The 57,671-nt window shown below is 41.6% G+C and carries 58 protein-coding genes and 1 tRNA gene (2 of these 59 only partly in view); 17 read left to right on the plus strand and 42 right to left on the minus strand.

The genetic code is table 11. The annotated features are described in order from the left end of the window. Together GO009_RS01540 and GO009_RS01545 are read left to right on the plus strand one after the other, a co-directional pair. Window positions 1-409, plus strand: partial view of an ABC transporter permease gene (locus GO009_RS01540; RefSeq protein WP_163624379.1) — the end only. It extends 2,018 nt beyond the left edge of the window; only the last 409 of its 2,427 coding nucleotides appear in the window; its start codon lies off the left edge, out of view; it ends in the stop codon at window positions 407-409. Between the two features lie 12 nt (window positions 410-421). Further along, on the plus strand, window positions 422-1,084 hold the full coding sequence (locus GO009_RS01545) for an ABC transporter ATP-binding protein (RefSeq protein ID WP_163624380.1): 663 nt from the start codon (window positions 422-424) through the stop codon (window positions 1,082-1,084). 228 nt (window positions 1,085-1,312) lie between these two features. Here GO009_RS01545 and GO009_RS01550 read toward each other — a convergent pair whose 3' ends face one another. The 7 genes from GO009_RS01550 to pdxA form a co-directional block, all read right to left on the minus strand. Then, complete coding sequence (locus GO009_RS01550) at window positions 1,313-2,431, minus strand: FAD-binding oxidoreductase (protein ID WP_163624381.1); 1,119 nt, start codon at window positions 2,429-2,431, stop codon at window positions 1,313-1,315. A 33-nt stretch (window positions 2,432-2,464) separates the two neighbouring features. Further along, window positions 2,465-3,823, minus strand: coding sequence for an acetyl-CoA carboxylase biotin carboxylase subunit (gene accC, locus GO009_RS01555; protein ID WP_163624382.1), 1,359 nt, complete (start codon window positions 3,821-3,823; stop codon window positions 2,465-2,467). An 81-nt stretch (window positions 3,824-3,904) separates the two neighbouring features. Continuing rightward, window positions 3,905-4,405, minus strand: coding sequence for an acetyl-CoA carboxylase biotin carboxyl carrier protein (accB, locus tag GO009_RS01560; RefSeq protein ID WP_163624383.1), 501 nt, complete (start codon window positions 4,403-4,405; stop codon window positions 3,905-3,907). A gap of 26 nt (window positions 4,406-4,431) precedes the next feature. Further along, complete coding sequence (locus GO009_RS01565; protein WP_163624384.1) at window positions 4,432-5,427, minus strand: beta-ketoacyl-ACP synthase III; 996 nt, start codon at window positions 5,425-5,427, stop codon at window positions 4,432-4,434. Window positions 5,428-5,601: 174 nt separating this feature from the next. Beyond that, window positions 5,602-5,802 (minus strand): 50S ribosomal protein L32, encoded by a 201-nt coding sequence (gene rpmF / locus GO009_RS01570; protein ID WP_014032589.1) that lies wholly within the window; start codon window positions 5,800-5,802, stop codon window positions 5,602-5,604. 7 nt (window positions 5,803-5,809) lie between these two features. Continuing rightward, window positions 5,810-6,343, minus strand: a complete 534-nt coding sequence (locus GO009_RS01575; RefSeq protein ID WP_163624385.1) for a DUF177 domain-containing protein — start codon at window positions 6,341-6,343, stop codon at window positions 5,810-5,812. A 110-nt stretch (window positions 6,344-6,453) separates the two neighbouring features. Beyond that, complete coding sequence (pdxA, locus tag GO009_RS01580; protein ID WP_163624386.1) at window positions 6,454-7,506, minus strand: 4-hydroxythreonine-4-phosphate dehydrogenase PdxA; 1,053 nt, start codon at window positions 7,504-7,506, stop codon at window positions 6,454-6,456. Between the two features lie 58 nt (window positions 7,507-7,564). Between pdxA and GO009_RS01585 the strand changes: the two genes are divergently transcribed. Further along, window positions 7,565-8,155 carry a riboflavin synthase gene (locus GO009_RS01585; RefSeq protein WP_163624387.1) on the plus strand — a complete coding sequence of 197 codons (591 nt, stop codon included), beginning with the start codon at window positions 7,565-7,567 and terminating at the stop codon, window positions 8,153-8,155. Between the two features lie 6 nt (window positions 8,156-8,161). Here the strand turns inward: GO009_RS01585 and GO009_RS01590 are convergent, their stop codons facing one another. Next, window positions 8,162-9,964, minus strand: coding sequence for a sodium:solute symporter family protein (locus tag GO009_RS01590; protein ID WP_163624388.1), 1,803 nt, complete (start codon window positions 9,962-9,964; stop codon window positions 8,162-8,164). Between the two features lie 68 nt (window positions 9,965-10,032). Between GO009_RS01590 and GO009_RS01595 the strand changes: the two genes are divergently transcribed. Next, window positions 10,033-10,788, plus strand: a complete 756-nt coding sequence (locus tag GO009_RS01595; RefSeq protein WP_163624389.1) for a sulfite exporter TauE/SafE family protein — start codon at window positions 10,033-10,035, stop codon at window positions 10,786-10,788. Window positions 10,789-10,793: 5 nt separating this feature from the next. Here GO009_RS01595 and GO009_RS01600 read toward each other — a convergent pair whose 3' ends face one another. The 9 genes from GO009_RS01600 to GO009_RS01640 all read right to left on the minus strand — a co-directional run bounded on the left by GO009_RS01600 (window position 10,794) and on the right by GO009_RS01640 (window position 21,813). Continuing rightward, window positions 10,794-11,927, minus strand: a complete 1,134-nt coding sequence (locus tag GO009_RS01600; RefSeq protein WP_163624390.1) for an AbiH family protein — start codon at window positions 11,925-11,927, stop codon at window positions 10,794-10,796. Between the two features lie 79 nt (window positions 11,928-12,006). Continuing rightward, on the minus strand, window positions 12,007-14,622 hold the full coding sequence (locus tag GO009_RS01605; RefSeq protein WP_163624391.1) for a M14 family metallopeptidase: 2,616 nt from the start codon (window positions 14,620-14,622) through the stop codon (window positions 12,007-12,009). 120 nt (window positions 14,623-14,742) lie between these two features. After that, window positions 14,743-15,153, minus strand: a complete 411-nt coding sequence (gene arfB / locus GO009_RS01610; RefSeq protein WP_163624392.1) for an alternative ribosome rescue aminoacyl-tRNA hydrolase ArfB — start codon at window positions 15,151-15,153, stop codon at window positions 14,743-14,745. Then, window positions 15,131-16,126 (minus strand): ABC transporter ATP-binding protein, encoded by a 996-nt coding sequence (locus GO009_RS01615; RefSeq protein ID WP_163624393.1) that lies wholly within the window; start codon window positions 16,124-16,126, stop codon window positions 15,131-15,133. The genes arfB and GO009_RS01615 overlap by 23 nt, the downstream gene beginning before the upstream one ends. Before the next feature lie 39 nt (window positions 16,127-16,165). After that, entirely contained in the window at window positions 16,166-18,322 is a 2,157-nt protein-coding gene (locus tag GO009_RS01620) for a prolyl oligopeptidase family protein (RefSeq protein WP_163624394.1), read from the minus strand. A 77-nt stretch (window positions 18,323-18,399) separates the two neighbouring features. Continuing rightward, window positions 18,400-19,413, minus strand: coding sequence for an aspartate-semialdehyde dehydrogenase (locus tag GO009_RS01625; RefSeq protein WP_163624395.1), 1,014 nt, complete (start codon window positions 19,411-19,413; stop codon window positions 18,400-18,402). A gap of 192 nt (window positions 19,414-19,605) precedes the next feature. After that, window positions 19,606-20,013, minus strand: a complete 408-nt coding sequence (mscL, locus tag GO009_RS01630) for a large-conductance mechanosensitive channel protein MscL (protein ID WP_163624396.1) — start codon at window positions 20,011-20,013, stop codon at window positions 19,606-19,608. A gap of 52 nt (window positions 20,014-20,065) precedes the next feature. Further along, complete coding sequence (alr, locus tag GO009_RS01635) at window positions 20,066-21,175, minus strand: alanine racemase (RefSeq protein ID WP_163624397.1); 1,110 nt, start codon at window positions 21,173-21,175, stop codon at window positions 20,066-20,068. Continuing rightward, complete coding sequence (locus tag GO009_RS01640) at window positions 21,172-21,813, minus strand: thymidine kinase (RefSeq protein ID WP_163624398.1); 642 nt, start codon at window positions 21,811-21,813, stop codon at window positions 21,172-21,174. The genes alr and GO009_RS01640 overlap by 4 nt, the downstream gene beginning before the upstream one ends. A 155-nt stretch (window positions 21,814-21,968) precedes the next feature. Here GO009_RS01640 and GO009_RS01645 point away from each other — a divergent pair, with 155 nt between their 5' ends. The 3 genes from GO009_RS01645 to GO009_RS01655 are packed head-to-tail and all read left to right on the plus strand — an operon-like array spanning window position 21,969 to window position 23,996. Next, a complete protein-coding gene (locus GO009_RS01645; protein WP_163624399.1) occupies window positions 21,969-22,658 on the plus strand; it encodes a hypothetical protein in 690 nt (229 codons plus the stop codon). A 50-nt stretch (window positions 22,659-22,708) separates the two neighbouring features. Continuing rightward, entirely contained in the window at window positions 22,709-23,380 is a 672-nt protein-coding gene (rsmI, locus tag GO009_RS01650) for a 16S rRNA (cytidine(1402)-2'-O)-methyltransferase (RefSeq protein ID WP_163624400.1), read from the plus strand. Window positions 23,381-23,420: 40 nt separating this feature from the next. Beyond that, window positions 23,421-23,996: a uracil-DNA glycosylase family protein gene (locus GO009_RS01655; RefSeq protein WP_163624401.1), complete on the plus strand. Its 576-nt coding sequence runs from the start codon at window positions 23,421-23,423 to the stop codon at window positions 23,994-23,996. Window positions 23,997-24,003: 7 nt separating this feature from the next. Here the strand turns inward: GO009_RS01655 and GO009_RS01660 are convergent, their stop codons facing one another. Then, window positions 24,004-24,606 carry a carboxymuconolactone decarboxylase family protein gene (locus tag GO009_RS01660; protein ID WP_163624402.1) on the minus strand — a complete coding sequence of 201 codons (603 nt, stop codon included), beginning with the start codon at window positions 24,604-24,606 and terminating at the stop codon, window positions 24,004-24,006. A gap of 54 nt (window positions 24,607-24,660) precedes the next feature. Here GO009_RS01660 and GO009_RS01665 point away from each other — a divergent pair, with 54 nt between their 5' ends. From GO009_RS01665 to GO009_RS01680, 4 genes are all read left to right on the plus strand, one after another. Beyond that, the gene (locus GO009_RS01665) at window positions 24,661-25,083 is read left to right on the plus strand and encodes an OsmC family protein (RefSeq protein ID WP_163624403.1); all 423 of its coding nucleotides are present in this window, start codon (window positions 24,661-24,663) and stop codon (window positions 25,081-25,083) included. A gap of 131 nt (window positions 25,084-25,214) precedes the next feature. After that, window positions 25,215-25,568, plus strand: a complete 354-nt coding sequence (locus GO009_RS01670; RefSeq protein ID WP_163624404.1) for a four helix bundle protein — start codon at window positions 25,215-25,217, stop codon at window positions 25,566-25,568. A gap of 102 nt (window positions 25,569-25,670) precedes the next feature. Continuing rightward, a complete protein-coding gene (gene recJ, locus GO009_RS01675; RefSeq protein ID WP_163624405.1) occupies window positions 25,671-27,359 on the plus strand; it encodes a single-stranded-DNA-specific exonuclease RecJ in 1,689 nt (562 codons plus the stop codon). A gap of 6 nt (window positions 27,360-27,365) precedes the next feature. Continuing rightward, on the plus strand, window positions 27,366-28,625 hold the full coding sequence (locus tag GO009_RS01680) for an MFS transporter (protein WP_163624406.1): 1,260 nt from the start codon (window positions 27,366-27,368) through the stop codon (window positions 28,623-28,625). On the opposite strand, the gene GO009_RS01685 is transcribed toward GO009_RS01680, so the two are convergent. The 6 genes from GO009_RS01685 to GO009_RS01710 all read right to left on the minus strand — a co-directional run bounded on the left by GO009_RS01685 (window position 28,622) and on the right by GO009_RS01710 (window position 32,726). After that, window positions 28,622-29,389 (minus strand): UDP-2,3-diacylglucosamine diphosphatase, encoded by a 768-nt coding sequence (locus tag GO009_RS01685; protein WP_163624407.1) that lies wholly within the window; start codon window positions 29,387-29,389, stop codon window positions 28,622-28,624. The two genes, GO009_RS01680 and GO009_RS01685, sit on opposite strands and share 4 nt — an antisense overlap. A gap of 5 nt (window positions 29,390-29,394) precedes the next feature. Further along, on the minus strand, window positions 29,395-29,661 hold the full coding sequence (locus GO009_RS01690) for a type II toxin-antitoxin system RelE/ParE family toxin (protein WP_163624408.1): 267 nt from the start codon (window positions 29,659-29,661) through the stop codon (window positions 29,395-29,397). After that, window positions 29,658-29,918 carry a hypothetical protein gene (locus GO009_RS01695; protein ID WP_163624409.1) on the minus strand — a complete coding sequence of 87 codons (261 nt, stop codon included), beginning with the start codon at window positions 29,916-29,918 and terminating at the stop codon, window positions 29,658-29,660. The genes GO009_RS01690 and GO009_RS01695 overlap by 4 nt, the downstream gene beginning before the upstream one ends. Before the next feature lie 158 nt (window positions 29,919-30,076). Then, window positions 30,077-30,844 (minus strand): enoyl-CoA hydratase/isomerase family protein, encoded by a 768-nt coding sequence (locus tag GO009_RS01700; protein WP_163624410.1) that lies wholly within the window; start codon window positions 30,842-30,844, stop codon window positions 30,077-30,079. A 34-nt stretch (window positions 30,845-30,878) separates the two neighbouring features. Beyond that, window positions 30,879-32,213 carry an MATE family efflux transporter gene (locus GO009_RS01705; RefSeq protein ID WP_163624411.1) on the minus strand — a complete coding sequence of 445 codons (1,335 nt, stop codon included), beginning with the start codon at window positions 32,211-32,213 and terminating at the stop codon, window positions 30,879-30,881. Between the two features lie 12 nt (window positions 32,214-32,225). Continuing rightward, window positions 32,226-32,726: a GNAT family N-acetyltransferase gene (locus GO009_RS01710; protein WP_163624412.1), complete on the minus strand. Its 501-nt coding sequence runs from the start codon at window positions 32,724-32,726 to the stop codon at window positions 32,226-32,228. A 53-nt stretch (window positions 32,727-32,779) separates the two neighbouring features. Between GO009_RS01710 and GO009_RS01715 the strand changes: the two genes are divergently transcribed. Further along, complete coding sequence (locus GO009_RS01715) at window positions 32,780-33,577, plus strand: universal stress protein (protein WP_163624413.1); 798 nt, start codon at window positions 32,780-32,782, stop codon at window positions 33,575-33,577. Window positions 33,578-33,634: 57 nt separating this feature from the next. Continuing rightward, window positions 33,635-33,708, plus strand: a tRNA-Ala gene (locus GO009_RS01720). Between the two features lie 38 nt (window positions 33,709-33,746). Here GO009_RS01720 and GO009_RS01725 read toward each other — a convergent pair. From GO009_RS01725 to GO009_RS01735, 3 genes are all read right to left on the minus strand, one after another. Then, window positions 33,747-34,403 (minus strand): RluA family pseudouridine synthase, encoded by a 657-nt coding sequence (locus GO009_RS01725; protein WP_306770382.1) that lies wholly within the window; start codon window positions 34,401-34,403, stop codon window positions 33,747-33,749. A 292-nt stretch (window positions 34,404-34,695) separates the two neighbouring features. Further along, window positions 34,696-35,079: a VOC family protein gene (locus GO009_RS01730; protein WP_163624414.1), complete on the minus strand. Its 384-nt coding sequence runs from the start codon at window positions 35,077-35,079 to the stop codon at window positions 34,696-34,698. Window positions 35,080-35,086: 7 nt separating this feature from the next. Next, window positions 35,087-35,530, minus strand: a complete 444-nt coding sequence (locus GO009_RS01735) for an SgcJ/EcaC family oxidoreductase (protein WP_163624415.1) — start codon at window positions 35,528-35,530, stop codon at window positions 35,087-35,089. A gap of 289 nt (window positions 35,531-35,819) precedes the next feature. Between GO009_RS01735 and GO009_RS01740 the strand changes: the two genes are divergently transcribed. After that, window positions 35,820-36,530 carry an SDR family oxidoreductase gene (locus GO009_RS01740; protein WP_163624416.1) on the plus strand — a complete coding sequence of 237 codons (711 nt, stop codon included), beginning with the start codon at window positions 35,820-35,822 and terminating at the stop codon, window positions 36,528-36,530. Here the strand turns inward: GO009_RS01740 and GO009_RS01745 are convergent, their stop codons facing one another. The 4 genes from GO009_RS01745 to GO009_RS01760 form a co-directional block, all read right to left on the minus strand. Then, the gene (locus tag GO009_RS01745; RefSeq protein WP_163624417.1) at window positions 36,531-39,263 is read right to left on the minus strand and encodes a PD-(D/E)XK nuclease family protein; all 2,733 of its coding nucleotides are present in this window, start codon (window positions 39,261-39,263) and stop codon (window positions 36,531-36,533) included. A gap of 62 nt (window positions 39,264-39,325) precedes the next feature. After that, the gene (locus GO009_RS01750) at window positions 39,326-40,684 is read right to left on the minus strand and encodes an OmpA family protein (protein ID WP_163624418.1); all 1,359 of its coding nucleotides are present in this window, start codon (window positions 40,682-40,684) and stop codon (window positions 39,326-39,328) included. 123 nt (window positions 40,685-40,807) lie between these two features. Further along, on the minus strand, window positions 40,808-42,001 hold the full coding sequence (gene kbl / locus GO009_RS01755; protein WP_163624419.1) for a glycine C-acetyltransferase: 1,194 nt from the start codon (window positions 41,999-42,001) through the stop codon (window positions 40,808-40,810). A gap of 15 nt (window positions 42,002-42,016) precedes the next feature. Then, window positions 42,017-45,139, minus strand: coding sequence for an exodeoxyribonuclease V subunit beta (locus tag GO009_RS01760; RefSeq protein WP_163624420.1), 3,123 nt, complete (start codon window positions 45,137-45,139; stop codon window positions 42,017-42,019). Window positions 45,140-45,260: 121 nt separating this feature from the next. Here GO009_RS01760 and GO009_RS01765 point away from each other — a divergent pair, with 121 nt between their 5' ends. Next, window positions 45,261-45,869: a superoxide dismutase gene (locus GO009_RS01765; RefSeq protein ID WP_163624421.1), complete on the plus strand. Its 609-nt coding sequence runs from the start codon at window positions 45,261-45,263 to the stop codon at window positions 45,867-45,869. A gap of 634 nt (window positions 45,870-46,503) precedes the next feature. Here GO009_RS01765 and GO009_RS01770 read toward each other — a convergent pair. The 11 genes from GO009_RS01770 to purN form a co-directional block, all read right to left on the minus strand. Next, window positions 46,504-47,034, minus strand: coding sequence for a hypothetical protein (locus GO009_RS01770; RefSeq protein ID WP_163624422.1), 531 nt, complete (start codon window positions 47,032-47,034; stop codon window positions 46,504-46,506). A 114-nt stretch (window positions 47,035-47,148) separates the two neighbouring features. Next, on the minus strand, window positions 47,149-47,697 hold the full coding sequence (locus tag GO009_RS01775) for a hypothetical protein (protein ID WP_163624423.1): 549 nt from the start codon (window positions 47,695-47,697) through the stop codon (window positions 47,149-47,151). Between the two features lies 1 nt (window position 47,698). Then, window positions 47,699-48,313 carry a hypothetical protein gene (locus tag GO009_RS01780; RefSeq protein WP_163624424.1) on the minus strand — a complete coding sequence of 205 codons (615 nt, stop codon included), beginning with the start codon at window positions 48,311-48,313 and terminating at the stop codon, window positions 47,699-47,701. A 97-nt stretch (window positions 48,314-48,410) separates the two neighbouring features. After that, window positions 48,411-48,842, minus strand: a complete 432-nt coding sequence (locus tag GO009_RS01785; RefSeq protein ID WP_163624425.1) for a hypothetical protein — start codon at window positions 48,840-48,842, stop codon at window positions 48,411-48,413. 558 nt (window positions 48,843-49,400) lie between these two features. Next, a complete protein-coding gene (locus tag GO009_RS01790; RefSeq protein ID WP_163624426.1) occupies window positions 49,401-49,826 on the minus strand; it encodes a hypothetical protein in 426 nt (141 codons plus the stop codon). A gap of 63 nt (window positions 49,827-49,889) precedes the next feature. After that, complete coding sequence (locus GO009_RS01795; RefSeq protein WP_163624427.1) at window positions 49,890-50,495, minus strand: hypothetical protein; 606 nt, start codon at window positions 50,493-50,495, stop codon at window positions 49,890-49,892. Further along, window positions 50,496-52,004, minus strand: a complete 1,509-nt coding sequence (locus GO009_RS01800) for a hypothetical protein (protein WP_163624428.1) — start codon at window positions 52,002-52,004, stop codon at window positions 50,496-50,498. A 425-nt stretch (window positions 52,005-52,429) separates the two neighbouring features. Beyond that, entirely contained in the window at window positions 52,430-54,328 is a 1,899-nt protein-coding gene (locus GO009_RS01805; protein ID WP_163624429.1) for an amidophosphoribosyltransferase, read from the minus strand. Window positions 54,329-54,372: 44 nt separating this feature from the next. Then, entirely contained in the window at window positions 54,373-55,299 is a 927-nt protein-coding gene (locus GO009_RS01810; RefSeq protein ID WP_163624430.1) for a PfkB family carbohydrate kinase, read from the minus strand. Between the two features lie 624 nt (window positions 55,300-55,923). Continuing rightward, window positions 55,924-56,559: a viroplasmin family protein gene (locus tag GO009_RS01815; RefSeq protein WP_163624431.1), complete on the minus strand. Its 636-nt coding sequence runs from the start codon at window positions 56,557-56,559 to the stop codon at window positions 55,924-55,926. After that, the gene (gene purN / locus GO009_RS01820) at window positions 56,560-57,123 is read right to left on the minus strand and encodes a phosphoribosylglycinamide formyltransferase (protein ID WP_163624432.1); all 564 of its coding nucleotides are present in this window, start codon (window positions 57,121-57,123) and stop codon (window positions 56,560-56,562) included. It abuts the gene before it with no gap. A gap of 162 nt (window positions 57,124-57,285) precedes the next feature. Between purN and GO009_RS01825 the strand changes: the two genes are divergently transcribed. Both GO009_RS01825 and fabF read left to right on the plus strand, forming a co-directional pair. Then, on the plus strand, window positions 57,286-57,519 hold the full coding sequence (locus GO009_RS01825; RefSeq protein ID WP_009778413.1) for an acyl carrier protein: 234 nt from the start codon (window positions 57,286-57,288) through the stop codon (window positions 57,517-57,519). 102 nt (window positions 57,520-57,621) lie between these two features. Beyond that, on the plus strand, window positions 57,622-57,671 hold the start of the coding sequence (fabF, locus tag GO009_RS01830) for a beta-ketoacyl-ACP synthase II (RefSeq protein WP_163624433.1). Its footprint extends 1,201 nt past the window's final position; the window shows 50 of its 1,251 coding nt (coding positions 1-50); the start codon lies at window positions 57,622-57,624; the stop codon falls past the right edge of the window.

Genomic DNA, 57,671 nt, shown 5'->3' on the forward strand with positions numbered 1-57,671 from the left:
AGCCCAATATGAACAGGACAAAGCCTTTGGAAAGGCCTTTCAGATTTTCACCGTTCTTTCCATTCTTATAGCCTCATTGGGACTTTTTGGCCTTACGGCATATACCGTTGTGCTGCGGAAAAAGGAAATCGGCATAAGAAAGGTAAACGGCGCCACTATAACACAAGTATTGACCTTATTGAACAAAGACTTTGTAAAATTGTTGGGATTGGCCTTCATTATTGCGATACCAAGCTCTTGGTACGTAATGAACCAATGGTTGGAAGGATTTACATATAGAACAAATTTCAGTTGGTGGATATTCGCTTTGGCGGGAACAACAGCACTTTTAATTACTTTTTTAACGGTAAGCTGGCAAAGTTTTAAAGCTGCTATCGCCAATCCGGTAGAATCATTAAAAGACGAATAAACAAAAGATATTATGCTATTACAACTCAACAACATATTTAAATGGGTCACTACGGGAGGCCAACGTATTTTTTTGCTGAAAGATATCAACCTAGAAGTGGAAGAAGGAGAGTTTATCTCCATTATGGGCCCATCCGGATCAGGTAAGTCCACATTGCTCAACGTCATCGGGATGCTTGATAATTTTGATGAAGGAGAATACAATTTTATGGATGAATCCGTCCATTCGCTCAAAGAAAAGCACCGATCCAACCTGTACAAACAATATATTGGCTTTGTATTTCAGTCTTACCATTTGTTAGACGAACTCACGGTAAAAGAGAATTTGGAAATGCCCTTGATCTATAAAAAAATCAAAGGTTCGGAACGTAAGGCTATGGTAGCCGATATGTTGGACCGTTTCAACATTGTGGGCAAAAAAGATTTGTTTCCCGCACAGCTTAGTGGTGGGCAGCAACAGTTGGTAGGAGTAGCGAGAGCCTTGATTGCCAACCCAAAATTGATTTTGGCCGATGAGCCCACAGGCAATCTAAACTCTAAGCAAGGTGAAGAGATTATGGAGCTTTTTAAACAGTTAAATGAAGAGGGTGTGACCATCATCCAAGTGACCCACTCCGAGAAGAATGCCGAATATGGCTCCAGAATCATCAATTTATTGGACGGGAGAATGGTTTGATCGAGTTCAAAAGTCAAGTTCAAGTTCAAACTCAAGTATCAATGCTTTTGTAATGTATACGTATCATGAATACTTTTGGGCTTGAACTTGAGACCTGAGCTTGGGTTTGATGCACGATGTCCGAAGTATGATGCAGGAAATCTTGTGTCTTGGTTCTTGATTCTTGGCTCTTTGTTCTTGCGTTTGATACTTGAACTTGTACTTAAGACCTGAGCTTGCACTTGAAAATCAATCAACCAATTCGGCCAGTTCTTTACCTACGAGACTGCCGAGTGCCACACCCATACCACCCAAACGGACCCCACAGTAGATGGAATTGGATATTTGTTTCACAATCGGTGATTTTTGGGCACCCACTCCCATAATACCGCTCCATCTGCGTTCAATTTTTACGGGATAATCAGGTAAAATCATATTGCGGAGCAATGCTTCGAGCCTGTCCTGAATAATTTGGGTTTCTCCGAACTCGGTGGTTTCTTCGGTTTTAAAATCAAGGTTTCTTCCACCGCCAAATAGAATTCTATCATCAATATTTCGGAAATAATAATAGCCTTCATCAAAATGGAAGGTGCCCTTTACATGTAAATTTTTGATGGGCTCCGTAATCAAAACTTGCGCTCTGGCAGGCTTGACGGTTTCAGATTTTAATAGCTTGGAAGCAAACCCGTTGGTGGCCACGAATACTTTTTTGGATAAAAATTCAAAGTCAGCGGTTTTAATGATTGCCCCTCCATTAGATTCAATCATTTCCTCGACCATCACACCATTTAAAATGGGTATTTTCATGGACACACATTTTTGAATGAGGGAGCGCATCATTTTCCCTGTGTCCAGTTGCCCTTCTAGTTGGTGTGTAATATATTTTTCTTGAATATTGGCAAAGTTGAAGCAATTATTGCTGGTATCGAAAGGTTTTTGTTGGAATATGGGCTCCATCAAACTGTTTAGGTATGGAATGGATGCCAAACATTTTTCGTAGAACTCGGGTTTTTCCAAAGGAAAAAGTTCATGACTGCCATGCAATTGAAAACCGATGGCTTCATCTCCCAACAGACTCCTTAAGCGTTGAATCCCATCCCAACGTTTTTGAACGAGTTGCACCACTTCTTCCTCGGTATGATGCTCTAAGTCGGATAAAATTTCTGAGGCACTCCCAAAACACGCAAAACCTGCATTTTTTGTACTGGCACCTTGTGGTAGACTACCTTTTTCCAAAATCAAGATATTGCTTTTGGGGTACTTTTCCTTTAGACTGATGGCACAGTTGATGCCAACGATTCCACTGCCGATTATGGTAAAATCGACATGGGAAAACCAGCTCTTATGTTCCCAATAACTCAATTCCATAAATGAAAAACCCCGATAAATCGGGGCTTTGTTTTAATGATGATCTTTATACTTTGGATCCATTTTAAAATCCTCCATGAATTTGGTGGTGTAATTACCGGCCAAATAATCCGGATGATCCATCAGCTGACGGTGGAACGGAATGGTCGTTTTAACGCCTTCAATTACAAACTCGTCCAGCGCCCTTCTCATTTTATTGATGGCCTCTTCCCTTGTTTGTGCCGTAGTGATTAATTTGGCGATCATGGAATCATAATTCGGCGGAATCATATAACCACTGTACACATGAGTATCCAAACGAACACCATGGCCACCCGGTGTGTGTAAGGTTGTAATCTTTCCCGGGGAAGGCCTAAAATCGTTATAGGGATCTTCCGCATTGATCCTGCACTCAATGGAATGCAATTTTGGATAATAATTTTTACCTGAAATTGGCACACCGCCTGCAACCAAAATCTGCTCACGGATCAAATCGTAATCCACAACCTGTTCTGTAATCGGGTGCTCCACCTGAATACGGGTGTTCATCTCCATAAAGTAGAAATTTCGGTGTTTGTCCACCAAAAACTCTATGGTACCCGCGCCTTCATATTTAATATATTCCGCAGCTTTTACGGCCGCTTTCCCCATGTCCTCACGGAGTTTGTCCGTCATAAATGGAGAAGGAGTCTCCTCGGTAAGCTTTTGGTGCCTACGTTGCACGGAACAATCCCTTTCGGATAAGTGACAGGCCTTTCCATATTGGTCACCAACAATTTGGATTTCGATATGGCGAGGTTCCTCGATCAGCTTTTCCATGTACATTCCGCCATTCCCAAAAGCAGCTGTTGCTTCGGTAACGGCACTATTGAAGTTTTTCTCCATTTGATCCTCCGACCAGATAGCTCGCATTCCCTTTCCACCACCACCGGCGGTAGCTTTGATCATTACGGGATAACCCATTTTTTTGGCCTCCTTTTTTGCATGATCGACGTCTTTCAGCAGGCCTTGTGAACCTGGAACGGTGGGTACACCCGCTTTTCGCATGGTCTCCTTCGCCGTGGCCTTATCTCCCATTTTATCAATCTGTTCGCCAGAAGCTCCGATGAACTTAATATCGTGCTCGGCACATATTTTGGAAAATTTGGAGTTTTCGGACAAGAACCCATATCCGGGATGAATGGCGTCGGCATTGGTGATTTCTGCAGCAGCAATGATGTTTGGAATCTTCAAATAGGATTCGCTACTAGGGGCCGGGCCTATGCAAACCGCTTCGTCGGCAAATCGGACGTGAAGACTTTCCTCGTCGGCCTTGGAGTAAACGGCAACCGTTTTTATCCCCATTTCCTTGCAGGTTCTTATGATCCGCAGGGCAATTTCACCCCTGTTTGCTATCAATATTTTTTTAAACATAGAACACAATCTTTAGTTAGGAATTCTAAATCTTAAATGATTTTGGGAACCATTGGCCCAAAAACGATCATTTAAAATTCACTACGATGGGTCTACCAAGAATAAGGGTTGGTCAAACTCAACGGGTGAGGAATCATCAACCAATATCTTAACTATTTTGCCTGAAACCTCTGATTCAATATCGTTAAAAAGTTTCATGGCTTCGATCACACATAGAACATCTCCTTTATTAATGGAACTGCCCACTTCTACGAAAGGTGGCTTGTCCGGGGATGGCTTTCTATAGAACGTTCCTATGATGGGGGATTTTACTGTGATGTATTTTGAATCATCCTCTGTTTTTTTAGCGTCAGCGGGTGCCGGAGCTGCAGCTTCCTGTGGTGCTGATGCCGCTGGAGCGGCAGGAGTGGCGGCGGATGGTTGGGCAACAGGGATTTGTTGAACAATTGTGGTCTCTGGTGTACTGGAACTGGTGCTTCCCGTTCGAATGGTAATCTTAATGTCCTCCATTTCCAGCTTCACCTCGCTGGCACCCGATTTGGCGACAAACTTGATTAAACTTTGAATTTCCTTAATGTCCATGGAATATAATTTAGTTAGTTGTGTGATTAAGAATTATAGGCCCACTTTAAGTAAATGGAACCCCATGTAAAACCACCACCAAAGGCGGCGAATATGATATTGTCTCCTTTTTTCAACTGCTTCTCGAAATCATAGAGCAACAAGGGCAGTGTAGCAGATGTTGTGTTTCCGTATCGGTCAATGTTAATAAGAACCTTCTCGGCCTCAATACCCATTCTGTTGGCCGTAGCGTCAATAATACGTTTGTTGGCTTGGTGTGGTGCCAACCATTGTACATCGTCTTTTGTTAGGTTGTTGCGCTCCATGATCAAAGCTGAAACATCGGCCATGTTAGAGACTGCAAATTTAAAAACAGACTTCCCATCTTGAAAGACGTAGTGCTGTTTGTTTTTTACCGTTTCTTCTGATGCCGGCAAAATAGAACCTCCTGCATCAATCTTTAAAAATTGACGGCCAATCCCATCCGAGCGCAAAAACTCATCTTGTAAACCTAAGCCTTCTTCATTGGGTTCAAAAAGAACCGCTCCAGCTCCATCCCCAAAAATAATACAAGTTGTTCTATCGGTATAATCTATTATGGACGACATCTTATCGGCCCCAATGACCAATACTTTTTTGTACCTGCCGGATTCTATATAACTGGCTGCGGTGGACATCCCGTACAAAAAACTGGAACATGCAGCTTGTAGATCGTAAGCAAAAGCGTTAACCGCACCAATTTCTGAAGCCACATAGGCCGCAGTGGAAGCAACAGGCATATCGGGGGTGGCGGTGGCAACGAGTACAAAATCTATTTCGGAAGCCTCAATGCCTCTTTTTTGAAGCAAATCTTCCGCAGCTTTGATGGCCATGAAAGATGTTCCCGCATTCTCTTCTTTTAAGATTCTTCGTTCCTTGATTCCTGTTCTTGTGGTAATCCATTCATCGTTGGTATCTACCATGGTTTCCAATACTTTATTGGAAAGAACAAAATCTGGAACATACCCTCCTACAGCTGTTATTGCTGCTGTTGTTTTTTTCATTTTAGCCTCTCTTTACTGTCAAAAAGATTGAAATTTGACCCAAAAGCGGTGAAAATTAGTCATTTTATATGACTTTATTGGTAAAATTAACCGTTTTTGGGTGTTAAGACGGGTCCATAAAAAAACTCCCGTCAAAAATTCAACGGGAGTTGCGTTATTACAAGGGATTTGCGGTTAGGCCGCAGTTTCCTCTTCTGTTTTGTCAATCAAAACCTGACCTCTGTAGTACAATTTGCCTTCGTGCCAGTGAGCTCTGTGAAACAAGTGCATTTCACCTGTAGTTGAGTCCTTGGCAATCGTTGGCGCAACTGCTTTGTAGTGGGTTCTTCTTTTGTCCCTTCTGGTTTTTGATGTTTTTCTTTTAGGATGTGCCATTATAAACCTATTTATCCGTTAGTAACTTTTTTAAATCGTCCCATCTGGGATCTGTTTTTTCTGATGATTTCGTATGCTCTTTTGGCTGTAATTCTTCCAGCTTGTCCAAGATATCCGATTGCAACGTTCCGTCTTCAACTCCGGGATGAACCCTTTTTTGGGGAACGGCAAGCACTAACATTTCGTATATGTACTGTGCTATATTGAACTGGTGCTCTCCATGTGGTATGATCAAGATTTCATCGTCTTCATCATTGTACTCTTCGCCAAACTTGACGACTAGTTTTAAACTGGAATTAATAGGCTGGTCAAAGGGTTCGCCCGTCAAATCACAATCCACATTTATGGTACCCTCCGCTTCGATCTGAAGTTCCATCATGGTGCTCATTTTTTCCAAAACGGCACTTATTCGAACGGAAGCTCCGTTAAATTCTTGGTAGTCAAAAGATTCAAAGAACGCATCATCAATTTCGTACACAAAATTATGTTTTCCCAACTTCAGACCTGAAAAAGGGATAAAAAACTCTTTCAGCTTCATCATTTCTACACTTAAGGTTTGTGTACCAGCCTTTAAAGGCGGGTGCAAAGATACTACTAATTTACAAAACTGCAATTCTAGCTACAACAAATATCCAAAATGTAGTCAACTTTTTATCCCCCGCGCTTAATTTTCTGCTTTTGTAGGGGGTTTTTGGTCAGTTCCAGGTACTCCATTCTGTTCTTGAACACTTGCATTGCGGTAAACACGGCTTCTTTAAAAGAACTCTCGTCCGCCTTGCCCTTTCCCGCAATTTCGTAAGCGGTTCCGTGATCTGGTGATGTGCGTACTTTGTTCAATCCTGCCGTATAATTCACCCCTTTTCCAAAGGAAAGGGTCTTAAAGGGAATAAGGCCTTGATCGTGATAGGCTGCCAAGATGGCATCAAAATTCTGATGACTGTTGGAACCAAAAAAACTATCTGCCGAATAAGGTCCGTATACCAAAGTGCCCTTATTGAACAATTCTTCTATGGTCGGCTTTAGAATTTTATCGTCTTCTTCACCAATAGTTCCGCTGTCCCCACTATGAGGGTTAATTCCAAGCATAGCAATTTTGGGTCTGCGGATACCGAAATCCATTTTAAGGGATTTTTCCATGATGGCCACCTTGTTCCGAATCAATTTGGGGGTAATGGCCTTGGCCACATCTTTTACGGCGATATGGTCGGTGAGCAATCCAACACGCAAGGAGTTCGTGACCATAAACATCAAGCTTTCGCCCTCCAGTTCTTGGGCAAGGAAATCGGTATGGCCGGGAAATTTAAAATTTTCGGACTGTATATTGTTTTTGTTGATGGGTGCCGTGACCAAGACATCAATTTTGTCTTCTTTTAATGCAGAAACTGCAGCCCTCAGGGAGCGAATAGCAAAATCGCCTCCTTCTTTGGTGGCGTGACCGTATTCAATTTTCGGTGTTTCTTTCCATACATTCACAATATTGACCTTGCCTTCCAAGGCCTGGCCCGCATCCCGAACACCATTGAACTTGAGATCAATCTCCAAATCTTTGATTTGTTGTGAAATGATTTTGTTCGATGCAAATATCACTGGGGTACAAAACTCCAACATTCTTGGGTCTTCGAATGTTTTGAGCGCTACCTCGCACCCAATGCCGTTAATGTCCCCTATGGAAATCCCTAACTTTATTTTTTGATTTTCCTTCATAAAATGAATGCCGTTATGGCTACTTTTGCATTACAAATCTAGTCAATAAATAAGAGACATGTTCACAGGGATTATAGAGACTTTGGGTAAGGTTGAAAAGCTGGAAAAAGAGGGCGGAAATCTACACATTACTGTTGCTTCCGATATTACTTCCGAATTAAAGATAGACCAAAGTGTATCGCACAATGGGGTTTGCCTAACCGTTGTTTCTCTTGATGGTGACAACTATACCGTTACGGCCATTGAAGAGACCCTGAACAAAACCAACTTGAGCGATTTGGAGTTGGGGGGTGTAGTGAACTTGGAACGTGCCATGGTTTTGGGTGCCCGTTTGGACGGTCACATTGTTCAAGGGCACGTGGACCAAACCGCTACCTGCAAATCCATCGAGGAAAAAGACGGCAGTTGGATCTACACTTTTGAATACGACCCCAAACTCAACAATGTAACCATTGAAAAAGGCTCCATTACGGTGGATGGGGTGAGCTTGACCGTGGTTGACTCACAAAAAAATAGTTTCAGCGTAGCGATTATTCCCTACACCCACGAACACACCCGTTTCCATGTCTACAAAGTAGGGACAACGGTAAACTTGGAGTTTGATGTGGTCGGGAAATATGTTTCTAGGTTATTGGAATTGAGGGGTTAAGGTCCATCAAAGCACACTTCGCATTCCGCGCCATATTTTTATCAAGAAAAATGTTGCGACCAACACCAAACCTGTAAGCCCTATGGCCAACGGATAATTGCCATAGATCCAGTTTCCTGTGGCAAAAAGACAACCGTACACCAAAATACAGCCCACGATCATGGCCAATACACCTGATGGAACTGTCCATTTTTCATTACCATCGTCCAAAGAAACCCCTTCGGTTTTAGCTTCTTCATGAATCTTTTTCCAGCCAGGACCTCCCGGTTTTGTGATTTTGTAGAATCGGTACAATACCTTGTTTTCTTCAGGCTTGGTTAAAAAGGTCGTTGCCAACCAAAGTATCGTGGTTATAAGCACGACCAGTGGAAATTTGCTCCAACCTGGAAATGGTGCTGCTTCCGACAAAAAGAGTGCATCTTCGTATTGCCAGAACAAAATGGAGATTATTCCCGATGAGAACATGGCAACAATTTCGCTCCATGCATTGATTCGCCACCAGAACCATCGTAACAAAAAGATGAGCCCTGTCCCAGCTCCGAACATAATAATGATGTCGAACAATTGCGTTGCATTGTTAAGTTCCAAAGCAAACAAGCTACTCAAGACCATCAGAACAACGGTGGAAATCCTTCCCACGTTCACCAATTCCTTTTCGGAGGCGTTTTTGTTGACTTGTTGTTTGTAAAAATCATTCACAATATATGAGGAACCCCAGTTAAGGTGGGTTGATATGGTTGACATGTAGGCCGCTCCCAAAGAAGCCATTACCAGACCCAATAGGCCAGTGGGCAACTTGGTCAACATCGCGGAATAAGCCAAATCGTTTTTAAGGATGTTTTCGGGCACATTTGGGAAGGCTTGACGAATACTTTCCAGATCAGGGAATACAACAATGGACGCCAATGCCACCAAAATCCACGGCCAAGGCCTTAGTGCATAATGCAATATATTGAAGAAAAATGTTGCGCCAATCGCATGATTTTCATTTTTGGCCGCCAGCATTCGTTGGGCGATGTAGCCTCCACCGCCTGGCTCGCCGCCCGGGTACCAAGCACTCCACCATTGCACCGCCAAGGGAATGATTAAAAGTCCTATCAACGCCTCAGTATCTGAAAAATCGGGTAGGATGGACATTTTTTCCTGCACCTGTGCATTGGCCAAAATATTATCCAAACCACCAACTTCGGGCATGTTTACCAAATATACTGCAGCCCCAATGGCACCGCCCATGGCAACAAAAAACAGCAGGAAATCGGTATAAACTACCCCCCTAAAACCACCAACGGCACTAAAAATAACTGTAATGGTTCCTCCCAAGAGTACGGTTTCAACAGGTTCCAGACCCAGCATTACCTGTCCAATTTTGATGGCGGCCAAAGTTACGGCTGACATGGCCATTACATTAAACACCACACCCAAGTACAAGGATCGAAACCCACGAAGAAAATGTGCAGGTTTCCCACCATATCTCAAATCATAAAATTCCATATCGGTGGAGACGTTGGATTTTCTCCAAAGCTTGGCGTACACAAAAACGGTAAGCAAACCAGTAAGCAAAAAGGCCCACCAGCCCCAGTTGCCGGAAACTCCGTCGGTACGTACAAAATCCGTGACCAAATTGGGGGTGTCGGTAGAGAATGTGGTGGCCACCATGGAGAATCCCAAAAGCCACCAAGGCATGCTACGGCCAGATAAAAAGTATTCTGCTGTGTTTTTTCCTGATTTTTTGGACACGTAGATTCCAATGAAAAGGACTATGGCGAAGAATCCAAAAATGATGATGTAATCTAAAAGTTCTAGTTTCATTTGTTTAGTTTGGCTGGAGCTAAAGATAGGTTTTTTGAGTTACTTTTGTAAACCAGAAAAAAGTCTTCATGTTTCTTTCCACATTCTCAGATATTTCCGTTGCTGCATGGACAATGGCCGCTACTGCTGTTTTCTTAATGGGAGTTTCCAAAGCAGGGCTCAAGGGAATGTCCATTTTTAACGTAACGCTCATGGCATTGGCATTTGGTTCCAAGGCATCTACAGGGCTTTTTATTCCTTTGCTGATCGTGGGCGATACCTTTGCCGTGATTTATTATAACCGACACACGCAGTGGAAGTACATTATAAAATTTCTTCCATGGATGATTTTGGGTATTCTTATCGGTGTCTTGATTGGAAAGGACCTGCCCGAACGGGAATTTAAATGGGCTATGGTGGTGGTGATATTTATAAGTTTGGGCATGTTGGTTTTTTGGGACCGTAGAAAGTCCAAAACAGTACCCACCCATTGGTTGTTTTCTGGCTCCATGGGAGTATTCGCAGGTATTTGCACCATGATTGGAAATTTGGCCGGGGCTTTCACCAATATTTTCTTTTTGGCGATGCGCTTGCCCAAAAATGAATTTGTAGGTACGGCAGCTTGGTTGTTTTTTATTACCAATATGTTCAAAATGCCGTTCCATGTGTTTGTTTGGAAAACGATTACCGTGGAAAGTCTGTTAATAAACCTAAGATTGCTCCCGGCCATATTTGTGGGATTGTTTTTGGGTGTTTTCTTGGTAAAGAAAATCAACGAAAAAAATTACAAGCGCTTTATTTTGATTGTGACGGCGATTGGTGCCGTGGCGATTTTGTTTAGATAAGACGATTATTCTTCCGTTTTAATCTGTCGGATGTAATCATCTTTTTGTTTGGAGATAATCTTACTTCTCATAACTTCTTTGTCATCAAACACTCTGGAAATATTCATCAAGATTTCTCGATAGTTGCCATTTCCTTCCTCATATTTATTGTAAAAGATTCTAATCTGTTTGCAGTTATCCTTTTGCATGATTGTATTCAACAAAATTTGATCTGACAACCCACAAGAAAGACCATAGACATAAACCTCATAAGGGCTATTTAATTGAACCTCTAAATCCTTGTAATGAGTACTATTAAAATAATGCGTTGATTTTATATTTTCTAAATAATTATTCCCCAAGCTCTCCAATTTAGAATAATTTTCGCCAGTTTCATTTCCATACCCAAAGATTATAGGAAAACCATTTAAATCTCCATGGATATGGTTTATTGTGTTTTCATTCTCAGCATACTCTGGAGCATAATCCATCAATAGCGATAAAAAATTAGTGTAATTAAAATTTACAAAGTAAAAATGAGCAGGGTTTTTGTCTGTTTCTTCATAGATTTTTAGTGAAGAATCATACTGAAGAATCTTACCAAAAAAATGCTTTCTATATTTTGACATTAGTACATGCCCTTTGTCTTTGTTGATTTCTAATGTTTTCAGGTATTTTAGAAGTTCTTGTTTTAATAAATCAAAATTTTGATGGAATTCTTTGATGTTTTTTTCAGAAGTTTCTAACAGTCTTTTAAAATATACCTGTTCAATATCGACCCAAGAATTTAGATTATAAAAAGAAAGTAGTTCGTTGATAAACTCATACTTAGTCTTGAGGTTAAAGTGAAAATACGGTCGATTTTTCAACTTATCTCTTTCTGAAAGATACTCTCTGTAGTTTCTCTTATTGTTTATTAAACTTTCAATCCACATTAAATTTCCAGTAGTTACCTCCAGCTTTAATAAATCATTTTCAAAGGAATGAAGATGACTTGAACGTAAGAGACCATGAGATTTCATGGCTTTAGAATGGAGCTCTTTTAGGGCCTCTTGAAAAATCCAATCCAAAAAATGAGAATAGGATGTAGGCATCCCTAATGAACGGTCAAACCCATTTCCAATTAAAATTATTCTGTTCAGTTTTGAGTTCTCGTCCATTTAATACATTTGAAGAATCAAATTACAAAAAAGCCGCATCAACTTGATGCGGCTTTCTTTTATACACGTAGATTTTGAGCTACTCCGAAGCTCCTTCATAAATCGCATTAAAAATCAGCTTGTAAGTTCCGCGAGGTTGCGCCCTAAATTGCGGACGGAACGCAAACAAAATTGCCGATCCTTTTCCGTATTTAGCTTTTACCATCGCAGGCTTTTTGGCAATATATTTATCTTCTCCCATGGCCCAACCACTCATTAATAGATCTTTGGCGGCATAGGTAGCGATTACTTCGACATCGGGTGCGGGTGCGTCTTTTATATCTTCTACACCACCTTCACCTTTTTTGCTTTGTTTGTTAATGGTGAAGGCCCTACTTCTGTTAAATGAAACGGCAACCGTGTCTTTCATGCCAAAAGCCAATGGATGCGAAGTATCCACACCAGCTTTGATCAAAGATCCCGGGATAAAGAAATCTTTGCTATCGGCACCTGCTACGGCATCACGCAAAGGCAATCCGAATTGTTCGATCACAAAATTGCTGGCAGCATCAAAAGCGATTAACGTTCCGCCTTCTTCCACATAGTCACTAAGGGCCACTGATCCTTTTAGGCCGATTCCGCCCGTGAATTTTTCGGGCATGCTCAAATTACTGTGTCCGTGCAAAATGGAACTTGGCCTTTGCGACGGGATAATGATGGCATCATACTGGGAAAGATCTTTGGTTTTAATATCGGCATCGTGCAGGGTGTCCATATCAAACTCATATTCGTCCATTACAAAACGAGTCCATCCTTCATCCATATTGGCCACCCAAGACTTGTACAAACCTACTTTGGGCAGATGGATTTTTTTCAATTGTACCTCTGGTTTGGCGGACAATCCAGTAAACTCAAGTCCGTATTCGTCGGCCAAGGATTCCATCATTTCTTTTTCTCCAGAAACAATATAAGATCCTGCGGGGAATGTTTCCTTGCCAGCTTTGAACTCGGTCATGCTTTTGTATGCGGTTCCACCGGCTTTCAGCACTTTGTTTGTGGCTACTACCGAGGCGTTGGTGTTAACGCTAAGTGCATATCCAAATGTACCATTTCTGTTTACGTCGCCTTCGTAGTACTTGACAAGACCAGTAACTTTTTCGGTTGGTGCCTTGAACGATTCGGAAATTTTGTCCACATCAATCCCCATTTGCATGGGCAAGGTCCATCCGGCCAAATCATATGGTGTGTCCGGAGGTCCTCCTGGATATTGAAAACGCGTTGGATAATTTTGTTTTTCCATGAGGTCCATCAAGTAAGGTCTAAAGGCTTGTGCCGTATAGATTATATAAGATCCCTCTTCGTATTCTTTACCGTTAACCGTAAAATTTCTGGTCGCTTTTTCAACTTCGATTCCACCTTGGAGCAATACGTTGACCAAGTTTACGGCCTCAAAAGAATCCCATTGTTCTTTACCGATGATATAGGCAAATAAACCTTCGGTTTTGCCTTTTTCAACAGAAGATTTACCCATCTTATAAATATTGTGCAGGTAGTTGCTTTTTCGGTCGGCGGCTAGGTCCAATGTGGCCCAAGTTGCTGTCAACATATAATCTACGGCATCCCTAAAATGGGATTCGCCCCCTTTCCATGGGTCTGGGTACATAATATCGGTTCCATCGGTCGGTGTGCCCCCAGCAACGGTTTTGGGCAATTTTTCGGGGTCATAGAATCTTGGGGTTGGGGTGGTGTGGCCTGTTTCGGTTAAAATACCGATCATGTTGTGGTAATAGGGCACGGTACGTCCTCCACCGTTCCAGAACATGGTATAAAAGTTATCGGCAATGGCACCGGGCATATTTTCAAGGGAAAAACGCTTGGTCATGGCGGAGCCTACCTCGCTTACACCAGCTGTGATTGCCGGATGAATTCTCGGGTTAACCGGATCAGCGTATGGAGGGAGTGAAATCTTGGTCCAAGATGGGGAAGATTGGTGGTGATTGTACACAATCTGCGGATACCATTCGTTGTACAATATTTTGGTAACATTGTAGGTTTCTGGCATAATGTTCATAAACCAGTCCCTGTTGTTGTCGTGGCCCATATAATAATGGTACAAAATCGGGGGACGTGAAGTCTCGTAAGCAGTGCCTTGGTTTTTTCGGTACCAATCCACAACAATGTCCAGACCATCAGGGTTCATTACCGGCATGAGAAGGGTAATCACGTTTTCCCTGATTTTTTGCATTTCTGCTGTTTCGGATGTTGCGAGGGTGTAAGCCAGTTCGGAGGTCATTTGTCCGTGGGCCAGCTCCGTGGAGTGCATTCCACCATCTACCCAAACAATGGCTTTTCCTTCTTGCGAAAGCTTTACGGCCTCTTCGTCGTCAACTTGAACACGGGCAAGTTTGGTGCTGATGTCTTTCCACTTATCAAGCTGAGCTAAGTTTTCTTCTGTGGAGATGAACAATAGGTACATTTTACGACCTAGAACGGTTTCTCCAATTTCGATTTTTTTCACCCTATTGGAAGCGGCGTCCAATTGGGACAGGTAATCTTCAATCTGTGAATAATCGGCCAATTTGTAATCGGCTCCTACCCTAAATCCATATACATCTTCGGGGGAGGGGACTGTTTGTGCTACGGAAAAAGCAGCACAAGACAAAGCCATTGCCGCGGAGAGCAGCAATGTTTTGAGGTTTGTAGTTTTAGAAATCATTTTTTTGAGTTAGTTATAATTTGACTGAAATTTAAGCATTTGTAGCGAGGATATTAAATTCAGTCGATTAGAATTGTTGTGGATGAGGTTTTTTGATGGATTTGCAATAAGATGGACAGATTAATATTGTCCCAAATCAGGTGGTTTTCTTTTGGCCTTCTTCTCTGCAGTTTTCTTTTTGGACCGCAACCGTTTTTCTATGGACGATTTGGTGCGTTTGCTGGGTTTTCGCTTTTTGGGTATGGTGAGCGCTTTTTTCAAAAGGTCGAAAAAACGCTTTACCACTAAGTCTTTGTTTCTGTGCTGGCTTCGGGCTTCATCACATTGAAGAACCAAAGCGCCGTCATTAGTGAGTCGAGAATGGAGTTTTAGTAGAATTCGTTGTTTTTCTGTGTCGGAAAGTCCTTCGGAAGCAGGTATATTGAAAGTAAGTTCCACTTTGGAGGAAACCTTGTTTACATGTTGCCCTCCGGCACCGCTGCTGCGCATGGCCTTAAACTGTAACTCCCTATGTATTTGTTTTTTGTCCAACCTGAAGCCTTCTGTTGATGGTCTCCAAAGATACATTAAGAAAAATAGTAACTCCTTTTCCCTGTTTTTTATCGGAATTAAAAAAGATAACAGTGCCATCATCGGCAACCCCCTCGTTTAAGTGATGACTGCCTTTAAAAAACGAGTTTGTAACCTCAATTTTTAGCCCAGAGGCATCGGAAAACTTGAACTCGTGGGGATATATCAGCACCGACCTTTCAATCTCAGAATATGATTTTAAAAGTTTCATGGGAACCTCGTTTACTTGCCCAAACAACGAGGCCGTATAGTAATTGGGTGGGTTTTTATATAGATCTTGGGTGTTCTGGTTGGCAATAATATTGCCTTTGTCCAAAATTAGGGTACGCTCCGCAAAGGGCAGCACATCATTTGGGTCGTGGCTGGCGGTGAGTACGGTTATGCCCTGTTTTTTGAGGTACAAAAAGAGATTTCTTCGGAGGGAATTGCGTTTAAAGTTATCAATATGGCCAAAAGGCTCATCCAATAAAAGTATTTCCGGTTCTTGGGCTAAAACCCGAGCAAGCGCAACCCGCTGTTGCTGTCCCCCGCTGAGGTATTTTACCTTGGTCTTTGCATAAGGTTTCATTTCAATCAAATCCAGCAGTTCGTTGATGCGTTCCTCGTGTGTTTCGCGTTCGAACACGGAAAGGAACTGACCTATGTTCTCCTCAACGGAAATGAAAGGCATCAAATCAAAATCCTGAGCCAGATATTTCATGTACGGTTCACCGGGAACCAGATTAAAGTTGGGCCCTAATGCTTCGATATCACCCCAAAAAACCGAACCTTCCTCTACATGAAGCAATCCGTAGATAATTTTTAATAAGGTGCTTTTTCCAGAACCACTTTCGCCCATCAAGGCAATATGTTCCCTTGGGGCCACTTCAAAAGAAATGTCCTTTAAAATATTCTGGTCTTGATAACCGAAAGAAGCTATATGGACTTTTAGCATAGAAGGTAAGGGCTACTAAAGTCGTAGCCCTAAACAAATTTAATCTTTAAACTCTTTGAGGACTGCTTGGTTGGGTAGCTCATCGTAACCCATGTTATAAAAGGTGAACCCAAAGATATCCGCGTATTGCTCTATGGTTTTGCTAACTGGCGTACCTGCTCCGTGACCTGCGTTGGTCTCGATACGTATTAAAGTAGGTTGTCCCCCAGCCTGTTTTTCTTGTAATTCCGCGGCAAATTTAAAGCTATGCGCGGGAACCACACGGTCGTCGTGGTCTCCTGTGGTAACCAAGGTTGCTGGATATTCCGTGCCTTCCTTTACATTGTGCACAGGGGAGTATCCTTTAATGTAGTTGAACATTTCTTCACTGTCTTCGGAAGTTCCGTAATCGTAGGCCCATCCCGCTCCTGCGGTAAAAGTATGATAGCGCAGCATATCCATTACGCCAACGGCGGGCAATGCCACTTGCATCAAATCGGGGCGTTGGGTCATGGTGGCACCCACTAACAAACCACCGTTGGAACCGCCACGAATGGCCAAATATTCTTTTGAAGTGTATTTGTTGTCAATCAAGTATTCGGCAGCGGCGATAAAGTCATCAAAAACATTCTGCTTTTGAAGTTTGGTGCCTGCTATGTGCCATTTTTTACCGTATTCACCACCTCCCCTAAGGTTAGGAACGGCATATACACCGCCTTGCTCCATCCAAACCGCATTTACAATGCTAAAGGACGGCGTTAAACTAACATTGAAACCGCCATAACCATAAAGAATCGTAGGGTTTTTACCGTTAAGCTCGGTTCCTTTTTTATACGTAATGATCATCGGTACTTTGGTGCCGTCTTTTGAGTTGTAGAAAACTTGTTCTGATTGATAATCGTCTGGATCAAAATCAATTTGAGGTTTCCAGTATTGCTCGTATTCGCCAGTTTCCACATTATACTTGTACAAAGAACCTGGGGTGTTGTAATTGGTGAAGGAAAAATAAAATTCCTTGTCCTCTTTTTTGCCGCCAAAACCCCCTGCGCTTCCTACACCGGGCAACGTTACTTCGCGGACCAAATTGCCCTCATAATCATATTGAAGCACTTTGGAAATGGCATCCACCATGTATTCGGTAAAGAAATAACCTCCGCCTGTTCCAGCGGTCAACACATTTTCGGTTTCTGGAATTAGGTCTTCCCAATTATCGGGGGTTGGGTTTGCAGCATCGACCACCACAACTTTTTTGTTGGGAGCCTCTCGGTTGGTTACCAAATAAAGTTTGGACCCTTCGTTGTCGATTACATAGGTGTCAGAATCGGTATCATCTAGAATAGTGACCAACTCAGGGTTTTCTTGGGAAAGATCCATCATAAACAATTTGTTCCCAGATGTAGAAATGGATGCCGAGATGAACAAGTATTTTTGATCTTCAGAAACGGAACCACCTACGTAACGGTGTTTTTCTTCTGGAGTGCCGCCAAAAATGATTTTATCTTCGGATTGAGGCGTGCCCAATTTGTGGTAATATAATTTATGTTGGTCCGTTTTTGCAGAAAGTTCGCTTCCCTCTGGTTTGTCGTAACTGGAGTAGAAAAAACCATCATTTCCCTTCCAAGAAATTCCACTGAATTTGATATCGACCAAGGTGTCCTCCACAATTTCTTTGGATTTTGCATCGATGACGATGCCCTTGCGCCAATCACTTCCGCCCTCGGAGATAAGATAAGCGGCTTTGGAGCCATCTTTGGTGAAACTAAGGCCCATCAAGGACGTGGTACCATCTTCGGAAAAAGTATTGGGGTCCAAAAAGACCTCTTCTTCGCCATCATCTTTTTTTCGGTAAACGACATATTGGTTTTGCAGCCCGTTGTTTTTGTAGTAATAGGTGTAGTCTCCTTCTTTAAATGGGGAGCCTACTTTTTCGTAGTTCCAGAGTTTTTCCAGTCGGTTTTTTAAATCTTCGCGGAACGGGATTTTTTCCAAGTACCCGAAGGTGACTGAATTTTGCTCTTTTACCCAAGCTTCGGTCTCCTCGCTTCGGTCGTCCTCCAACCAGCGGTAGGGGTCGGGCACATCTGTTCCAAAATAATTATCAACGGTGTCAACCTTTTTGGTTGTAGGGTAGTTCACAGTAATGGGTTCTCTTTTTTTAGTGTTTTCCTGGCAGGCTGCAAATAAAACCAAAGCAGCCAACAGACTTATGTTTTTCATGTTTTATCGGATTGATTCGGATAAAAATACCACAAAACACACAAACCTATTGGCCGAAGTCGATGCTTTAACGAATTTTATGAAACGGCTTCGGAAGTATTCGAAACCAAGTTGTTTTCCACCAAATACTCCGCAATCTGCACAGCGTTGGTGGCAGCTCCTTTTCTTAGGTTGTCCGCCACAATCCACATGTTCAAAGTATTCGGTTGGGTTTCGTCTCTACGAATCCTGCCCACAAAAACATCATCCTTGCCATTGGCAAAAACAGGCATGGGGTAGGTGTTGGTTTCAGGATTGTCCTGCACTACGATTCCGGGGGTTTCGCTTAGGAGTTGTCTTACTTCTGCCAAATCAAAATCGTTGTGGAACTCCACATTCACGGATTCCGAGTGCCCACCGGCAGTAGGAATACGCACTGCGGTTGCGGTTACCGAAAATGTACGGTCGTCCAATATTTTTTGAGGCTCCCTGGCCAATTTCATTTCTTCTTTAGTGTAGCCATTCTCCAAAAACACATCGCAATGGGGCAATGCATTGCGGTTGATTGGATGGGGATATGCCTTTTCGCCTTCGATTCCAGCCGCTTCGTTCTCCATTTGCTCCACGGCCTTAACCCCCGTTCCCGAAACGGATTGATAGGTAGAAACTACCACACGTTTCATCTGATATTTTTTGTGGAGCGGGTCTAACGCCAATACCATTTGAATGGTGGAGCAGTTAGGATTTGCTATAATTTTGTCCTCTGCGGTAAGTTCACTTGCATTGATTTCCGGCACCACCAATTTTTTGGTCGGGTCCATTCGCCAAGCGGATGAATTATCGATTACTGTGGTTCCCACTTCGGCAAATTTTGGCGCCCATTCCAACGAGGTGTCGCCACCTGCGGAGAAAATGGCAATATCGGGTTGGGCGGCAACGGCATCTGCCAAACCGATTACGGTATGCTCCTCGTTTTTATAGGTGAGTTTTTTGCCCACGGAACGCTCCGAGGCAACCAACAACAATTCTGAAATAGGGAAGTTGCGTTCTTCCAAGACTTTCAACATAACTTCGCCTACCATTCCGGTGGCTCCAACTACTGCTACTTTCATCGTAAAATTATTTCTTGTCGCAAAGGTACTTTAGTCAGCGGTTTAAACAAGCTTTTTCTTTATGAATAATCAAAAAACAACAAAATGTTATAAATAAAACAACCATCAACATGTTAGCGAAAACACATTGATGGTTTTTAATGGTTATTGTGATGTAGCGGACTGCCGAACTCTATTCAGCATCAACGATTTTTATTTCTTCAACAAATCGCGGATTTCTGCCAACAGCTCCTCTTGGGTCGGACCCTTTGGAGCTTCTGGAGCAGGCTCCTCTTTTTTCTTCATTCTGTTTACGGCCTTGACTACAAGGAACATAACAAATGCGACGATGATGAAGTCGATGACATTGGTAAGGAATGCACCGTAAAGCACGGCTATTTCCCCAACGATTTCACCTGCATCATTCGGAGTTCCTTCCGTGATCACATATTTCAAATCGTTGAAATCCGATTTGAACAACAGGCCAATCAATGGTGAAACAATTCCCCCGGTAAATGAAGAAACCACTTCTTTGAAAGCGGCACCCATGACGAAACCTACGGCGATATCCACCAGGTTCCCCTTCATGGCAAATTCTTTAAACTCTTTTAAAAATCCCATTTTATAGTTGAGTATTGGTTAATCGTAAACAAATTAAGCAAAAAAGATAATATTAAGCCCCGATAAGAACTCTTTTTACCCGTTGGGATATGGCGGTGAGAATCTCGTAGGATATGGTGTTTGCCGACGAAGCAAAGCTTTCCGCAGAATTGTTTGGACCGAATACAATAACCTCATCCCCTTCTTGGCAGTCTATTTTTGTTACATCTACCATGATCATGTCCATACAAACGTTTCCAATGATGGGTGCTTTTTCACCATTAATCACAACAAAACCTTTACCTTTTCCATATTGTCTCCCAATGCCATCTGCATGGCCTATGGGGAGTGTGGCACTTTTTATGGGTCGATTGGATTTATAGGCCCGGTTGTACCCTACGGATTCTTGGGCATCAATTTGATGGATTTGTGAGATGATGGTTTTGAGTGTGGCCACAGGTTTTAATTGTGCATCCACTTTGGCGTGATTGCCATAACCGTACAGGCCGATCCCGCTACGTACCATTTCAAACTGTGCTTCGGGATAATTGATGATGCCCGAAGTGTTCAACATATGCCTCATTGGTGCATAGTCTAGCTTTTTGCTGAGCGCACCACTTAAATTTTTGAACGAATTGATTTGAAGTAAACTGAAATCACATTCATTGGCATCTTCCGAAGCGGCCAAATGCGAAAAAGTCGAAACTATTTTGATGCATCGGTTGCGCTTGGTTTCCTTGGCAATAAAATCAACATCAGCCTCAGAAAAACCCAAACGGTTCAATCCTGTATTGAACTTAATATGAATCGGGTAATCATGTTGATTCGTTGCTTTAGTGGCTTCAAGAAATTGATTCAAAATATTCTTGGAATAAATGCTGGGCTCCAAACGATGCACTATTAAATCATCAAAATTGGATGCCAAAGGGTGCAATACCAAAATAGGTGTTTTAATTCCTGCCTTGCGCAATAAAACGCCTTCACTTACATAAGCAACGGCCAAATAATCGACACCCAATTGCTCCAGTTTTTTGGCAATGGCAATCATATCGCTTCCGTAGGCAAAAGCTTTTACTACCCCCAAAAATTTGGTTTCTGGTTTTATTTTGGATCGCAAATAGTTGTAGTTGTGTTCCAAGGCCGAAAGATCCAAAACCAAGGTAGTTTCTCCGACCTTACTCATTGGTTTTTGTCTTTTTTGGTGTCCACTTCTTCCGATTCCACATCCATTTCCTTTATTTTTTCGCGCAGCATGGCCTTGTAAAATGCAGCCCTGCTCAAAGGTTCGTACTCTTCGGTTTCACCCAAAAGCACCAAGTTATCGTTAAGGGATTTTCTAAAACTGTAGTTCGCCAAATTCCCGGTTCGGGTACATACGGCATGTACCTTGGTCACATATTCTGCCGTTGCCATTAATGCGGGCATGGGTCCAAAGGGGTTACCCTTAAAGTCCATATCCAATCCGGCGACCACTACACGAACGCCCCTGTTGGCCAAGTCGTTGCATACGGTCACGATTTCATCGTCAAAAAACTGGGCCTCGTCAATGCCTATTACATCGCAATCGTCCGCCAAGAGCCGAATATTGGCCGCGGCGGGAACGGGGGTGGACCTGATTTCGTTGGAATCGTGGGATACGACCATATCTTCATGGTAGCGGGTATCCACAATGGGCTTGAATATTTCCACTTTTTGTTTGGCGAATTGAGCCCGTTTCAGTCGTCGGATCAATTCTTCGGTCTTTCCCGAAAACATGGAACCGCAGATAACCTCAATCCATCCAAACTGTTCTTTAGGGTTTACTGTGTTTTCGAGAAACATACCGTATTTTTGAAAGAAATTGTTTGTTTTCCCGTTATATTGGGACGACCACAAAGCTACTAAAAAATTGCCCCCCTGTTTTCAATAAGATTTTAACCTTTTGTTGATAGGGTTTTTGCAAAATCATTATATTTTTATAGTAAAGAAGAAAAGCTATGATACGGAAATTGAGGGAAGAGTTGATTAAGTTGTCCACTGAAATAATCACAGCAAGGGAGGATACCGATCTTGCGGCACTTTACGAAAAGTCGAAAGAGATTTATGAAAAGTTGGCCGTGTTGAAATTTATAGATGAAAAATTGAGCGATGTTCAGGTAGATGTTTCCCAAAACGTGATAGCCTCAAGATTTGAGAAAATGGCCAATGCGGTATTGAGCGGGAACACATCGGTGCCCGAGAGTAATCCGCACCAAGAAGATATTATGACCCCGGGCATGGAGACCATTAAAGACATGGTTTCCGAAATGCCATCCAATGCCGATTTGGAACAGGTGTTTGCCGAGTTCGTGGCGAAGCCCGACCTTATGAAAAACGACAAAGATGAGGTGACACCCAATGAGAATGCCAGTACATCTTATAAATCTATCAAGCCCCAATCCTTAAATGATCGACTTGGCAAAGATTTTCAGGTAGGGCTCAATGATAAATTGGCATTTGTAAAACATCTGTTCAATAACGACATGGAAGACTATACCCGTGTTCTCTCTCAACTCACAACAATAGATTCGGAGGAACGTTCCATCGCGTTTATCAACAATATGGTAAAACCCGAGTATAATAATTGGGAGGGCAAAGAAGAATACGAAGCCCGATTCTTGGCACTTATCGAGAGAAGATTCGCATAAATCCGATTTTCAATTTTATTTTAATAGGAAGAAGACCGTAACTTTGGTGTATGGGAAAGCTATACTTGGTTCCAACACCAATAGGAAATTTGGAGGACATGACACTTCGCGCCATTAAGGTGCTCAAGGAAGTGGATGTGGTTTTGGCGGAAGATACCCGAACTAGCGGCAAATTGCTCAAGCATTTTGAGATCAACACCCCTCTGCAAAGCCACCACATGCACAACGAACATAAACAGATTGATGGCTTGGTGCAAAAAATGAAAGAGGGTACTACCTACGCCCTAATCTCTGACGCGGGTACCCCCGCCATTTCCGACCCCGGGTTTTTATTGACCCGCGCTTGTGTTGAGAATGATATTGAGGTAGAATGCTTACCGGGAGCCACCGCTTTTGTGCCCGCTTTGGTAAATAGCGGACTGCCCAACGATCGATTTGTTTTTGAAGGGTTTCTCCCAATAAAAAAAGGTCGCCAGACCCGGCTTTTGGAACTCGCCGAAGAAACCCGAACCATGGTTTTTTATGAATCTCCCCACAAACTACTTAAAACCCTGACCCAATTTGTGGAATACTTTGGAGCAGAAAGACCCATTTCTGTATCTCGTGAATTGACAAAGTTGTATGAGGAGACCATCCGGGGAACCGCAAGTGAAGTGCTGGAGCATTTTACCGATCAACCACCCAAGGGGGAGTTTGTTATTGTGGTTGGAGGCAAAAAATAGTTGTTAACTTCAACAAAACTTTACGACCCATTATATAAAAATGGATGAATTACTTTCCAAAATACGGAACTGTTCCCATTGCGAGGAGCATTTGCCCTTGGGGCCCAGACCCATAGTTGCCGCCCACCCCAAATCCAAGATTGCCATTATTGGTCAGGCACCTGGAACCAAGGTGCACCAAACCGGTGTTCCGTGGGACGATCCCAGTGGAAAGCAACTCAGAAAATGGTTGAATGTCACGGATGAGCAATTTTATGATGAACAACTTTTTGCTTTAGTCCCCATGGGTTTTTGCTATCCAGGAAAGGGAAAATCTGGGGATTTGCCCCCGAGACCAGAATGTGCTCCGCTGTGGCATAAAGCTTTGGTGAATCAAATGCCAGACCTAAAACTTACTATTTTGATAGGCCAATACGCCCAAAAATATTATTTGGGCAATACCATGAAAAGAAACTTGACGGAAACGGTGAACAACTATCAAGAATATTTGCCCGATTGTTTTGTGTTGCCCCACCCATCGCCCAGAAACCGATTTTGGTTGAGTAAAAATCCTTGGTTCGATAAAGATGTACTACCGGATTTAAGGAAAAGAGTTTCAAGTAGCCTTATTTCTTGAGCTTAGTCTAATATTTAGATCCATCGTGCTTTCCTTTTTGCCAACCCACTTCGCCTAAATATTTTTCCGCACTTTCCACGGCGCCATTTTCAATGGTTGTGCCCATGGAGTCGTTCCAGCGGTTAAGAAATCCAAAAAGAGAGATAACCCCCATCATTTCAATTATTTCACCATCATCCCAATGTTTGTGCAACTGTTTTTTAATATCAGCGCTAACGGTGTTCGGTACTTGCGAAGCGGCCAGGGCAAAATCCAATGCAGCCCTTTCTGCATCAGAAAAGGCTTCATGTGTTCTGTACTCCCAAATATTGTCCAGTTGTTCTTGTTTGGCACCATATCGTTCCGCCGCTCGAATAGCATGGGCCTGGCAATACCTACACCCTGTTGCATTACTGCTAACCCAAGCGATCATTCGTTTTAGCGCGGAAGTCACCCTGCCCTCATTGGCCATCACCGCTTTGTTAAGGTTAATAAACGCTTTGGAAATTGCTGGCCTGTGCTGCATGGTCAAAACAGAATTGGGACAAAACCCAAGGGTTTCGTTAAAGAACTCTGCCAGTTGTTTGGTTTCTGGGTCGTGATCAGGAGCAAGGGGGGATACTAAGGCCATGGTTGAGTTATAAATTGTATTTTTGAACTCCACAAGAAACAAAAATTAAACTTCATGACAAATCACATAACTACCAAATGGTTGGGTGAAATGGCTTTTGAGAGCAACAACCCATCCGGACATACTGTACGAATCGACGCCGGAGAAGAAAGTGGCGGCTCTGCCGCAGGATTGCGCCCCAAAGCCCTAATGTTATCCAGTTTGGCCGGTTGTTCCGGTCTTGATGTGGCATCACTTATCAAAAAAATGAAGCTGGAAGTAGATGATTTCAAAATAGAGACCATTGCGAATTTGACTGACGAACATCCAAAACATTACGATTCCGTTGTTGTTGAATATCACTTTACGGGTTCCAACCTCAATGAGGACAAACTCCAAAAAGCCGTAGATCTTTCCGTGGAAAAATATTGTGGTGTTATGGAAATGTTCAGAAAATTTGCTAAGCTGGACATTAAGACCATTTTTCATCATAAGTAAAATTCAAATATAAGCTCAAGTACAATACTCAAGTGCAAGTTCAATTTTAAGTACGGACACCAAGTTTAAATTCGAGTAAATCGATTATATTTAACAATTAGGTCAACCTCAAAATCAAATCAACATGATTTATGACCCACAAAAAATTTGATTTAGAGGAAAGATTTGTTGAGTTGGCAGCTAATATTGCTTTCTTCTGTAAAGACCTACCCAACGATTTTACTGGCCAGTATTATGGCAACCAACTGCTTCGTTCAGCGGGTAGTGCAGCTTTGAATTTTGGTGAGACTCAAGGAACCTGTTCGGACAAAGATTATATCCACAGAGCGACCATATCGTTAAGGGAACTGAAAGAATCAAGAGTGAACCTCAAAATTTTGAATAAAATAGACTATGGCGATGAAGAAATACGTAAAAGTTTACTGGATGAAGATGAGCAATTGATTAAAATCATGGCCACAATAATCAAAAACAAAAAACGATAAGCACTTGAAACTTGGTGCCCGTACTTAAAATTGAACCTGAACCTGAACTTGAGTTTGAAACCCGAACTTGAGTTTGAAACCCGAATTTGAACTTATAAAACCATGCGCTGGACCGTAAAGCCAAAACCCGAACAAGAATCCATTGACCAACTTTCCGAAGCATTGGGCGTTGATGACTTGATTGCCCAATTATTGATTCAGCGCGGAATTACGAATTATGATGAGGCAAAGGCGTTCTTCCGTCCGGAATTGAGCCATCTGCATGACCCTTTTTTGATGAAGGACATGCACAAAGCAGTTGACCGGATTGAGCAAGCCATAGCCAACCAAGAAAACATTTTGGTTTACGGAGACTACGATGTGGACGGCACCACTTCCGTAGCCTTGATGAGTTCTTTTTTGATGGAAACCTACCCCAATGTGGCGACCTATATTCCAGATCGCTACGCGGAAGGATATGGCATTTCTTTTCAAGGGATTGATTTTGCAGCGGACAACGACATTGGTTTGATGATTGCACTAGATTGCGGCATCAAGGCCATTGACCAGATAGCATACGCCAAGAAAAAAGGGATTGATGTGATTGTTTGCGATCACCACCGGCCAGGTCTAGAACTGCCTGATGCCGTCGCGGTCTTGGACCCCAAACAGGAAGATTGTGCCTATCCGTACAAAGAGCTTTGTGGATGTGGAGTTGGATTTAAATTGATTCAAGCCTTGAGTGCCAAGCAAGGAAAAACCATAGATGATTTAATGCTGTATTTGGATTTGGTGGCCACAGCAATCGCAGCGGATATTGTGCCGATTACAGGAGAAAATCGGGTACTGGCTTATTATGGATTGCTCGTCATCAACAAAAACCCAAGAACAGGAATCAAGGCATTAATTAATCAGACCAAAAAACGGGAGCTTACCATCACGGATGTAGTGTTCATCATTGCGCCAAGAATCAATGCGGCCGGACGGATGAAACACGGCCAACATGCTGTAAATCTGCTTACGGAAACCGACTTTGCCCAAGCACAACAGTTTGCTTCAGAAATTGAATTGTTCAATACCGAACGAAGAAGCTTGGATCAGGAAATCACACAAGAAGCCTTGGTGCAAATCCAAGAAAACCAAGAAGAAGACAAATTCACTTCTGTGGTCTATAATCAAAACTGGCACAAAGGAGTAATCGGTATTGTGGCCTCACGATTAACGGAGACCTACTATAGGCCCACTTTGGTGTTTACCAAAAGTGGGGATAAATTGGCAGCTTCCGCACGATCGGTAAAAGGGTTTGACATCTACAATGCCCTTGAGGGCTGTTCCGATTGTTTGGAGCAGTTTGGCGGGCATATGTACGCAGCGGGCCTTACCTTGTTGGAAGAACAGTACGAAACCTTCAAGAATCAGTTCGAAAAAGTGGTTTCGGAAACCATCGACCCAATATTGTTAAAGCCCGAAATTTCTGTGGATGCAAAAATCCAAATGGACCAGATTACCTCAAAACTGATGCGCATCTTAAAACAATTTGCCCCTTTTGGGCCTGGAAACATGACTCCGATTTTTATGGCAGAAGGATTAAAGGACACAGGGTATGCCCGCGGTGTAGGTGAAGGGGGGAAACATTTAAAATGCAGTGTATATCGGTCCGGTTCCGAACCCATTGGTGGAATTGGATTTAATTTAGGCAATAAAATAGACAAAGTTAAGGGCGTACAATCTTTTGATGCCGTATTTTCGTTAGATGAAAATGAATGGAATGGAACGGTGAGCCTTCAACTTAAACTAAGAGATATTCGCTAGTAATTTATGGACCCCTACGCAGCACTACGCTATAAGGAATTCAATATATTTTTGATTGTACGTTTTGCCATGGTATTTGCATGGTCCATGCAATTTATTGTGATTGAATGGCAGGTGTATTCCTTGACCAAAGACCCACTTTCCCTCGGTATCATCGGATTGATGGAAGTGATTCCAGCGGTGAGCATGGCCCTTTTTGCAGGACATATTGTAGATCAACGGGAAAAACGAAACCTTTTGATTATCTGCATTGCCGGGTTCTCCGTAATCAGTCTTGGACTGTTCTTGTTGAGCTGGCCCGGACTTGAAGATTCATGGGAACCCAACACTATACTGTATTCCATTTATGCCTTGGTGTTTTTGGGTGGATTTGTGCGCTCCTTTTTGGGTCCGACCATTTTCTCATTGATTGCTTTGATCGTTCCTAAAAAAATATATCCGAATGCTGCTACCTGGAGCAGTTCCACATGGCAATTGGCATCGGTTTTGGGCCCTGCGTTGGCAGGATTTTCCATTAGCTGGATTGGGGTGCATTGGAGTATGTGCGTTATTTTCGGTTTCTCTTTGTTTGCATTGATTTTCCTCTTCCAGATCCCCAGAAAACCCATTATGAACCCAAAAATTGGCGAGCCCGTATTTCAAAGTTTGCGGGATGGACTCAAATTTGTTTTTGGAAACAAGGCCATTTTTGGAGCGCTTACTTTGGATATGATTGCGGTACTATTTGGTGGCGCTGTAGCGCTTTTGCCCGTTTATGCTCAGGACATTTTGCATGTGGGTTCCGAAGGTTTCGGGATTTTACGGGCGGCACCAGCAGTTGGAGCTTCTATTACTATGTTGGGATCTACGAGATTTCCCCTGCATAAAAATGCGGGTAAAAAATTGTTGATGGCAGTTTTCGCCTTTGGAGTCTGTATTATTGTGTTTGGACTGTCCGAGTTATTTTGGTTATCGGTAATTGCTTTGTTCCTAAGTGGTGCAGTAGATGGGGTTTCCATGATTATACGTCAGACTATCTTACAATTAAAGACGCCAGACAATATGCGCGGCAGGGTAGCTTCAGTAAACTCTATGTTTGTGGGGTCGTCCAACGAGTTGGGTGCTTTTGAAAGTGGATTGGCCGCTAAATTATTGGGAACGGTTACCGCAGTAGTGTTCGGTGGATGTATGACCCTGCTTACTGCCGGTACAACCGCCATTGTTTCACCGAGCTTCAGGCGATTGGACCTTCAAAAAGATATTGACGAGCACGAAAAGGAAGATTAGTCTTCCAATTTCTCCAAGGTCAACTTTTCACCATCAAAAACAGCGTAGGTAAAATAGGAAATCCAGTCCCCGAGATTGGTGTAAGTGGATTTTTCGTTGAGCTTGATTTCCATGGGTAGATGGCGGTGACCAAAAATAAAATGGTCGTAATGCTGCTCCTCCAGCTTGCGTTTGGCGTATAAAATAAGCCATTCCTTATCCTCTCCTAAGAATTTGGCATCTGCTTCGCCAGAAATTATCTTATTGTTCACGGATAGATGTTGACCCAGCCTCACGCCCAAATCAGGATGCAGCCACTTAAAAAACCATTTGGCCACGGGATTGGTAAACACCTTTTTCATCCGCTTGAAGCCTTTGTCATGTGGGCCCAATCCGTCACCGTGTCCAATAAAAAACGAAGTATCGTTGATGAGGAATTGCTGAGGTTTGTGATAGACCGGTATGTTGAGCTCTTCTTCAAAATAACCATCCATCCAGAGGTCGTGATTGCCCACAAAATAGTTAATGGAAATGCCCATGTCGGTAAGTTCGGCCAATTTTCCCAAGGTACGGGTAAAGCCTTTGGGTACTACTGTTTTGTATTCGAACCAAAAGTCGAAAAGGTCGCCCATTAAAAAAATGGCCGCGGCATCGTCTTTAATGGAATCGAGCCAGGCCACAAATTTTTTCTCGCGGGGCAGACTGTCCTTTCGGGCGGGAGCCCCGAGGTGGTTATCGCTCGCGAAATAGACTTTTTTGCCTTTAGGAAGTGAAATATTGTCCAATTGGTCTAAGGAAAAAGTTTATATATGTCATTTCGTTTTACAAAACGAGACAATATTAAGGTATTGTTTTCGTAATAAAAACCAAGTCGGTATGTGCCGACTCTTATTCTGAAAGCATTCGGGTGTCCTGCTAACTTCTTGACGGGCTTAAGTTCGTCCAAAACCTTGGCCTTTTTCATTTCGAGAATGGTAAGCTTCAATTTCTGCTTTATCTTTTTATCATTAATCTTTCTTAAATCTTTTTCAAGTGATTTATGATATTTGATTTTCATTCATCAAGAATTTTAAAGACATCTTCCTCACTGACAAAGTCTTCTTTGTCTGTTTGCTGCATCAGAAGTAGAAGCCCAAGGTCTTCCTTCTCTTCTTCTGATAGCTTTTCGAAACGTTCCAGTTCTTTGTTTTTCACATATTCAACCACAGCCTTTTCCATCAAGGCCTTAACGCTCAAGTTTTCAAAAGCGGAAAGCACTTTGAGCTTTACTACCAATGACTTATCGACTTCAATCAGTTTTTTGACATGTTCCATAAAACTTGGTCTCTCAAATTCTAAACTAGCAAATATATAAAATATATATTTTATATATTATTTTTTGTAACGTCGGTTGCTTCGTATTCTATTGACCACATACACCACAATCACGAAAAGGGCCAATATGGGGAAAATCAAATCATTCATAACTACTTTTATTTTTTAAACCTTTCCAATGCTTTTTTTGTGTTGGGGGAGAGTGCCAATCTTCCTGAGGCTTCGGCACGTTCCAACAATAGGTCGTCCCAATGCTCCGTTCCTTCCCACAATACTTTTTTCATTTCGGCCAAAGCTTCGGGATTATAGGTTGCCAGTTTTTGCAGATGAATGTCCAGCTCCTTATCCATTTCTGAAATGGATTCGTATACCTTGGCGTAAAGACCTTGTTCCTTGGCCCAATAGGCATTTTTCCACTCCGTGGGATATAAAGTGAGCTCTGCAAGGGCAGCTTTTCCCATTTTTCGTTCCACTACGGGAGCAATTACAAATGGACCAATTCCTATAGAAATCTCGGATAGTTTGATGGCAGCTTCCACTGTTGCGTGTACATAATCGCAAGCGGAGGCCAAACCTACACCGCCACCGACGGTCTTTCCTTGTACCCGACCAATAATCGGTTTGGGACATTTGCGCATGGCATTGATGACGTTGGCAAACCCACTGAAAAACTGTTTGCCTTCTTCTAAATTAGAAACGGCCACAAGTTCATCAAAAGAAGCTCCTGCACAAAAGGCTCTTTCCCCTTCGGATTTTAAGACGATGATGGATACCTCTTCATTTGTGCCAAGTTTTTCGAACTCAGTAGTTAATCTGGCCAATAGTTCGGACACAAAGGAGTTGCTTGCGGGATGGCCAAATTCGACTGTAGCAATTCTGTTTTCTATATGGGTGTATAAACTTCCGTTGGTTCTATCTGTTGTCATTAAAATTGATTATCAGATGTCTTTGAGCACTAAATTAAGGGTTTTGCACCAAGGGTCGGAACTTTCTCCTAAATTTCCAGACCAAGGAGAAGCCGCGAATCATCATCCAGACCACAAAGGCAATCCAGATGGCATGTATGCCGAGACCAGTATATAATCCTAAATAGAGGCATGGTATAAACCCTAAAAAGGTAGCGGCCAAGAGTACGTTTCTCAAATATTTCATTTCTCCCATCCCTTTAAAAATCCCATCAAAAATAAAGGCCAGGGTATTCATTGGGAGTCCAAGAATAACAATATAAAAAATGCTGTAGAAGGTATTGAGAACGATTTCTTCCTTGGAAAAAAGAAGCCCAATGGGACGGTAGAAAATAAATCCGAAGCACATGAGCGCGAGACTCACCACCATACCATATTTAAAAATGGTTTTGGCCAATTTCCACAAACCATCGTAATCGGCGGCGCCCAAAAGTTTTCCTCCCATACTGTTGCCGGCAGCGGCATAGCCATCAATAAAAAATGCGGCAAACAACCAAAGGTTGACCGCAATGGTATGAGCTCCGATGAAGCGGTCGCCCAATGTGGTGGCTTCGCGAACGGCCAGCATTAAAGCGACATTCAGGGCCAAGGTCCTTACAAAAAGGTTGAGGCTCATAAATATCAACCGCTTTATTTCCTTATTTAAGGGGAAGGTCAATTTTAGGCTGATATCCGTTTTTTTAATCAATAGAATAAAAGCCAACAGAGCCATAATGGCCTGGGCAATTAAACTGGCCCATGCGGCACCTTCCAAATACAATGCAGGAATGAATCCATCGATGCCATACACCAGAACAAAATCCAACAGGATGTTGAGCCCGGCACCCAACATGGCAATGACCATAGGGTAGAAAGTGTTCTGGAGCCCACGGAAAATACCGAAAATGGCAAAAGTGAACAGCGTAAGCGGGAATCCCCAAACCCGAATGGAATAATAGGAAACACAATAGTCCAATATTTTGCCCGAAGCATTAAAGAGTGCAAAAATCTCTTCGATTACAAAAATGGTGGTGAGCAGGACCACAAGGCTCAAACAGATGTTCAGAAATATGGCTTGAGCAGGCAGATTTTTCACCTCGGACAACCTGCTGGCACCCAAATACTGAGATATGATGGCAGAAATGGCACTACGGGTCTGGCCGAGCACCCAAATGAGCATTGACAAAAAAGAGCCAACAATCCCGGCTGCCGCCAAGGATTCCAATCCGTCCACTGGAATATTGCCCACAATAGCTGTATCCGTAATGGACAGCAAGGGTTCGGCAATACCCGAGATTGTTGCGGGAATCGCCAATTGGTTGATGCTCTTAAAGTTTACCTGTGTGCTCAAATCGGCGGCAAGTTACAGCACTAATTCATAACAATGAAAAGGATGGTCGCTTTGTTTGGGAAAGTAGATATCGTCCAATTTTTGATAGCCTCTTTGCTCGTAAAAACGTTGGTTTCTTTTGTTCTGTGAAAAGGTGTCCAGCCGTACCGAGATAAAGTTGTTTTCCCTAGAATAGTTTTCGACAAAATCCATCATTTGTCGGGCCAGTCCCTTCCCTTGAAGGTCTGGATGAACGGAAAGGCGGTGGATATAGGTGCTGTTTCCGTTTGGGGTCAACCATTGGATGGGTCTGTACTCATCATCCATAAGGGTTGATATGACGATAGTGCCTTGTACGATGTTGTTTTCTTCTATTACGAAAAGTTCATCGCGTTCAATGTCTTTGATGAATGCTTCTTTGGAGGGATAGTGCTCGTTCCATTGAAAAATACCGTTCTCCTGCATTTTTTGGGCACAGGCCCGGGTTATGGTCAAGATATCGGGGATTTCGGATATCTTTGCGCGTCTTATCATTGATTCGTTTCAATTTAATTGTAAATTTAAGGTTTAATCGTAATCACCAAACCATGAACAACATACTTGTACCCATTGGAACTTCTCCAGATTCACATCAAACCTTGCAATATGGCGTTGATTTTGCCGCTGAATTTGGCGCAAAGGTCTACGTAATGGACGTATTTAACGTAACCACAGCTGTTGGCAGCTTGGCGAATGTGGAAGAAAAGGTTGCCAAGAGCAGCAAGGAACATTTAAAAGAAGTGATAGACCAGGTGGACACCAAAGGTGTAGAGGTAAAAATGGCCACTTATAATGGGGATATTATTGATGGTTTAAAAAGCATCAACAAAGAGTTGGGGATTGATTTGATCATTATTGCTCCAAAAAGTAATGATATTCAAGAGGAACTTTATTTGGGTAATACCTCGGGAAGAATCATTAAACAAACTGAAATACCTACGTTGATTGTTCCTAAAGGAACGGTATTTAAGCCAGCGAAAAAGATATTGACTGCTTTTGGGTCCGGGATTTTAAAACGCAGCAGTATCCTGACCCCATTGATCATGATCAAGAACAAATTTAGGTCTGAAGTAAGCCTGTTGTTGGTGAAAAGACCGGGGTATACCGAGGATGACCTTAAAGTGAACACAGCTTTGATGGACTTGAGCAGCCAATTGACCATTACTGAAAATGGAACCACCTATTTGGGGGTAACGGAGTATTTCCAGAAGGAGCACCCCGACATGTTATGTGTGTTTAGAAGAAAGCGCGGATTCTTTAAAAAACTATGGGAAAAGAACACCATACCTAAGTCGGAGTTCTTTGTAAAAATACCATTATTGGTTCTCAGCGTTAAAAAAGATTAAGGAAGCGGCGCAATTTTTGATACTTTCGAAAAAAAGTGGTTATTTTGCGCTCTCTTTGGGGGATTAGCTCAGTTGGCTAGAGCGCTTGCCTGGCAGGCAAGAGGCCACCGGTTCGAATCCGGTATTCTCCACTAAAAAAAGAAAAGCACCTCAATTTTGAGGTGCTTTTTTATTTGACCCCAGAATCAAAAATCTTCCCAAACTTCTCAGGAATCTCATCTTCAATATAGACGTTTTGTTGGGTAAACGGATGCTCAAACTCCAAAGAGTGGGCGTGGAGGTACAAACCCCTCCCTTTTAAAATTAAGCCTTCTAGGTTATATTCTTTATCTCCGAGGATGGGATTCCCCAAACTGTACAAATGTTTCCGCAATTGGTGCCTTCTACCTGTTTTAGGGTGTAATTTTACCAAATTCAGTTTGGCGAAACGTTCTGAGGGAACGGATTGTATCACTTCAAAATCTGATCGGGACGCTTTCCCGTCTATTTCCGAAGAGATGGTTCCACTTGGCGCCATATCGCCAATGGCAACCGCGTAATAGGTTTTGGATATGAGTTTGTCCTCGAACATTTTGTTCAAGGCACGGATACAGTTACTTGTTTTTCCTATCAAAACAATGCCCGTAGCGGCATAATCCAATCGGTGGACGGGTTGCGGTGTCGTGGCATCGGGAAGCGTGCTGGCCTTAAGATTTTGAGACAAAGCATTGGCAATGGTCTTGAATTTGTTGCCACTTACTTCAATACCGGCAGGTTTATGAATCGCAGCCAGATGCTCGTCCTCCAACAATACTTTTAGCGGAAAGTTGAACTGCTTTTTCAACATTTTTTCCTTTGGAATGGCAAGCGTTATTTCTTCTCCACCACAAATAAAGGTTGCCGTGGTCGCAATGGCTCCATTTACAGAAATATACTTTTTCTTGAGGGCTTTTTTAAGCGCTGATTTGGTAGGAATGGCTTCAAATATTCCAATGCCATATTCTTGTAATCGTTGGGGATTGATAATATTGGGGACGATATGGGTTTCGTTGGGATTGATGTATTGTGAGACTTTTGGAGACGGTCAATTATTGTACTTCAACTTCGGTTTGCCGATATTGCTGTTGGGGGTTCGTTTTTTATTCAGATTGTTCAATTTCTCTTCTTTGCAGATTGAAGACTGTTCCAGCAGGGTCTTGAATCCAATGCATATTTTTAGGAAGCTCTTCAAGTTCGTCACACGTTTCCACACCGTTTAATTTCAAATAGTTTGTCGCTGCTTCTACATTGGGAACCGTAAGCTGTAACCAAGTTTCTGAATGGGTATAGTTGTCCACGCAGTCCAACCATATTACGTTGTTTCCGAATTTTACTTTGTGTGTTTTCGAAACGGTTGGATTATCAATAGGTATTTCTTCTACTTCCAGCTTTAGAATGTCCCTGTAAAAAGCGACGGTTTTCTCATATTTACTTTTGGGAATCTTTATCGCGATATTAATTCCTGCTTCAAATTCTGCATTCATGCTTATTTTATTTATCTGATACTGCGCTTAACTCTTTTGTTAGCTCTTCTACCTTTTCCGGTTTGCCGTGAAATTGTGCAGGCGTGTTTTGAAAAAGCTCAATTTTCCAAACGTTGTTCTGCTTTGTTGCGGTTATGGTTTGGATAGCATTGGCTGCAGGATTAATATCCTTTTGTCCAGGGGGCCTCATACCTACAATAGCTCGAAGGGTAGCAACTTCTGAATTCAAAAAACGGACTTCTTTAACTTTCCAAACATAATCTGCGGTCTGATGGTGCTCAAATATTTTCCCTATTTCAGCTTCGATTTTGTTCTTGCCATTATATTGGCTCCCGTCAAATCCTATTGATACTCCATTGTCGGTAAAGAATGATGCCATTTTGGTTGCATCTTGTTTATTCCAAGCGGTTAGTAAATCAGCATGTAGTTTTTCTAATTCTGCTTTATCCATTTTCTTTTCATTTAAAGCTTCTTTGAATATTTATCTTCCCGTTTGTCCTACTCGTCCTGCAATGACTACTACAGCGCTAAACGCAATGATTAATTTCACTGTGGCTGAATTAGATATAAGAAATTTTCCTCACTATCTGTTTGGATTCATCATAAATGTAGCATTTTTTGTAGGAAAACTACATAATTGGTCTTTTCTGATTTCTCTTTCAAACTTTACCATCCTTTTAGGATGGATTTTTTGTAATTGGCCTGTCCTTTTTTGAACTTTACTTCAAAACTAAATCAACATGAAACTAGAAGGAAAAGTAGCATACATCACAGGAGGAACCAAAGGTATTGGATACGGCATTGCCGAATGCTTGTTGGAGCAAGGCATGAAGGTGGCCGTTAGCGGTAGAAGCCAAGAGAGTGCCGACGCTGCCGTAAAAAGTTTGAACAATCCAGATAAAGTGTTGGGTTTGGTATCCGATGTGTCCAAATTGGATGATGAAAAAAAGGCCATAGCGGCGATTCTTGACAAATGGGGACAATTGGATGTAGTGATGGCAAATGCAGGTGTTGGACATTTTGCCCCAATCGATGAAATGGAAGACGAGAAATGGCATCAAATGATCGATACTAACCTAAATGGAGTGTATCACACGCTAAAAGCATCCGTCGATGCCCTGAAAAAATCCGAAGGCTATTACATGACCTTGGCTAGTTTGGCGGGCACCAATTTCTTTGCCACAGCGGCTGGATATAACGCGACCAAGTTTGGTGTTGTTGGTTTTACCCAGGCCGCGATGCTGGATTTAAGGCAGTATAATATAAAGGTGACCACCATTATGCCCGGTTCTGTGGCAAGTCATTTTAACAACAACGAGCCATCGGATAAGGATGCGTGGAAAATTCAGCCCGAGGACATTGGTAAATTGGTCGTTGATTTGCTGACGATGCACCCACGTACCTTGCCAAGTAAAATTGAAGTACGTCCTACGCGTCCCGATTTAAAATAATCAATCCATTTTCTCGGTAAGGGGAACCGCAGTATTGCAGATTTCCCTTATCAATTGGAACAGATAATTTTCAAAGGTTGCAAGGGTGTCCGAATCTATCCGGGTATCCTTGTCCTCTGAAAATGGGAACAGTCCTTTGCCCAGATGCTTAAATGAGATAATTCCCGCCTGAATATCGCTTGCATTGTATTTTTTGGAATACAGGTAGGCGTAACAGAGCAATTGGAACGCCTTGCTTTTATCATAATCAGTAATCAATGTTTCCCAATCGGTTATTTTCACGTTTTTCGCTTCTACCTTACCTGTTTTATAATCGATAATGCGCAAGGTGCCATCAAATTCATCAACCCGGTCTAAAGTTCCTTTTAGTTTGATGGGAAAATCAAGCCCGGGTACCGAAATATATTCTTCATAGCGTTCTTCGAGGGCCAATATTTTTATTTCATGGCGTTTGAGTTGACGTAACTCATCGTCCAAAAAGTTGTGTAGGTATTTTAGGATTACGTTGTAGACCAGCAGGAACTTACCTTTTGAGACATCCACCCCGGAAAGGTTCTTGGTAAAGTGATGTTGCACAACCTCGGGTACTTGCTTTTTTAGGGACTGGATATTTTCTTCCGTCAACAATTGATTGACGAGCGGGGTGTAAAGCTGCTCCAAACTATCGTGAATAATGGTCCCGAAGGTATTGGCGGCAATATTTTCCTCTACCTCTTCCAAATCATTGATTTTTAGAATGTTTCGAGTGTAAAAGTCAATAGGATTTCTGATGTAGTTCGTCAAAGATGTGGGCGAAAACCCATTTTGGGCAAAGTCCTTCAAGTCTTCCATAAATTTTCCGTCCTTTTCAATCTGGATCAGGGGTTTTGGGTCAATTGAAATTTTAGGGGAGGCAATGGTATGTGTTATATGCTGTTTTAAATTTTTGTCCGTTAACAATTGGGTGATCAATCGGCTCTTTTCACCACCCTCCAAAACATCTGGCTCGGTGTTGTAAGTGATGTAAATGTTCTTGGCCCGCTGTATCAACCTATAAAAGTGATACACGTAAATGGCATCCTTTTCTTTATATGTTGGCAAACCATAATCGCGTTTTACATCAAAGGGGATAAAGGAATCGTTGGATTTTCCCGAAGGGAGAACACCCTCGTTGACCGAGGTTATGATAACGGTTTCAAAATCAAGGTTACGGCTCTCCAACATTCCCATAATTTGAAAGCCCGTCAACGGCTGGCCAATAAAATCCAAGCTTTCCATATTGGCCAATTGTTTGAATAGATTCTTGATGGATTTAAGTTCGCCCATAAATTCCACCTTGTCCAAATATTGGTCCAACTGGTTGAAGAGCACATAGAACCGATACAGATATTCCAGCTCCAGCGCATTTTTTTTTTCTTGGTAGATAATTTTTAACCGTTCTATGAGGAACAGACAATGGCTTATCCAGCCCTTTGGGGTCAAGGTGTTTCCCGGAAAAATGATGGATAATAATTCTTGTGCCTTGGGGTATTTTGCAAGCAATTGTTGATTAAGGTAGAGTATATTGCCCTCTTTTATGTCTTTGGACAAGTGTTGTGCAAAATTCCCTTGTCTTTCGTTGGAGAGTGTTAAGGTATAGGGGTTGGAGATAAATTCCTGCACCCGTTTAAAAAACCAACCTTGCTCGGAAACGTTGAGGTGCAGCTCCAAAAAGTTTACAAAAAACGAATAGAGCACTGTTTTGTTCAACGGCATTCCCATAGTAATGTTCACTTTGGGAATAGTACTTGGAACGGCATTGAGCATTGGGTTGAGCAAAGTTTCGTCTGCCAGGACCAAGGCCGTTTTGGTTAGGTCAATATCTTGTTGTTGCCCAATGGATTCCAATAATTGACCTACATATTTGGTTTGGGATATGCTTTTGGGCACTCCGGTGATGGTGATGTTCTTTTTCTCTAGAAAATTGCTTTGCGGTTCTATTTTGTGCTGATGTTTGTAGTAAGGCCAATTGTATTGATAATCCCGCATAAACAAGCCTGCGTCGTGAATGGGGTCGTTTAAGAAATGCGAATCGATGTCCCAATAAATATGCGCATTACCTTGTTCCAAATAATGTTGGATGATGTTGGATTCTGCTGCGTTCAAGGCGTTAAAACCTACAAATACAATTGGATTCTTGAGAGCTTCTTTATATTCCCCGTTTTGAATTGCTTTTACCGCTTCACGTTGGATGAGTCCTTGATAACCTCTCTTCTGTTCGAGAAGAGCTTCATAAAAATTGTTGTAGATGGTTTCGAGGTTTTTCCAAAGCTTGAGATAATTTTCGACGAGCTCTGTTTTTTCCTTGTTGGCGGACCAATGGTTGATTTCCTTGATGGCTGATAGGTAATTCAGAATGTCTTTGGCGGGAATAAGATACCCATCAATTTCGTTGAAGTCCTGTAATAAGGTTTGTCCCCAATTAATAAAAGAAGCAAAATCGTCAGATTCATCTATTTGGGATTCTTTGTAGGTCCTAAAAAGGAGGAGTAGCAAATCAATGTTTGGTGCTTGGTTCAAATCGGAGAGCTTTCCGATGAACTCCTGAATGGACAATACTTCGGGACTGAATATGTTTTTTTTTAGCCTGTTGGAAATGTGTTTTTTTAAAAATGTACCCGATCTTTTACTGGGAAGTATATAGGTACACCGGGTTATATCCGGTTGTTTGTTGTGGAGGTCGTCCAGTACATATTCTAGGAAAGTATCATGCATGGACTAAAAATAAAAAAGGCCCCGCATTTGCGGAGCCTTTTTCAAGAAAACTTTGTTTCTTATTATTTTACCAAGTTGATTTCAACTCGTCTGTTTTGTGCTCTACCAGCTCTTGTGTTGTTGGTAGCAATTGGCTTAGCTTCACCATAACCGATAGCAGATAGTCTGTTTGAATCGATTCCTTTGTCAATCAAGAAGTTTCTAACAGAGTTAGCTCTTTCTTCAGAAAGTTTTTGGTTCAAGCTTTCGCTACCTACGCTGTCAGTGTGACCTTCAACTGTAAATTTAGCAGTTGGGTACTCGTTCAAGATTTGGATGATGTCGACCATTACAGAAGTAGATTCTGCTTTGATAGAAGACTTACCAGTGTCGAACAAGATAGTTCTAGCGTAATCGTTCAATTGCTTCTGAACTTCTTCAGTTACTTCTGGGCAACCGTTGTTAGCTACAGTACCAGCAACTTCTGGACATTGGTCGTCTTTGTCAAGAACACCGTCACCGTCAGAATCTGGCCAAGGGCATCCGTCGTTCTCAGCAGGTCCTGCTTCGTTAGGACACTCATCGTCTTTATCGGCAACACCGTCACCATCAGCATCAGGACAACCAGCTAGTGCAGGAAGACCTGGAGTGTTAGGACAAGCATCGTCTTTATCGGCAACGCCATCGCCATCAGCATCAGGACAACCGTTCATTTCTTTGGATCCAGCTTCGTTAGGACAAGCGTCTTTAGCGTCTTCGATACCGTCTCCGTCAGCATCAGGACAACCGTTGAATGCTTCCAAACCAGCTACTTCTGGACAAGCATCGTCTTTGTCGTATATTCCATCACCGTCAGTATCAGTACCACCAAACTTGATGCTGATTCCTGCCATGTGTTGGAAATGCTTAACCAAGTAATCTTCAAAAGCGTGCTTGTACTGAGTTTGAAGTGTAAGACCTAGGTTGTCAGAGAACCAAAAGTTAACACCTACACCACCATTAACGGTTCCAGCTCCGATTTCATCAACCCAAGTGTAACCACCTCCTATTTCTACGAAAGGATCAATAGTAGTGTTTTTAAGAATGTTGTATTTAATGGTACCATCTATAGCATAGTGAGACAAATCGTCAACTTCGAAGTCTCCTAATTTTTCGATTCTATTCAAAGAACCTCTTGCTCCTACAGAGAAACCATCTCCAATATATTTGGAAACTGCAACATAGGAAACAGATGGTAAAATGTTCCAATGATCAGATACATTAAAGTACTCATCGAACAATGTAGTACTTGAAAAAGGATTGTCACTATCGTTAGTAGGATAAGCGTCTATTGCATTTACCCCTATACTAACTTGCCAGGGATTATTTTCGTCTTGCGCTTGTATGCTGTTGATCCCTACAAATACAAGAGCAACAACCAATAATTTGCTAAGATGTTTCATGCTCAAAATTTTAAGTTTAAGTGTTTATCAGCAGCAAATGTAAGTTGTTAAGACTTATTAACAAAATCTAAATTTCTTTTTTTTTGACTCATTTGCCAGAAGATTTGTTGCATTTCGACGAATTTAGATGACATTTAACGATTTTCCTACCTTTATAAATGCATTAATCGCATGGTCCAAGTGCTCTTTTTCGTGGGCTGCTGAGAGCTGTACTCGAATTCTTGCTTTGCCTTTAGGTACTACGGGATAAAAGAAGCCAATCACGTAAATCCCCTCTTCCAAGAGCATATCGGCCATATTTTGTGATAATTTGGCATCGTACAACATTACCGGTACTATGGCAGAATCACCGTCAATAATATCAAAGCCGGCCTCTTTCATTCCTTTTTTAAAGTATTCTGTATTGCTTTGTAGCTTATCCCGCAAAGAAGTATCCTTGTCCAACATCTCAAATACCTTAATGGATGCTCCAACTATAGCGGGTGCCAAGGAATTGGAGAACAAATAAGGTCTGGAACGCTGGCGGAGCATTTCAATGATTTCCTTTTTTCCGGTGGTATAACCGCCCATGGCTCCGCCCAAAGCTTTGCCGAGTGTACCTGTAATAATGTCGATTCGGTCCATGACGCCCTTTTCTTCCAAGGTACCGCGGCCTGTTTCCCCTATAAAGCCTGTAGCGTGACATTCATCTATCATGACCATGGCATCATATTTATCTGCCAAATCACAGATTTTATCCAAAGGAGCCAAAAGTCCGTCCATGGAGAACACTCCGTCGGTTACTATAATTTTAAAGCGTGCTCCATCGGCAATGCTTTGTTTGAGTTTTTCCTCAAGGTCGGCCATATCGTTGTTCGTGTAGCGATATCGCTTTGCTTTGCACAAACGAACACCGTCAATAATGGATGCATGGTTCAATGAATCTGAGATAATGGCATCCTCCGCTGTAAGCAAGGGTTCAAAAACCCCTCCGTTGGCATCAAAAGCGGCTGCATATAATATGGTATCCTCGGTACCGTAGAAATTGGCGATTTTCTGTTCCAATTGTTTATGGATGTCCTGCGTTCCGCAAATAAAACGTACCGAAGACATTCCAAAACCGTGGGTATCCATCGTATCCTTTGCGGCTTGGATTACATCCGGGTGCGAGGAGAGCCCCAAATAATTGTTCGCACAAAAATTAATGACTTCTTCCCCTGTGGAGATTTTTATAACCGCTCCTTGTGGCGAGGTAATAATTCGTTCTTTTTTAAACAGGCCAGCTTCTTCAATCTCCTTCAATTCCTTGGCCAAATGTTCTTTTATTTTTCCGTACATATCTTTGATTTAACTTTATACAAAAATAGGGTCTATTTCTTGGTCAATATAAACAATGATGGATTGTTTGATTTCAAAATCCATTGCTTTTAAAATATCGGCATAATTTGCGATTTGCTCCTTATGCTTTGGCGATGGTTTACCTGTCTTATAATCTATGATGGTCGCTTGGTTCCCATCAATTGTAATTCTATCAGGCCGAAGGGAATGTCCATCCGTTGTCAAGATTTCTTGTTCGTTCAATATGTGAAGGTTGTCCAAGAACAGATCTTTCAACTTCGGATGATTTACAACAGCCATAATTTTTTGTTTGATGTCGCTCGCGGCCTCTTTGGGAAAATGCCCCTCAATTTCCAATCGCTCCAAAACCGAATCAACATCGTTTACAGTTTCAATCTGGCTCAACGCAAAGTGGATTACATTCCCCATTTCGATGGCTTCCAAGCGTTCATCGTCCCACAAACGGCCCGATTTGGTGGAAATCGTAAACCCGGCATCTTCTTTTGGGCGGGTAACGTAGGAGATATAGTTTTCGTTGGATTCCAAAGGTGAACGTGCTATTTCTTTTGATGGAAAAGTTCCAATGGTATAAACCCCGTTCTGGTTTTCAGGTATGTTCTTTTGTTGAACAAATAACTGAAAAAGGTCGGCGTAGGAAGAAGCAGACTCGGCAGAAGCAACTTTTTTGCCTGCTTCTGTAATCACAAACAGCCCTTTCACAGGTCGGGTAAGTGCCACGTAGAGTACGTTCATGGAATCCAACAAGGTTTTTTGCTCTTCGTCCAAGTATTTTTGCTGGGCCATCTCATTGTACTCCAACATATCTTTATTGTTGTTGATGAGGAATTCATCCAGCCCTAAAGTTTTATCGGCACTAGTGGCAGGCACCCAAGCTTTCTTTTTCTTACGTTTATCGTCCAGAATCGCATTGGCAAACGGAAAAATCACAAATGGGAATTCAAGGCCTTTGGCCTTGTGGATGGTCATAATTTTTACGGCATCCACACCATCGGGAGCCGCAATGGATAGGGATTCTTTTTTTACTTCCCAATAATTAAGGAAAGCATATACGCTGGGTCCTTCCCTTTTTTCTAAATCCAGCACTTCGTCCATTAAAAACGAAATATGCGCAACGGAACCTTTATAAAGCTCAAACTGTACAATGACGGTTTCCAAAATGGTGAGCACAGGTTCTCCCCTTAATTCAATTATATTGAAACTGTATGCACTGGTCAAGAAGGTTTCAATATTTTCCAAGTTTTTGGAAATGAAGTCGTGCTTGCCGTTTTCATTGGGTGACAGATACATTAATATAAGGTAGGCCGCTTCTCGGTCTTTCGGGTTTTCAAAAATTCGGAGAATCGATATCAAAAAGATGACTTTCTCATTCTTTGACAGCAAAAGTGCATCCGAAGAAATGATGGGAATGCTCTGCTGTGCTAAAAAATCTGCCAGCAACATTCCCTTCTTATTATCGCGAACCAAAACGCAGATATCGGCATAGGCATGGTTTTCCGAAATGATATGCTGGATGTGTTTAAGCGTTTCCGAGCAATACACCTCGTCCTTATCCTCCACATCTTTATCCAAAAAGGACATTTGGATGTATCCCCCGGGTTTGTTGTTGGTTTTTTGATGAGAATCCTTCAAAAAAAGATTACGATAGTCCTCGTTGCCAAGCACAGGAGCCACTTCTGTAAAAAAATTATTGTTGAAGTTCACGATTTCGTCATAACTCCGCCAATTGGTGTCCAACGAATAGGTGCTGGGCTCTATCACAAAGGGGTGCGATTTCCCATTTATTAGGTTGAGGAATTGCTCCGCCCTGCCACCACGCCAGCGGTAAATGGCCTGCTTTACATCGCCTACCAAAAAAAGGGAACCGCGGTCGTGCTTTTCGTCCTCACTTTCCAGGGCGTTTCCAATAAGGGGCACCAAGTTTTCCCACTGCATTTTTGAAGTGTCCTGGAACTCATCAATAAAATAATGGCGGTATTTTTCGCCCATCCGTTCATAAATAAAAGGTACAGGTTGATTCTTGATCTCTTTGGAGAGGATGGCGTTCAGGGAAGAAATGGGGACAATATCCCTGTCCTGCTCAATATTCTTGATTTCCTTGGCGATTTCGTTCAAAACTGTCATCGGCACTATATTGCCATAAATGTTTTGGAGATAGCTGTGCCGATAGACAAGTCGCTTTATGATGAGATAGTTTTCCAAAATGGTTACGGCCAATTGGGTGACGTCCCTTTTGTCACTGGCCTTGAGTAATTTTCCCTCAACTAGATTGGGCTCCAGGGTTTTGGCGGCGTATAATTTTTTTGGGTCGAGTTCCCCATCAACCATTTTTTTGAAATGATTGGGCAAGGTTTGTCTAGGGAAATCGGCAAAATCAAAACCTTGATTCTCTACTTCTTGAAGCACAGTTTGAGCCAATTGGTTTACCTTTTCCCCAATGGACTTGCTTTCTGAGGCTATCCGTTTCTGAATGTCCTGAAAATCCCCGATTGATTTTTCACGTAGCGGCTCCACATGTTCCGCATGGTTTTCCTGAAAAAGGAGTTTCCCGATTTCCACCAGATCATAGGCGATGTTCCAACTCTTGTCATCATCAATTTTTTCGAGTGAAAAGGCAATCAAGACCTCGGTAAGTTTTTCATCGTTGCCAGCGCGTTCCAGTAATCTTCCCATGGCTTCCTCCAACAGTAAATCCAAATTTAGTTCCACCTCAAAATTTTGGGACAGGTGTAGATCGCGGGCAAATGTTTTTATGATCTTATGGTTGAATTTGTCTATGGTAGAAATCTCAAAAAAGGAGTAATTGTGCAGAATCCGTTTTAGAATGAGTTGGGATCGTTGCCGCAATTGTTCCTCGGTCAAATTGAGTTCATCACAAAGTGATCGGAACAAACTTTTCTGCTTTTCGGGAACTTGATCCTTACCAAAAGCGTACAAGTTATCCAAAATCCGGGTTTTCATTTCGTCCACTGCCTTGTTGGTAAAGGTAATGGCCAAAATCTGACGGAATTTTATCGAAGCATCGTTGGAGAGCAATAATTTGAGGTATGCTTTTGCCAGGGCATAGGTCTTGCCCGAACCTGCCGATGCGCTGTATATTTTAAAATTGGACCCCTCCAAAAACGTTTTTCCTGCAAAATAAGGATTCCTTACCTGATGTTAACATGCTTTTAGCGGAATATATATGTTAAAACTTGTATTTTTACGTGAATTGATTAATAACCTAAAAAAACAGAATATTATGGCTTTTGAATTACCTAAATTACCGTATGCATACGATGCATTGGAACCACATATAGATGCTAGGACCATGGAAATCCACCATACCAAGCACCACAATGGCTACACCACTAAATTGAACGGAGCCATCGAAGGAACAGATTTGGAAGGAAAGGGGATCGTGGATATCCTTTCAGGTTTGGATATGTCCAATGCCGCTGTTAGAAACAACGGAGGCGGATTTTTTAACCATAGCCTTTTTTGGGAAGTAATGTCCCCAAACGGAGGCGGAAAACCTTCAGGGGAATTGGCTTCTGCAATTGACGAGGCTTTTGGTTCTTTTGATGCTTTCAAAGAAAAATTTTCCACTGCCGCCGCTACCCAATTTGGATCAGGTTGGGCATGGTTGTGTGTGCACAAAGGAGGAAAAGTGGAAGTTTGTTCCACCCCTAACCAAGATAACCCCATTATGCCAGGAGTGGGTTGTGGTGGTTACCCGATTTTGGGCTTGGATGTATGGGAGCATGCTTACTACTTGCATTATCAAAACTTGAGACCAGATTATATTTCAGCATTTTTTAATATAATCAATTGGGACAAAGTTTCTGAAAACTACGCAGCTAGTAAATAAGAACTGGTTCAATAATAATATGAAAAGCCGTGCACTTGGTGCACGGCTTTTTTTGTTTTTGTTTTTTAAATAGAAAAGGGTGAGGAAGTCCTCACCCTTTTCGTCCCAAATCTTACCATAAACTTAACCTACTTATGCTATGGCGGCACTAAAATACTGGTATTGTGTAAAATAACAAAGGGTTTTAAAAAATATTTTGTTTTTATGAAGAAAAAGAAATTGTGCAGTTCGTCGATAAAATGGATAAAACCTTGGTAGTCAAATATAAAGAAGCCGGAGCGTGCTCCGGCTTCTTTCCCCAAATCTTACCATGAACTTAACCTACTTATGCTATGGTGATTCAAAAGTAAGCCAAGCGATGTTTTTGTGCCCAAGCTTTTAGATGAAACTCCCTTAAATGCGTTGAAGTGTACAACACAGCCTGATTATTGATAAATGTCAAGAAAACTAAGGGGATTGCTAAAGGTTTACGGGTGTGCAGAAAATAAAAAAGGTGGAATAACTTCCACCTTTTTTGCTGTATTCTTAATTATTCATTTGGGTTGTCCAAGCCATAATGGTTGTGCTCTGTTGCTGATTGCCCTAAGTCGATCTGATAATATTTTTGATACAGATTGGGATTAAGTTAGTCTATTTAGGAAAACCAATCACTTAAAATGTAATTGGCTTTCCATGTATCACTGATTTTTTTGAAAACAATCAAATCTCCACCTCCTGTGCTTTCTACATACATCAGAGCATATTTCCCATCATTTGATAAAATGGGTACAGAGAGAGTCAAAGTATTAAAATCATGTTTTTTAGAGATTGTAATGTTATCGAGCATCCCTTTATCAAAACTTATTTTCTCAACTGATTGGGCTTTTCGTTTAAGCCTTATCATCTCCTCTTTGTCAAAAATTTTTTCAAATTCGACCCCAAATTTTTTTTCAATGATATCATGAGAACTATTCAATTCATTGTAATTGATTAAATCTACTAATGATGCATTACCGGAAGGTTTGACCAAAGATTTGAAAAACAATTTTTTCTCCTTTCTGTTTTCAAAATATGCATTGATTACTTCGGATTGTTCCAAGGTTATATTTTGAATACCATAGGTGCTTTTACAGTTCAAGCTAAAGAGAATTGCAACGGCACAGATTAAATATTTTATTCCTTTCATATTTTTTAGAAGATAGCAATACGAAGCCTATAGTGCTCATGCTTGATTTAGACAACTGACAAAGTGAATCCAAAAACAAAATAAGGTTATGAGCAGTCGACGAATTGATTATCCTCAGCTTATCCAAAGATGCAAATAAAAAATATCCTCCCAAGCACCATCCTCAAATCTAAACATGGTTATTCCTCCAGCAGCACTTTCTGGGCCTTCATAGACTTCTTCATACATCAATGCATACTTAGTTCCGTTATTAGTAAAAATATATGGGAAAGAGATACTGTTTTTAGCTTTCTGACTAATCTCTATGTTTCCATTGAGCTTGTTTTTATCTAACCTTTGTTGAACTGTACTCTGATTGACAAATTCTCTGATAATACTAATAAATTCCTCATTGGAGAACATGGATTGAAAGTCAACTTTCGGTCTATCGTAATTTCCTAAATCGTTATTTGCTTCTTGCCAAGCAGATAGGTTGTCCAGTCCTTTACTATACTGGCTTATGTCAACTGTTTTTCTTGCCAACACTTTTTCATCCCTAGAAGCATAATATGAATTCATCAAATTATAGGCTTCGCTTGATGTTTCTAGCTTCATTGTATTGCATCCTATTGTGATAAGCAAGACAAGAAAGAACATAAAAATACATTTTATTGTAGTTTTCATCTTATGGACATTTTTCTCCTTTTGCATTATTGTTCGCAACTTGTTCGTTATTTAAAACCGTTTTTATGGAGTTTTTTAAGTTTAAAGACAGTGAGTTGAAAGCGGATGAAGTTTCCAAACCTCCCCAAGCCAACTTTTCATAATAACTTTGGGACTGTTTATTATTGTCCCAGACCGAAAGAGACTTGGCAATCCCTTGAACATATTGTCCAATAAATTCATGCTCGGTTAAATTAACTTTTACTCCTGAACTCAAAGTTTGTTGTGCTCCCAAGTTAGTGTAATATTGCTGTATTGCACTGCTAAGATTAGAAGTTGGGTTTGTATTGATTGTATAACCTAAAAATGCATGCATACTTTCATGTATTATGGTTCTGGCAATTGCCAATTGGGTTGCATTCTTTACGTAATCATCATCAAGTGTTATGGTCCATTCGAGTTTTCCGTATGTTTTAAGTGTTTTGGCATTTCTCGGTTGTCCACCTACATAACCTGCCTCGGCAACCTTAAAAACCAAATCATAATTGCCAGAAGAATCAAACAAATCCAAGATGCCTTGCGATAAATGCCCTGTTCCATCCAATTGCCCAATGTCTGGCACGGTTAGGTTCTGCATATCCTTTATTGCCAGTTTGTTGATGATACTCTCTACACAGGGGCTAAAGGATTAATTTGACAAAAGTTTAATTTGTCAATGTTTAAAACTTTTCAATTCACTTGTTGAAAACCGCATTAAACTCTTTTAAATAGACATTGACTACCAAGGAATCACCTTTGGCAATACTAACATGCTCGATTTTTACTGGCTTCTTCGAATGCTTGGAAACAATAATATTGATTACCCCATCAGTTGTCATAATTTCAACAGGATTTTCTTTAAATGCAAAATCGTCTATTATCACAAAATCAAAAGGCAGAGCTTCCTTGGTACTAAATTCATAATAATTGAATAGTAGAATACTTTTTGTGGAGTTGTCAGCTCTCATTTTAAACCTCTCAATAGTATAGCATTCTTCACAGTTCTCAATCTTATTACTTATTCTCTTTGGGGTTGAGCAATTTAGAAAAATAATCAATATTGCTAATCCATATACTTTATTTAGGACACTTGATACCCTTTGCATTATTGTAGCCATTACTTTCATTTGTTATTGCCGATTGAATTTCATTTTTATTTGGTTGTGCTTGGTATGCTGAAGATGATTCTAGGCCTGCCCAAGATAGTTTTTTATAATATTCGATACTCTGTTGTTTGTTGTCCTAGGCTAAGTCTGTCTTAAAAAAAATTGTTTAAATGAAAAGAAGGATATGATTGGTATTGTTAATCCCAGATTATTTCTGAACTGTCTTTCAAGTACAATTTGACTACGAGAGAGTCATTTTTATCAATCTTTAACCCGGTTATTACTGAAGGCTCTTTGGATATAAAGTACCCTTTAATATTGTATTTTCCTGGGTCAATTTTCAAGATATGATGAAAATTTTTGTAATCCGAATCAATATAAATACCATTTACATTTATAAATCCGGGCAAGGGGTCAGTCTTACTATAAAAATCAAATAATTGTACATTTAAATAGGTTCCATTACTAGTAGAATGATTGGTCGTTTTATGATTCTCTTTATTATAAATAGTCTTACAGCTGGTAAAACACTGAAATACAATAAGTAATCCAATATAAATGAATTGTTTATTATGATGTTTAATTACACTCTTGACCTTTTGCATTGACTGAATTTGTAGCTTCATTTTGTATAGTTTCCTGAATTTCATTTTTATTTAATTGAGCCTGATAGACTGATGAACTTTCCAACCCCGCCCAACAAAGTTTCTTATAGTATTCCATACTCTGTTGTTTGTTGTCCCAGACAGATAGTGAAACTGCCATGGCATCTACATATTGGGACATAAATTCATGTTGTGTAAGATTCTGTACTAGTTTGTCTGGGTTGTTAAATTTGTAATAGGTATAAAGACTTTGCAATGATATGGCCATGTCCGATGTATTATTAGAATTAAGAATCATTCCAACAAAAGCATGCACATTTTCATGTATTACTGTTCTGGCTATGGATAGCTGTGTGGCATTGTTCACATAATCATCATCAAGCGTAATGGTCCATTCCATTTTCCAGTCTGCATAGCACTAAATAGAAGTTGGAAATTCTTTCTTGACCCATAAGTCCAAAATTTAATCTGAAATTGATAAGGGATAGTAGCAATAATACGTCCATGTACCATCCTCTTTTTTATATACACGAGCCTCAATTGAACTATCAAACTTCACAAACATAATTGCATAATCCCCTTTAGTGTTGAGGACAGGTGCTGAAAACCTGACAGAATTGTAATTCTTTATCTTAGTCATTTCACTATTGACCAAATCTTTGTCCCATCTCCAAGACTTGGATGTCAAATTTTCTTTCATGCCATCAATTTCCTCTTTAGGTAATATATTTGGCACGAAGTCAGAAAGATATCTTTCTTCGACCTTTTTCACTAACATTCTCTTTCTGTCCTCTGATATATTCAGAGCGGTTATTGAATCTGTTTCTTTACGGGCCAGTTCATATTTGGGATTGATGAAAATACATTTGAAATATTTGTTTGGAAAAGAAAACATTGATTTATCAACAACATAAGATTTGTAATATAACCGATGTTCACTAAGCAACCTTGATTGTAGGTTCACTATTTGATAAACCTCACTTTCGTTTTGCACAAGATTTTTTTGCACACCACATCCTAAATTAAAAAATAGTATAATGATTGCTACTAAAATTAAATTTTTCATCATTTAATTACATTTAGTTCCTTTTGCATTGTTTGTGGCATTGCTTGCTGCGGAGCCTTCTGCAATGTTTGCATTGATTATCGCTGTTCGTTGTTGAAGTGATAATTGTGCAAAAGTATCGGATGCCAGCATACCACCTGACCAAGCTAATTTGTTATAGTAATCAATGTTTTGTTGTTTGTTGTCCCAAACGGAGAGCGAGTGTCCAATTGCCTCAACAAATTGAATCATATATTCATGGTGGGCAACCTGCAAATCAACGTTGTTCTCTTCTCTATAATTACTTATTAATTCAGCAGTTTCACTTTGACTATATGTGGCTGTAGCATATAATAAATAACCATGCAAACTCTCATGGATAATTGTCCGGGCAATAGCCAACTTGGTAGCATTTTGAACAAACTCTTCATCGATAATTATATTTATAGCTGGAGAACCTGATACGGTCACTACAGAGGTAGATGCATTTTTACCAGTTCCGGCTTCTTCTACCTTAAAGATAATATCCAAATCATCAAAACTATCAAACAAATCCAAGATGCCTTGCGATAAATGCCCTGTTCCATCCAATTGCCCAATGTCTGGCACGGTAAGATTTTGCACATCCTTTAATGCCAACTTGTTGATGATGACCACTACACAGGGGTCAACGGATTCATCCACATCAATTTTTTCAAAGAACAACCTTTTATCGATGACCGTGGAGACCTGTCCGTTACCTCCTTGTGAGCCATCGCCTGCCGAAGAGCCGCCGCCCCCGCCACCATGGGACTGTCCGTCGCCTTGGGATTGCCCTCCAACATTGCCAGCTCCAGAGAAACCACTACCAGCCCCCACACCGCTACTGCCACCGCCGCTGCATTCATAGTCTATAATAATGTCCGTCGCATAGAACACTCCATCCTGTTCCAGTCCGCCATAGCTCACATTGGTCACTTCACAGTACATAAGGGCTTTGTACGCAGCTGTCTTGCCCATTACCTGTTCCGCGGCCTTGCCTTCACTGAACTGGCCTGACGCCATGGAATCGCCTTCACCATCAAAGACAAAGATTTCGCCGGAGTACGCCTCCCAGTCCGCTTTGCCTAAAGCCATTTCAGCCAGCCATTCATCGGTGGGTTTGTACCTCAGTATGTGGGAGCGCAGGGTACCGTCTGCGTCTTCGGTTACCACAAGATTGTCCATATACATCTCATTGCCCAGCTTTTCCATCCCCAGGGTATAACTGGAGGTACCATCTTCCGTTTCCATTACGGTTACTTGGTCCTGCCGTACATTGCCGAAAGGCGTCCCGCCCTTGCCAGATGGGCCTTTCCCTTGGACGGCACCCGACGAATGGACAACTTCGCCCAGGATATGGAGGGGGAGCTGTTGGTAGTTGATTTTGTGGATGGCCGATTTTGTGGCCGCGCCCGTGGTGTTCTCTTGTGGAATGGATGTCTCTTCCTTTTGGCAGTTCCAGGCCAAAAGGGCCAATAGCATCAGAGGCAGTAGGTTTTTCAGTTGTTTCATTACTTGTCAAGTTTTAAATTATCAATAAGATTTGGGGACCTTAAAAAAATCACCGCAACACAAAGCATACGAACGTTGTGCTCATATACATTTTTGCTGCGCTTAACAAGTAATGGGGATTGTGTTGGGACTAAACTAATAACTTTTATCCAATCTGCATTGCACAAAAACCTTAAAAAACTGGGGTTTTTCCATAAATTCAAGTCAGAGAGGTTCTAAATCAGAAAAAATAGAGACGATTTGAGATGCAGAAAATAAAAAAGGTGGAAGTTATTCCACCTTTTTTGCCCCAAATCTTACCATGAACTTAACCTACTTATGCTATGGCAGACACTAAAGTAGGATTGCAGATTTGCCATTGTATAAAAACCCGCTGTTCTACTAGTTTCATCGATGAACTGCACTTTTGCCTTTTTCTCGATTACCTAATAAGCCCTTTCCTTCTTGCCCTCGAAAAAGTTGACAAAAGCCTTGTTGACCACCCTATTGCCTCCGGGAGTTGGATAATTGCCCGTAAAATACCAATCACCAAGATTTTTTGGGCAAGCGCTGTGCAGGCCTTCAATGGTCTGGTAAATAATCTCGACTTCTGCGTTGATGTCTTCGGGGCTTAAAATCTCACCTATTTTCTTGGAAATCTGCTTGGCAGAGAACGGAGCGTAGAACTCCTGTACATAGTTTACCGCATTTTTATTTGAGGGATTGGTCTGTGTGAGACATTTTTCATAAATCTCCTTTATTTTATGAGTGGTACCGTGTTCTTCATGTAAGGCCAATGCCGCTCTAAAAGCAACAAAATCTTCCAATCGGGCCATATCAATACCATAACAATCAGGATAACGTATTTGCGGAGCGGAGGACACGACCACTATTTTCTTTGGGGATAAGCGGTCCAAGATTTTGAGGATACTTCGCTTTAAGGTAGTTCCACGAACAATACTGTCATCTATAATAACCAAATTGTCCGTAGGTTTTACCGAACCATAAGAAATATCATAAACGTGTGTCACCAAATCGTCCCTGCTGCTATCTTGGGTAATAAAGGTTCTGAGCTTCGCATCTTTGATGGCCACTTTTTCTATTCGTGGTCTAATATTCAATATCTTGTGAAGTTCTTTTCCAGTCATTTTTGACCCTAGGGACAAAATTTGTTCCTCCTTTTTCTTGTTGAGGTAATTTTGGGCCTCTTTTACCATTCCAAAGAAAGATGTTTCCGCGGTGTTGGGAATGTAAGAGAAAACCGTGTTCTCCAAATCGTTGTCGATGGACTTCAATATCTCGGGAAATACCAGTTTTCCCAATTTTTTTCTTTCTTGATAGATTTCCTTATCGCTACCACGGGAGAAATAGATGCGCTCAAAAGAACAGGCCTTGCGTTCGGTGGGCTCCAAAATTTGTTTGAGTGCCATGGAACCGTCTTTCTTGATGATAACCGCATGTCCTGGATCCAGTTCTTTTACATCATCAAAATTAACGTTGAACACCGTTTGTATTACCGGACGTTCCGATGCCACGACCACAACTTCATCATCTTGGTAGTAATAAGCTGGGCGTATTCCCGCAGGGTCTCTCATAACAAAGGCATCACCATGGCCTATAAGTCCGCTCATGGCATAGCCACCATCCCAGTTTTTTGATGCTTTCCTCAAAATCTTGCCTACGTTCAAACGTTCCGCAATTAGCGCAGATGCTTCTCTTTTGGTATATCCTTCTTTCTTGATCTGTTTGTAGAGCTTGGCTACGGCATCATCCAAAAAGTGACCGATTTTTTCCATTACGGTAACGGTGTCGGCCTTTTCCTTGGGGTGCTGTCCCAGCTCCACCAAGTTTCCAAAGAGTTCATCAACATTCGTCATGTTAAAGTTTCCGGCAACAATAAGGTTGCGGTGCATCCAGTTGTTCTGCCTTAAAAACGGGTGTACACTCTCAATACTGTTTTTTCCGAAGGTGCCGTAGCGAACGTGCCCCATCAAAAGTTCCCCGATGTAGGGAATGTTCTTTTTTTGCCAGGCCACATCGTCTTCGCGATCAGGATGCTCTGTCAACGCGGTATTGATACGGTTGTTGATCTGGGCAAAAATATCCTGAATGGGCTGCTGTTGTGCCGATCGTACACGGCTCATGTACCTTTCCCCGGGCTCCATATCCATTTTAATGCTGGCAAAACCGGCACCATCTTGTCCGCGGTTGTGCTGTTTCTCCATCATTAGGTACATTTTGTTTACACCATAAAAAGCGGTACCGTACTTTTCTTTGTAGTACTCCAGAGGTTTAAGCAAACGGATCAACGATATTCCGCATTCGTGCTTAATGGGATCACTCATAACAAACCAAATAAAAAAGCCCCGAAAATTTTCAGGGCAAACATTTATGTTAATTCAATATTGAACTGTGTCAATTCTTTAAACTGTGCCAAGCGGGCGTCTACCTCGCTCTTTTTTAGATCCACCATGCGTTCCGTGCCAAATTTTTCCACGCAGAACGAGGCTAAATTGGACCCATGGATAATGGCATTCTTCATACTTTCAAAAGAAATGTTTTCTGCCTCGGTCAAATATCCTGCAAAACCACCGGCAAAGGTGTCTCCTGCTCCAGTGGGGTCAAAAACCTCTTCCAAAGGAAGGGCCGGTGCAAAGAAAATATTATCCTTATGAAACAAAAGCGCCCCGTGCTCCCCTTTTTTGATCACCACATATTTGGGACCCATTTCCTGAATCTTCGCGGCGGCTTTGACCAAGGAATATTCGTTGGTCATCTGACGAGCCTCTTCATCATTTATGGTAATGACATCGATTTTTGAAATCACCGTCATCAACTCACCCCAAGTATTGTCCATCCAAAAGTTCATGGTATCCAAAACTATGAGCTTTGGTCGTTTTTCCATCTGATTAATTACACTCAGTTGGATATTAGGGTGAAGATTGCCGAGCATTACAATGTCGGCATCGGTATAATCATTGGGAACAACGGGGTTAAAGTCCGCCAAGGTATTCAATTCGGTGGCTAAAGTATCCCTGGAGTTGAGGTCGTTGTGGTACTTTCCTTCCCAAAAGAAGGTTTTTCCACCTTTTACTACTTCAACACCCGAAAGGTCTATGTCCTTGTTTTTTAAAATGTCCATGTAAGATTGTGGAAAATCATCTCCTACCACAGATACGATTGCAGCATCTATTTTAAACTGCGAAGCTGCCAAACCGATAAAGGTACCGGCGCCCCCTAAAATTCTTCCTGTTTTCCCGAACGGTGTTTCAATGGCATCAAAAGCCATGGTTCCCACGATCAGTAATTTGCCCATTCCCTAATTTTTGCTGCAAATATACGCTTTGATATTCCATTTGGAATCATTGATAAAGGATTTAAGAAAAAGAGAGGAGCAAATACAAGTTCAAGCTCAAGTATCAAGTTCAAGAGCAAACCTATTCGTGATGATTCGTGAAATTAGTGTCAAAAGGGAAGATAGAACAGAAAGACAAGAACCAAGACTCAAGTTCGGAGTTATTGGGTTACTGTGTACTGTTACTGCCAACCGACTTCCGTCATCAAACACCAAATGCCAACAATCAAGTTCCAAATTCCAATAATTCAATAACTGAGTAACTCCCGACTTCGGACCCAAATACAAGTTCAAGTTCAAACATCAAGTTCAAGAGCAAACCTATTCGTGATGATTCGTGAAATTAGTGTCAAAAGGGAAGATAGAACAGAAAGACAAGAACCAAGACCCAAGTTCGGAGTTATTGGGTTACTGCGTACTGTTACTGCCAACCAACTTCCGACTTCGGACCCAAATACAAGTTAAAGCATCAAGTTCAAGCTCAAGTATCAAGTTCAAATTCAACTAGCGGGCATCTGACTCCTGACACTGGACTTCCGACTTCAACAAAACTCAAGTTTCACATCCCATATCTCATTTTTAAAGCTACTTTCTTCCAAAATCGGCCGGAATTTCGCCCCAGGCCTTGGTTTCCCACTTTACGATTGGTGTATTGAATCGGTTCTTTTTAAGCCATTCCTCGGCACGCTCGATTAATTCAAAGAGCTGGGTGTTTTTGACGGTTTTGTTCAATTTGGTGCCGCACTTTTTCTTTCTCACCCATCCTATTGCTATTCTGGAATCGGAATAAAGGATACGGTCGCTTTTTTGTTGTTTTAAAAAGGCAAGACCATGCACCAAAGCCAAAAACTCCCCTACGTTGCTCGTTCCCTGCTCAAAAGGACCTTGATGAAAAAGAACCCGTTTACTTTTGGTGTCCACACCGCGATATTCCATTTTTCCCGGGTTGCCGCTCGATGCTGCATCCACGGCAATGGAATTGTAATTGGGGTCTCCGATTTTTAGCAGTTCCTCGGGGCTAAGTTCATTTTTACCCTTGGATTTACCTTTATATTCCAAATAGTTGCTGTTAAAGGCTTTTTTGGCCTCGGCAAAGGTGGCGAACGATTTGTATTGTGCTCCCTTTACGCCATCAATTTGGGCCTTGCAATCTGCCCAAGACTCAAAAATACCGGGATGCTTGCCTTTCCAGACTACATAAAACTTCTTCTTCTTGGCCATTTAGGATAAAACTTTTTCGATCACTTTAGGAAAATGCTCGTATTCCAATTGGTGTACTTTTTGGGCAATAGCTTCTGCATTATCCGAAGGTTTCACAGTGGTTTTAGTTTGAAAGATGATGGCGCCCTCATCATAATTTTCGTTTACATAATGTATGGTAATGCCCGTTTCGGTCTCTTTGTTTTCTTTTATGGCCTGATGAACCCTGCTCCCATACATGCCCTTTCCACCATATTTGGGCAACAAGGCAGGGTGAATGTTAATAATTTTATTGGGGAAGGCGTTAATAAGGTTTGATGGAATCTTCCAAAGAAAACCGGCAAGCACAATTAAATCTGCATTAAGTCCTTGTAAAATATTCACGACTGCATCAGAATCTTTAAAAGCGGGTTTATTAAAATAAAAAGCGGGCACCCCAAGACGGTCACAACGTTCAAGAACCTTGGCCGAGCTTTTGTTGGTGAGCACCGCAGCTACGGTCGCTTCTGGTTTTTCACGAAAAAAGGAAATAATATTTTCTGCATTCGACCCGCTGCCCGATGCAAAGATTACAATTCGTTTCATTCGTTAGGAATTGATATGATTTTGGACTAAATTACGTCGGCTAAAGTAAGGTACAGCAATTTAAGATGTTTAATTTGGAGCACATTTTATCGACAAATGGTGTATTTAATCCAAAGTTTTATATTTTTGCCAACGATTTAAATTTTTAAAACCACAATAATTATGTCAGACATTGCATCAAGAGTAAAGGCTATCATCGTTGATAAACTAGGTGTAGATGAAAATGAAGTAGTTGCAGAAGCTAGCTTTACCAACGACTTAGGAGCGGATTCCTTGGACACTGTTGAACTTATCATGGAGTTTGAGAAAGAATTTGATATTCAAATACCAGATGACCAAGCAGAGAACATTGCCACTGTTGGTCAGGCCATTAGCTACATCGAAGAAGCTAAGTAATTATATGATATATCGCTGAAGATTTTAAATTATCCATGTGGTGGTTATCACATGGATAATTTTTTTTATAATTTAGGTCTAAAGGGTAAAAAAAATAGTTCAATGCAGTTAAAGCGAGTTGTGGTTACCGGAATGGGTGCGTTAACGCCCAT

The sequence above is a fragment of the Allomuricauda sp. TY007 genome, from assembly GCF_010468565.1.
Classification (GTDB): domain Bacteria; phylum Bacteroidota; class Bacteroidia; order Flavobacteriales; family Flavobacteriaceae; genus Flagellimonas.

Bases quoted from the DNA above. Each gene is read 5' to 3' on its own strand.
- GO009_RS01605 (WP_163624391.1), bottom strand. From the start codon at position 14,622: ATGATTTCTAAAACTACAAACCTCAAAACATTGCTGCTCTCCGCGGCA.
- GO009_RS01825 (WP_009778413.1), top strand. From the start codon at position 57,286: ATGTCAGACATTGCATCAAGAGTAAAGGCTATCATCGTTGATAAACTA.
- rsmI (WP_163624400.1), top strand. From the start codon at position 22,709: ATGGGAAAGCTATACTTGGTTCCAACACCAATAGGAAATTTGGAGGAC.
- GO009_RS01750 (WP_163624418.1), bottom strand. From the start codon at position 40,684: ATGAAACATCTTAGCAAATTATTGGTTGTTGCTCTTGTATTTGTAGGG.
- GO009_RS01715 (WP_163624413.1), top strand. From the start codon at position 32,780: ATGAACAACATACTTGTACCCATTGGAACTTCTCCAGATTCACATCAA.
- GO009_RS01640 (WP_163624398.1), bottom strand. From the start codon at position 21,813: ATGTTTCTCGAAAACACAGTAAACCCTAAAGAACAGTTTGGATGGATT.
- GO009_RS01545 (WP_163624380.1), top strand. From the start codon at position 422: ATGCTATTACAACTCAACAACATATTTAAATGGGTCACTACGGGAGGC.
- GO009_RS01590 (WP_163624388.1), bottom strand. From the start codon at position 9,964: ATGAAACTAGAACTTTTAGATTACATCATCATTTTTGGATTCTTCGCC.
- GO009_RS01785 (WP_163624425.1), bottom strand. From the start codon at position 48,842: ATGAAAGTAATGGCTACAATAATGCAAAGGGTATCAAGTGTCCTAAAT.
- GO009_RS01625 (WP_163624395.1), bottom strand. From the start codon at position 19,413: ATGAAAGTAGCAGTAGTTGGAGCCACCGGAATGGTAGGCGAAGTTATG.
- GO009_RS01695 (WP_163624409.1), bottom strand. From the start codon at position 29,918: ATGGAACATGTCAAAAAACTGATTGAAGTCGATAAGTCATTGGTAGTA.
- purN (WP_163624432.1), bottom strand. From the start codon at position 57,123: ATGAAACGAATTGTAATCTTTGCATCGGGCAGCGGGTCGAATGCAGAA.
- alr (WP_163624397.1), bottom strand. From the start codon at position 21,175: ATGAGTAAGGTCGGAGAAACTACCTTGGTTTTGGATCTTTCGGCCTTG.
- GO009_RS01740 (WP_163624416.1), top strand. From the start codon at position 35,820: ATGAAACTAGAAGGAAAAGTAGCATACATCACAGGAGGAACCAAAGGT.
- GO009_RS01725 (WP_306770382.1), bottom strand. From the start codon at position 34,403: ATGTTGAAAAAGCAGTTCAACTTTCCGCTAAAAGTATTGTTGGAGGAC.
- accB (WP_163624383.1), bottom strand. From the start codon at position 4,405: ATGGACATTAAGGAAATTCAAAGTTTAATCAAGTTTGTCGCCAAATCG.
- GO009_RS01780 (WP_163624424.1), bottom strand. From the start codon at position 48,313: ATGCAGAACCTAACCGTGCCAGACATTGGGCAATTGGATGGAACAGGG.
- GO009_RS01805 (WP_163624429.1), bottom strand. From the start codon at position 54,328: ATGAGTGATCCCATTAAGCACGAATGCGGAATATCGTTGATCCGTTTG.
- GO009_RS01710 (WP_163624412.1), bottom strand. From the start codon at position 32,726: ATGATAAGACGCGCAAAGATATCCGAAATCCCCGATATCTTGACCATA.
- GO009_RS01550 (WP_163624381.1), bottom strand. From the start codon at position 2,431: ATGGAATTGAGTTATTGGGAACATAAGAGCTGGTTTTCCCATGTCGAT.
- GO009_RS01775 (WP_163624423.1), bottom strand. From the start codon at position 47,697: ATGAAAACTACAATAAAATGTATTTTTATGTTCTTTCTTGTCTTGCTT.
- GO009_RS01790 (WP_163624426.1), bottom strand. From the start codon at position 49,826: ATGGAATGGACCATTACGCTTGATGATGATTATGTGAACAATGCCACA.
- GO009_RS01800 (WP_163624428.1), bottom strand. From the start codon at position 52,004: ATGAAACAACTGAAAAACCTACTGCCTCTGATGCTATTGGCCCTTTTG.
- GO009_RS01620 (WP_163624394.1), bottom strand. From the start codon at position 18,322: ATGAAAAACATAAGTCTGTTGGCTGCTTTGGTTTTATTTGCAGCCTGC.
- GO009_RS01735 (WP_163624415.1), bottom strand. From the start codon at position 35,530: ATGGATAAAGCAGAATTAGAAAAACTACATGCTGATTTACTAACCGCT.
- GO009_RS01680 (WP_163624406.1), top strand. From the start codon at position 27,366: ATGGACCCCTACGCAGCACTACGCTATAAGGAATTCAATATATTTTTG.
- GO009_RS01730 (WP_163624414.1), bottom strand. From the start codon at position 35,079: ATGAATGCAGAATTTGAAGCAGGAATTAATATCGCGATAAAGATTCCC.
- GO009_RS01595 (WP_163624389.1), top strand. From the start codon at position 10,033: ATGTTTCTTTCCACATTCTCAGATATTTCCGTTGCTGCATGGACAATG.
- GO009_RS01660 (WP_163624402.1), bottom strand. From the start codon at position 24,606: ATGGCCTTAGTATCCCCCCTTGCTCCTGATCACGACCCAGAAACCAAA.
- GO009_RS01815 (WP_163624431.1), bottom strand. From the start codon at position 56,559: ATGGCCAAGAAGAAGAAGTTTTATGTAGTCTGGAAAGGCAAGCATCCC.
- GO009_RS01655 (WP_163624401.1), top strand. From the start codon at position 23,421: ATGGATGAATTACTTTCCAAAATACGGAACTGTTCCCATTGCGAGGAG.
- GO009_RS01585 (WP_163624387.1), top strand. From the start codon at position 7,565: ATGTTCACAGGGATTATAGAGACTTTGGGTAAGGTTGAAAAGCTGGAA.
- pdxA (WP_163624386.1), bottom strand. From the start codon at position 7,506: ATGAAGGAAAATCAAAAAATAAAGTTAGGGATTTCCATAGGGGACATT.
- GO009_RS01670 (WP_163624404.1), top strand. From the start codon at position 25,215: ATGACCCACAAAAAATTTGATTTAGAGGAAAGATTTGTTGAGTTGGCA.
- GO009_RS01665 (WP_163624403.1), top strand. From the start codon at position 24,661: ATGACAAATCACATAACTACCAAATGGTTGGGTGAAATGGCTTTTGAG.
- recJ (WP_163624405.1), top strand. From the start codon at position 25,671: ATGCGCTGGACCGTAAAGCCAAAACCCGAACAAGAATCCATTGACCAA.
- GO009_RS01600 (WP_163624390.1), bottom strand. From the start codon at position 11,927: ATGGACGAGAACTCAAAACTGAACAGAATAATTTTAATTGGAAATGGG.
- accC (WP_163624382.1), bottom strand. From the start codon at position 3,823: ATGTTTAAAAAAATATTGATAGCAAACAGGGGTGAAATTGCCCTGCGG.
- GO009_RS01765 (WP_163624421.1), top strand. From the start codon at position 45,261: ATGGCTTTTGAATTACCTAAATTACCGTATGCATACGATGCATTGGAA.
- GO009_RS01615 (WP_163624393.1), bottom strand. From the start codon at position 16,126: ATGCTAAAAGTCCATATAGCTTCTTTCGGTTATCAAGACCAGAATATT.
- GO009_RS01770 (WP_163624422.1), bottom strand. From the start codon at position 47,034: ATGAAAGGAATAAAATATTTAATCTGTGCCGTTGCAATTCTCTTTAGC.
- GO009_RS01745 (WP_163624417.1), bottom strand. From the start codon at position 39,263: ATGCATGATACTTTCCTAGAATATGTACTGGACGACCTCCACAACAAA.
- mscL (WP_163624396.1), bottom strand. From the start codon at position 20,013: ATGGGATTTTTAAAAGAGTTTAAAGAATTTGCCATGAAGGGGAACCTG.
- GO009_RS01690 (WP_163624408.1), bottom strand. From the start codon at position 29,661: ATGAAAATCAAATATCATAAATCACTTGAAAAAGATTTAAGAAAGATT.
- GO009_RS01700 (WP_163624410.1), bottom strand. From the start codon at position 30,844: ATGACAACAGATAGAACCAACGGAAGTTTATACACCCATATAGAAAAC.
- GO009_RS01575 (WP_163624385.1), bottom strand. From the start codon at position 6,343: ATGATGAAGCTGAAAGAGTTTTTTATCCCTTTTTCAGGTCTGAAGTTG.
- GO009_RS01565 (WP_163624384.1), bottom strand. From the start codon at position 5,427: ATGAAAAAAACAACAGCAGCAATAACAGCTGTAGGAGGGTATGTTCCA.
- GO009_RS01795 (WP_163624427.1), bottom strand. From the start codon at position 50,495: ATGATGAAAAATTTAATTTTAGTAGCAATCATTATACTATTTTTTAAT.
- GO009_RS01810 (WP_163624430.1), bottom strand. From the start codon at position 55,299: ATGGGCAAATTACTGATCGTGGGAACCATGGCTTTTGATGCCATTGAA.
- rpmF (WP_014032589.1), bottom strand. From the start codon at position 5,802: ATGGCACATCCTAAAAGAAAAACATCAAAAACCAGAAGGGACAAAAGA.
- kbl (WP_163624419.1), bottom strand. From the start codon at position 42,001: ATGTACGGAAAAATAAAAGAACATTTGGCCAAGGAATTGAAGGAGATT.
- GO009_RS01645 (WP_163624399.1), top strand. From the start codon at position 21,969: ATGATACGGAAATTGAGGGAAGAGTTGATTAAGTTGTCCACTGAAATA.